The sequence below is a fragment of the Psychrobacter sp. genome, assembly GCF_041554015.1.
Classification (GTDB): Bacteria; Pseudomonadota; Gammaproteobacteria; order Pseudomonadales; family Moraxellaceae; genus Psychrobacter.
The window spans coordinates 1-42,865 of sequence record NZ_JBFFMS010000023.1 but is presented as its reverse complement, the minus strand read 5'-3'; the positions used below and the strand labels follow the sequence as shown (position 1 = coordinate 42,865).

Annotated in this window: 39 protein-coding genes and 1 pseudogene; 18 read left to right on the top strand and 22 right to left on the bottom strand. The window is 44.2% G+C overall.

Annotation, left to right across the window (positions count from 1 at the left end):
* Together rpsL and ABYU67_RS07585 are read right to left on the bottom strand one after the other, a co-directional pair.
* Window positions 1-141, bottom strand: a pseudogene (gene rpsL / locus ABYU67_RS07590) (30S ribosomal protein S12); the annotation flags it as partial.
* Window positions 142-595: 454 nt separating this feature from the next.
* Window positions 596-1,867, bottom strand: coding sequence for an EcsC family protein (locus ABYU67_RS07585; protein ID WP_372844397.1), 1,272 nt, complete (start codon window positions 1,865-1,867; stop codon window positions 596-598).
* A gap of 675 nt (window positions 1,868-2,542) precedes the next feature.
* Between ABYU67_RS07585 and ABYU67_RS07580 the strand changes: the two genes are divergently transcribed.
* Complete coding sequence (locus ABYU67_RS07580) at window positions 2,543-3,778, top strand: beta-ketoacyl-ACP synthase II (RefSeq protein WP_372844396.1); 1,236 nt, start codon at window positions 2,543-2,545, stop codon at window positions 3,776-3,778.
* 3 nt (window positions 3,779-3,781) lie between these two features.
* Complete coding sequence (locus ABYU67_RS07575) at window positions 3,782-5,464, top strand: anthranilate synthase component I family protein (RefSeq protein ID WP_372844395.1); 1,683 nt, start codon at window positions 3,782-3,784, stop codon at window positions 5,462-5,464.
* A 102-nt stretch (window positions 5,465-5,566) separates the two neighbouring features.
* Here the strand turns inward: ABYU67_RS07575 and hisC are convergent, their stop codons facing one another.
* From hisC to ABYU67_RS07535, 8 genes are all read right to left on the bottom strand, one after another.
* On the bottom strand, window positions 5,567-6,706 hold the full coding sequence (gene hisC, locus ABYU67_RS07570) for a histidinol-phosphate transaminase (protein ID WP_372844394.1): 1,140 nt from the start codon (window positions 6,704-6,706) through the stop codon (window positions 5,567-5,569).
* 87 nt (window positions 6,707-6,793) lie between these two features.
* Window positions 6,794-8,092: a histidinol dehydrogenase gene (gene hisD / locus ABYU67_RS07565; protein WP_372844393.1), complete on the bottom strand. Its 1,299-nt coding sequence runs from the start codon at window positions 8,090-8,092 to the stop codon at window positions 6,794-6,796.
* A gap of 250 nt (window positions 8,093-8,342) precedes the next feature.
* The gene (hisG, locus tag ABYU67_RS07560) at window positions 8,343-9,038 is read right to left on the bottom strand and encodes an ATP phosphoribosyltransferase (protein WP_372844399.1); all 696 of its coding nucleotides are present in this window, start codon (window positions 9,036-9,038) and stop codon (window positions 8,343-8,345) included.
* A gap of 144 nt (window positions 9,039-9,182) precedes the next feature.
* Entirely contained in the window at window positions 9,183-10,451 is a 1,269-nt protein-coding gene (gene murA, locus ABYU67_RS07555) for a UDP-N-acetylglucosamine 1-carboxyvinyltransferase (protein WP_372844392.1), read from the bottom strand.
* 117 nt (window positions 10,452-10,568) lie between these two features.
* Window positions 10,569-10,820: a BolA family protein gene (locus tag ABYU67_RS07550; protein ID WP_011514505.1), complete on the bottom strand. Its 252-nt coding sequence runs from the start codon at window positions 10,818-10,820 to the stop codon at window positions 10,569-10,571.
* A 183-nt stretch (window positions 10,821-11,003) separates the two neighbouring features.
* On the bottom strand, window positions 11,004-11,954 hold the full coding sequence (locus tag ABYU67_RS07545; protein ID WP_372844391.1) for an alpha/beta hydrolase: 951 nt from the start codon (window positions 11,952-11,954) through the stop codon (window positions 11,004-11,006).
* Window positions 11,955-12,214: 260 nt separating this feature from the next.
* Window positions 12,215-13,072: a BON domain-containing protein gene (locus tag ABYU67_RS07540; protein ID WP_372844390.1), complete on the bottom strand. Its 858-nt coding sequence runs from the start codon at window positions 13,070-13,072 to the stop codon at window positions 12,215-12,217.
* Between the two features lie 245 nt (window positions 13,073-13,317).
* On the bottom strand, window positions 13,318-13,836 hold the full coding sequence (locus ABYU67_RS07535) for a YraN family protein (RefSeq protein ID WP_372844389.1): 519 nt from the start codon (window positions 13,834-13,836) through the stop codon (window positions 13,318-13,320).
* A 154-nt stretch (window positions 13,837-13,990) separates the two neighbouring features.
* Between ABYU67_RS07535 and rsmI the strand changes: the two genes are divergently transcribed.
* Both rsmI and ABYU67_RS07525 read left to right on the top strand, forming a co-directional pair.
* Window positions 13,991-14,965, top strand: coding sequence for a 16S rRNA (cytidine(1402)-2'-O)-methyltransferase (gene rsmI, locus ABYU67_RS07530; protein WP_372844388.1), 975 nt, complete (start codon window positions 13,991-13,993; stop codon window positions 14,963-14,965).
* Window positions 14,966-15,023: 58 nt separating this feature from the next.
* Window positions 15,024-16,043: an adenosine kinase gene (locus ABYU67_RS07525; RefSeq protein ID WP_372844387.1), complete on the top strand. Its 1,020-nt coding sequence runs from the start codon at window positions 15,024-15,026 to the stop codon at window positions 16,041-16,043.
* Window positions 16,044-16,153: 110 nt separating this feature from the next.
* Here the strand turns inward: ABYU67_RS07525 and ABYU67_RS07520 are convergent, their stop codons facing one another.
* Both ABYU67_RS07520 and nfuA read right to left on the bottom strand, forming a co-directional pair.
* Entirely contained in the window at window positions 16,154-17,458 is a 1,305-nt protein-coding gene (locus tag ABYU67_RS07520) for an O-acetylhomoserine aminocarboxypropyltransferase/cysteine synthase family protein (protein ID WP_372844386.1), read from the bottom strand.
* A 222-nt stretch (window positions 17,459-17,680) separates the two neighbouring features.
* On the bottom strand, window positions 17,681-18,364 hold the full coding sequence (gene nfuA, locus ABYU67_RS07515) for a Fe-S biogenesis protein NfuA (protein WP_372844385.1): 684 nt from the start codon (window positions 18,362-18,364) through the stop codon (window positions 17,681-17,683).
* Between the two features lie 369 nt (window positions 18,365-18,733).
* On the opposite strand from nfuA, the gene ABYU67_RS07510 reads away from it, so the two are divergent.
* The 4 genes from ABYU67_RS07510 to ABYU67_RS07495 all read left to right on the top strand — a co-directional run bounded on the left by ABYU67_RS07510 (window position 18,734) and on the right by ABYU67_RS07495 (window position 23,305).
* Window positions 18,734-19,675 carry an alpha/beta fold hydrolase gene (locus tag ABYU67_RS07510; RefSeq protein WP_372844384.1) on the top strand — a complete coding sequence of 314 codons (942 nt, stop codon included), beginning with the start codon at window positions 18,734-18,736 and terminating at the stop codon, window positions 19,673-19,675.
* A 221-nt stretch (window positions 19,676-19,896) separates the two neighbouring features.
* On the top strand, window positions 19,897-20,940 hold the full coding sequence (locus tag ABYU67_RS07505) for a bifunctional nicotinamide-nucleotide adenylyltransferase/Nudix hydroxylase (RefSeq protein ID WP_372844383.1): 1,044 nt from the start codon (window positions 19,897-19,899) through the stop codon (window positions 20,938-20,940).
* Between the two features lie 120 nt (window positions 20,941-21,060).
* Window positions 21,061-22,458, top strand: coding sequence for a nicotinate phosphoribosyltransferase (locus ABYU67_RS07500; RefSeq protein WP_372844382.1), 1,398 nt, complete (start codon window positions 21,061-21,063; stop codon window positions 22,456-22,458).
* A gap of 4 nt (window positions 22,459-22,462) precedes the next feature.
* Window positions 22,463-23,305, top strand: coding sequence for an SGNH/GDSL hydrolase family protein (locus ABYU67_RS07495; protein ID WP_372844381.1), 843 nt, complete (start codon window positions 22,463-22,465; stop codon window positions 23,303-23,305).
* A gap of 134 nt (window positions 23,306-23,439) precedes the next feature.
* On the opposite strand, the gene ABYU67_RS07490 is transcribed toward ABYU67_RS07495, so the two are convergent.
* On the bottom strand, window positions 23,440-23,721 hold the full coding sequence (locus ABYU67_RS07490) for a type B 50S ribosomal protein L31 (RefSeq protein ID WP_372844380.1): 282 nt from the start codon (window positions 23,719-23,721) through the stop codon (window positions 23,440-23,442).
* Between the two features lie 434 nt (window positions 23,722-24,155).
* Between ABYU67_RS07490 and ABYU67_RS07485 the strand changes: the two genes are divergently transcribed.
* Window positions 24,156-24,779 (top strand): YceI family protein, encoded by a 624-nt coding sequence (locus ABYU67_RS07485; protein ID WP_372844379.1) that lies wholly within the window; start codon window positions 24,156-24,158, stop codon window positions 24,777-24,779.
* 171 nt (window positions 24,780-24,950) lie between these two features.
* Here ABYU67_RS07485 and ABYU67_RS07480 read toward each other — a convergent pair whose 3' ends face one another.
* Window positions 24,951-25,385 (bottom strand): hypothetical protein, encoded by a 435-nt coding sequence (locus ABYU67_RS07480; protein ID WP_372844378.1) that lies wholly within the window; start codon window positions 25,383-25,385, stop codon window positions 24,951-24,953.
* A gap of 521 nt (window positions 25,386-25,906) precedes the next feature.
* On the opposite strand from ABYU67_RS07480, the gene ABYU67_RS07475 reads away from it, so the two are divergent.
* The gene (locus ABYU67_RS07475; RefSeq protein WP_372844377.1) at window positions 25,907-27,475 is read left to right on the top strand and encodes an FAD-dependent oxidoreductase; all 1,569 of its coding nucleotides are present in this window, start codon (window positions 25,907-25,909) and stop codon (window positions 27,473-27,475) included.
* Window positions 27,476-27,578: 103 nt separating this feature from the next.
* Here ABYU67_RS07475 and ABYU67_RS07470 read toward each other — a convergent pair whose 3' ends face one another.
* The gene (locus ABYU67_RS07470; RefSeq protein WP_372844376.1) at window positions 27,579-28,256 is read right to left on the bottom strand and encodes a TIGR00730 family Rossman fold protein; all 678 of its coding nucleotides are present in this window, start codon (window positions 28,254-28,256) and stop codon (window positions 27,579-27,581) included.
* A gap of 299 nt (window positions 28,257-28,555) precedes the next feature.
* On the opposite strand from ABYU67_RS07470, the gene ABYU67_RS07465 reads away from it, so the two are divergent.
* On the top strand, window positions 28,556-29,452 hold the full coding sequence (locus ABYU67_RS07465; RefSeq protein ID WP_372844375.1) for an alpha/beta fold hydrolase: 897 nt from the start codon (window positions 28,556-28,558) through the stop codon (window positions 29,450-29,452).
* Window positions 29,453-29,493: 41 nt separating this feature from the next.
* Here the strand turns inward: ABYU67_RS07465 and ABYU67_RS07460 are convergent, their stop codons facing one another.
* Window positions 29,494-30,183: a putative quorum-sensing-regulated virulence factor gene (locus tag ABYU67_RS07460; RefSeq protein ID WP_372844374.1), complete on the bottom strand. Its 690-nt coding sequence runs from the start codon at window positions 30,181-30,183 to the stop codon at window positions 29,494-29,496.
* A gap of 199 nt (window positions 30,184-30,382) precedes the next feature.
* Between ABYU67_RS07460 and ABYU67_RS07455 the strand changes: the two genes are divergently transcribed.
* The gene (locus ABYU67_RS07455) at window positions 30,383-30,985 is read left to right on the top strand and encodes a M23 family metallopeptidase (RefSeq protein WP_372844373.1); all 603 of its coding nucleotides are present in this window, start codon (window positions 30,383-30,385) and stop codon (window positions 30,983-30,985) included.
* Between the two features lie 12 nt (window positions 30,986-30,997).
* Here the strand turns inward: ABYU67_RS07455 and phoR are convergent, their stop codons facing one another.
* The 3 genes from phoR to dtd form a co-directional block, all read right to left on the bottom strand.
* Window positions 30,998-32,092 carry a phosphate regulon sensor histidine kinase PhoR gene (gene phoR / locus ABYU67_RS07450; protein ID WP_372844372.1) on the bottom strand — a complete coding sequence of 365 codons (1,095 nt, stop codon included), beginning with the start codon at window positions 32,090-32,092 and terminating at the stop codon, window positions 30,998-31,000.
* A gap of 89 nt (window positions 32,093-32,181) precedes the next feature.
* Window positions 32,182-32,886 (bottom strand): phosphate regulon transcriptional regulator PhoB, encoded by a 705-nt coding sequence (gene phoB / locus ABYU67_RS07445; protein WP_372844371.1) that lies wholly within the window; start codon window positions 32,884-32,886, stop codon window positions 32,182-32,184.
* Window positions 32,887-33,044: 158 nt separating this feature from the next.
* Window positions 33,045-33,500, bottom strand: a complete 456-nt coding sequence (gene dtd / locus ABYU67_RS07440) for a D-aminoacyl-tRNA deacylase (protein ID WP_372844370.1) — start codon at window positions 33,498-33,500, stop codon at window positions 33,045-33,047.
* 164 nt (window positions 33,501-33,664) lie between these two features.
* Between dtd and asd the strand changes: the two genes are divergently transcribed.
* The 6 genes from asd to phoU all read left to right on the top strand — a co-directional run bounded on the left by asd (window position 33,665) and on the right by phoU (window position 39,938).
* Window positions 33,665-34,498: an archaetidylserine decarboxylase gene (gene asd, locus ABYU67_RS07435; RefSeq protein ID WP_372844369.1), complete on the top strand. Its 834-nt coding sequence runs from the start codon at window positions 33,665-33,667 to the stop codon at window positions 34,496-34,498.
* A 299-nt stretch (window positions 34,499-34,797) separates the two neighbouring features.
* Entirely contained in the window at window positions 34,798-35,952 is a 1,155-nt protein-coding gene (pstS, locus tag ABYU67_RS07430) for a phosphate ABC transporter substrate-binding protein PstS (RefSeq protein ID WP_372844368.1), read from the top strand.
* Between the two features lie 162 nt (window positions 35,953-36,114).
* Window positions 36,115-37,065 (top strand): phosphate ABC transporter permease subunit PstC, encoded by a 951-nt coding sequence (pstC, locus tag ABYU67_RS07425; RefSeq protein ID WP_372844367.1) that lies wholly within the window; start codon window positions 36,115-36,117, stop codon window positions 37,063-37,065.
* Between the two features lie 82 nt (window positions 37,066-37,147).
* Window positions 37,148-38,062, top strand: a complete 915-nt coding sequence (gene pstA, locus ABYU67_RS07420) for a phosphate ABC transporter permease PstA (RefSeq protein WP_372844366.1) — start codon at window positions 37,148-37,150, stop codon at window positions 38,060-38,062.
* Window positions 38,063-38,362: 300 nt separating this feature from the next.
* The gene (pstB, locus tag ABYU67_RS07415; protein ID WP_372844398.1) at window positions 38,363-39,121 is read left to right on the top strand and encodes a phosphate ABC transporter ATP-binding protein PstB; all 759 of its coding nucleotides are present in this window, start codon (window positions 38,363-38,365) and stop codon (window positions 39,119-39,121) included.
* 73 nt (window positions 39,122-39,194) lie between these two features.
* Complete coding sequence (gene phoU, locus ABYU67_RS07410; protein WP_372844365.1) at window positions 39,195-39,938, top strand: phosphate signaling complex protein PhoU; 744 nt, start codon at window positions 39,195-39,197, stop codon at window positions 39,936-39,938.
* Between the two features lie 92 nt (window positions 39,939-40,030).
* On the opposite strand, the gene ABYU67_RS07405 is transcribed toward phoU, so the two are convergent.
* From ABYU67_RS07405 to fadA, 3 genes are all read right to left on the bottom strand, one after another.
* Window positions 40,031-40,657, bottom strand: a complete 627-nt coding sequence (locus ABYU67_RS07405) for an HD family hydrolase (RefSeq protein WP_372844364.1) — start codon at window positions 40,655-40,657, stop codon at window positions 40,031-40,033.
* A gap of 184 nt (window positions 40,658-40,841) precedes the next feature.
* Window positions 40,842-41,417: an isochorismatase family protein gene (locus tag ABYU67_RS07400; protein ID WP_372844363.1), complete on the bottom strand. Its 576-nt coding sequence runs from the start codon at window positions 41,415-41,417 to the stop codon at window positions 40,842-40,844.
* A 253-nt stretch (window positions 41,418-41,670) separates the two neighbouring features.
* The gene (gene fadA, locus ABYU67_RS07395; RefSeq protein WP_372844362.1) at window positions 41,671-42,843 is read right to left on the bottom strand and encodes an acetyl-CoA C-acyltransferase FadA; all 1,173 of its coding nucleotides are present in this window, start codon (window positions 42,841-42,843) and stop codon (window positions 41,671-41,673) included.
* Between the last annotated feature and the right edge of the window lie 22 nt (window positions 42,844-42,865).

Sequence of the window (42,865 nt, the reverse complement as noted above, 5' to 3'; positions counted from 1 at the left end):
TGAGTTAGGTTTTTTAGGGGTAGTAGTATATACGCGAGTACATACACCACGGCGTTGTGGGCACGCTTCCAACGCAGGAACTTTTGACTTTTCCTTGATGGTTTTGCGACCTTTACGAATCAATTGGTTAGTTGTTGCCATAAGGCATCCTTCTCCCGTTTGGTATAAAACAAAAAAATAGGGAAACGCACCATCCATCTGACTTTAACGACAGATTTTGGCACACCCATTTTTAGGACAGTGTATTATAAAGACTTGTTGCTGCTATTTCAACCACTTATGAGTGGCTGGACTTTACAGCAGCGGATAGATATGTATTCAGACTACTACCATACCACTTTATCTGTTTTTGTCAGCATAAGCCAAAAAACAGCCAACTAAATATGGTATCAAAAGTAGATGCTTACATCAGTTAGATAAGATATTTAGAGATAAAAACAGTTATTCACCTAAGTTATATAGGGATATCGGCTTACTTTTCAAGAGAAGTAAGCCGATATCGCCAACATTACTGGTAAATAGCAATTAGACAGAGCTGCCATTGACTAAAAACGAAGTATCTATAAACGGAGTATCTATCAACCTTAACCGCTTATTATTTACTTGACTTAGCAGCGGCTTTTTTCGTTTTGTTGTTAGCAGACTTGCCTGTGTTGCTCTGCTTATCATTCTTGGTATCATTAGGTTTATTGATATCAGCTTTAGTGCTGTCGGCTTGCTTTTCTTCAATCGTCTTTTCGCTAATGTTGTCATCACCATTCTTTTGCATGCTGTCTTGTTTGTCGTTGGATTGTTTTTGAGTATCTTTTGAGGTCTTTTCTGTAGAGCCTTTTTCTGATGGCGTACTATCTTGAGCCTTATCTTCATCTTCTTTGTGCTCAGTACTGCCCGTTACCTTACTAACCTTTACTTCGCTGCTGCTGTCATCAGTAATAGCACGATTGGCAAGCTTTGCTTCTGGACCAAACGTTGCTTGAGCAACACCGATAACCTCATCGATTAGCTGACTATTATAGCGCATACCAACGATAACGGCAGTGGCTGGCAAGAATCGACGTACCCAAGTTAGGTTAATTTGGTCTAAATCAACACCAACCTGAGTGGCAATACTGTCCACTTGCTCGGCGTAAAAATTGACTTTTTTATTCTGCAAACCTAAGTTTTTGAGCTCATTGTGTAAACCGCTGCTTTGAGCGTTATCTAATAAACCTTTACCAATACCGATACCCGCCAGCAATGCTTGCTTTTCTTGCATTTTGCTCAAGTCTGCATTGGCAAGTAACTCATATGCCATCTTAATGCCTTGCTTACCAGTCAACGGTTTATTGTAAACAGCGCCCAATTGATAAACTGTACGCAAAGATACCAATAATAACCATAAGGTATCAGCCAATAAGCCCGGCAAACCTGCCAAACCTGTAACACCGCCAAGCGTGGCCAGTGCACGGTTTTGGTTGGCGATATCAGTCGCTAGTGCATAACGCTGCTCGTCATCTAAGCTGGCAATATTGGCAAAGCGATGCTGATTTGGTAAATCGATTTGACTCCAGTTGTCGGCAAGCTTAGCAATTTGCGCAAAAGCGCCATCAACGGTCGACTCAAAAAAGCTATTTGGTACTACTTTTTTGGCATATTTGCCATAAGTAGCAAAACGGGTGCCAATCAACTGCTGAGTGGCTTTTAACGTTTGCTCACGGAACAAATCTTGCTGATAATCTTCATCGCCCAGATTGACCGCTTTAAATTGGCGCGGTTTGCCCGTTTTGGCATTGGCACTATCAAGCATCGCGCCCATACGTTCTAGATTGCCACGCGTAAAAGAGCCTACTGTGCTAATACCTTTCGATAAAGTGCTACGCTTTCCCATCTTAATGTCCTTAATATGATGTTTGTTATAAAATAATCTGGTTAAAGTACTGTGTATTAAATCATTATTTTTAAGATGCTGCCTTGTTAAAACATTGCGACAACCTTTTTTTATATTCATATTGATAGCCATACGCTGTTTGCCATTCTAGCGAATCCTTATTATGAGTGTCAGTGCGAACAATGTTATCGCTATCCCTCATTTTGTATCTAAAAGTATCATTGATCGATAAGCGCTTATTTATCATAGTATATCTATTGCATCATTTCACATTAAAGAAATTTGTACCATATCCTGTATCGCCTTTATCATCTGCTTTTTAAGCACCAACTGTATAAAGCTATGGGATAATCATTGTTGGGGATCAGCCCTATTTTCTTATTATTTTGCATTTACTCAAACATTTTGCCACCTCGATACGGTATCATATGCCATAATTCAAAGTACACTTGTACCATTATTAATCTGCAACCTTTTTGAACGAATAGTGGCTTATAAACATACATTGGCAAAAGCTAAGCGTACAGTGGCAAAAGCTTTGCCTGTAGCGACTCGATGTTTTGCTAACACACATTTATTATTTGTGACATTATTCGCGACTAAGGGCTGTAGTTTGAGATGGTAAAAACGATGAGTAAAAGTAAGTATTAAATCGTTATTAATAAGGAATAGAGTATGCGCCGCGTTGTTATCACTGGAGCAGGGATTGTCTCTTGTATCGGACATGATTTGGCTACTGTCACAGAGGCTCTTAAACAAGGGCGCTCTGGTATCACCTTTAACGAAGCTTATGCTGAGCATGATTTTAAATCACACGTCAGTGGCAGTATTGACCAATCACAGCTTGATACCTCAGCTATCGACCGTAAATTAAAACGGTTTTTTAGTGATGCAAGCCTTTATGCTTATGTCAGTGCGTTAAATGCCATTGAGCACGCCAGGCTCTCTTTAGAGACTATCAATAACAATCCGCGTGTGGGCGTGGTCGCAAGCTCAGGCGGCGCATCAACAGAAAACATCACCAATGCGATAGATGCGATGCGAGAAAAAGGATTGCGCGGCGTTGGTGCGATGGCTGTACCAAAGACCATGGGCAGCTCGGTATCAGCGGCACTTGCGACGGGTCTAAAAATCCAAGGTATCTCATACTCGCTAACCTCTGCTTGTGCCACATCGACGCATTGTATCGGTCATGCTGCCGAGCTGATTCAACTAGGTAAAGCCGATGTAATACTGGCTGGTGGCAGTGAAGCCGAACATTGGACACAGTCTTGCATGTTTGATGCTATGGGCGCAGTCAGTACCCAATATAATGATACCCCAGAGCTTGCCTCAAGAGCTTATGACAAAGACCGTGATGGTTTTGTTATCGCTGCGGGCGGCGCGATGGTAGTCGTTGAAAGTCTTGAGCATGCCGAGGCGCGCGGTGCCAATATCTTGGCTGAAATCGTCGGTTATGGTGCCAGCTCTGATGGCGCAGAAATGGTTGCACCAAGTGGTGAAGGCGCAGTACGCTGTATGAAGCTGGCTCTTGCTGAAGCTGGTTTGGACAGCGTCGATTATATCAATAGCCATGGCACCAGTACGCCACTTGGTGATATCACGGAGCTTAAAGCCATTGCCAAAGTATTCGATAATGATATCAGTAAAGTCCCTGCGATTAGTTCAACCAAGTCTATGACCGGTCATAGCTTGGGTGCGGTTGGGGCACAAGAGCTGATTTATTGCTTACTGATGTTACAAGACAGCTTTATCGCCCCAAGTATCAATGTTACAGAATTGGATCCAGCTGCCAAAGGCTTTGATATCGTCACTGAAAAACGCAATGTAAAACTTGAAACCTTGATGAGCAATAGCTTCGGCTTTGGTGGTACCAATGCAACACTCATCATCAAAAAATTTGACGCCTAAACTATGGTTGTAATAGATTCTCATACTACTGTGCAGACAGATTCTGCCCTACCGCCAGCTAGCAAAACTAGCTGGCGTTTTGGTAACCTATCTGCTGCCGAATTGCTACCGCACCTACAGCGATATTTGTTCGAGCAAGATAGCAAAGTTAACTGGCAGCTGGTTTGGCTTAATAACGATGGGCAACCCGTGATTGGCTTATTACCAAAGACAAGCTGGTGCGTGTATCCTGTGACTAATGACACGCTACATGCTACTCAGCAGGCAAGCCTTTATAAAGTCGAGACGACTTGCCGCTCAGTGTTTTACGGTCCTAATAACAACGCTTCTGTTACGAGCTATATGAGTTATCGCGACTGGCAAGAGGAGCTAATATCTTATAGTCAGGCTTATGAAAATAGCAATGCTAGCTTACTTTCAATAAGCCATGATAATCAGCCGCCCCATTATCACCATGGCTTGATAGGTTTTATCAGTTATGATATCAGCGCTCATGAATTAAGCCCAACCGCCAATATTGAGATGGCAACACAGCCGTGCGCATTATTAGGTCATTATGATATTTATCTCATAGCAGATACTGACAATCAAAACAGTTGGCAGCTGCAAGTCAATCATGATAATAATCATAATTCTGACAGCAGCTCAGCTCCGCAGGATAAAAATGCACTGGTCACAATGCTGGTATCTTATTTGGAACGTTTGGATAATCAGCTATCGCATGAGAGTGCCAATAAAAAACACTCCTCTAAAACACCACCTTTATTATTAGAAGCTCAGTGGAGCAAACGGGATTATAAGCAAGCCTTTGATAAAACGCAAAACTATCTACAGCAAGGCGACTGTTACCAAATTAATCTAACCCAAACATGGAATGGCTATCTAAGCGCTTATGACGATAAATCAGTCACCAGTCTCGTCTATTATTTACCTGCCCTGCACGCAAATACCCAAGCACCCTTTGCAGGATATATAGCGACTGATAGTTTTAATCATAAAAACGAAGCAAATACGGCAAATCGTCAGTTTGAATTATTAAGCTGTTCCCCAGAGTTGTTTTTTACTTTTAGCAAAGATGCTTGGACAGGCAAGCATCATATTCGAACCAAGCCGATTAAAGGAACCATGCCCCGCAGCTTAACGACTGAACAAGATGATAGCTACAAGCAGCAGTTAATTAGCAGCGAAAAAGACCGTGCCGAAAATGTCATGATTGTGGACTTATTACGTAATGATTTGGGTAAATATGCCAAGATCGGTAGCGTAAAAGTGCCAGAGCTATTTGCGATTGAAAGCTTTAGCAATGTCCATCATATGGTCAGCACCATTACTGCAGAGCTTAAGGCAGATACTCATCCGTTAAGTGTCTTATTTGGCAGTTTGCCGGCCGGTTCCATCACTGGTACACCAAAGAAGCGCGCGGTGGAGATTATCGCAGAATTAGAAGCGGCACCGCGCGGCGCGTATTGTGGCACCATGGGCTATATGAACTTTGATGGCAGCGGTCAATGGAATGTATTGATTCGTACATTACAGGCAACCAGTACAGCAGATAATAGTAAGCAAGTCTGTTTATGGGCAGGCGGCGGTATCACTGTTGCCTCAGACTGCGATGCTGAATACCAAGAGTGCCTTGATAAAGTCGGCAACCTACTTTCTGTCCTTGCTGACGCACCTGACAACTGAGCTTTATATTAAAAAATACATAAAGTAGCGTAAAAGAGCCTGCTAACATGATGTTAGCAGGCTCTTTTATTATTTATACAATATTCTAGAATGACAGTCGAACTAAGTGTTAATGACCTCGACATCCGCTACCGCTTGTAGCGCTTTTAGTGCCTCAATTAAGCGCTTGTTCTGGGCGGCGGTGCCAATCGTAATGCGCAAATACTCATTAATACGTGGTTTATCAAAATGACGGACGATGATTCCTTGCTCACGTAATATTTCTGCTACCTGACTGGCAGCGCCATCATGCGGACGCGCAAAAACAAAGTTGGCATGTGATGGCAAGACGTCATAACCCAGTGCTATCAACTCAGTCGTCAATGCTGTGCGCAAATCGATCACTTGCTGGCGTGTTTGCTCAAAATACTCCACATCTAAGACACTCGCCGTTGCACCAGCTTGTGCAAGCTTATCAAGTGGATAGCTGTTAAAGCTGTTTTTCATGCGCGTTAACGCTTCGATTAATGAGGCATTACCAAACGCCATACCGACACGCAGTCCGGCAAGCGAGCGCGATTTTGAAAAGGTCTGGGTGACGAGTAAGTTATCAAACTCATTGATAAGGCTGATGGCTGATAATGCCACATCTGCACTGCCCTCTGCTTTTTGGGCAAAATCAATATACGCCTCATCAATCACAATCACTGAATTTGAATGCTCACCTGCAAGCTTACGAATATCAGCAAGCGATAATAATAAACCCGTTGGCGCGTTTGGATTGGCAATAATGATACCGCTACAAGGTTGGCGATAAGCATCAGGATTGACGCTAAAATCTGTTTCTAATGGAATTTGCACCAGCTCTATGCCAAAGGTATTGGCATAAACGGGATAAAAACTGTAACTGATATCAGGTGCTAAAACGGGGCGCTCTTTTAAGAAAAAACTGGCAAATACCAGCGCCAAGACTTCATCTGACCCATTACCGACAAATACTTGATTGATATCAAGATCATAAAGCGCGGCCAATGCGCCACGCAAATCATCAGACTCAGGCGCAGGATACAAGCGCAAATCAGCCGCTTGCTGTACTAAGACTTTAGTGATTGCCTCACCGACTTTTGGTGATGGCGGAAATGGGTTTTCATTGGTATTTAACTTGCACAAATCATCATGCTGAGGCTGCTCGCCAGGCATATACGGCGATAGATTACGCGCTTTAGATGACCACAGTCTGGTATCTACCTTTAACTCACTCATAAGTTATCCTACTATTAATCACAGAGATGGTTATTTCTAAAAGTTATTATTTTAAAGGCTAGTATTCTAAGAGTTTTATTTGAAAAATTAGGACTGATAGCGATAACGGGCTGATCGCGCATGAGCTTCTAAGTCCTCACGCTGCGCCAAAATGTCTGCGGTCTCAGCCAAAGGCTTACTGCCTGCTTCACTACAATAAATGATGGACGATTTCTTTTGGAAATCATAAACGCCAAGCGGTGACGAAAAACGGGCGGTACCCGAAGTCGGTAGCACATGGTTCGGTCCTGCACAGTAATCACCGATTGCCTCCGGCGTATGACGTCCCATAAAGATCGCGCCAGCGTGTCGAATATCATCAAGCAGTGCGTCTGGGTTATCGACAGACAATTCTAAATGCTCAGGGGCAACGCGGTTGATAACCGCCATGCCTTCGGCGCGGTCTTTTACTAAGATAAGCGCGCCGCGATTTTTTAACGAGTCACGCGCGATATCTGCCTTAGGCAGCTCAGCCAAGGCTTTTTCAATTTCAATAGCAACCTCTTCAAGTTGCTTTTCACTGGTGGTGACAAAAATCGCTTGGGCAATACGGTCATGCTCTGCCTGTGATAATAAATCCATCGCTAACCAGTCAGCACGGTCGTTGGCCGTGCCTTCAGCATATACCAGCACTTCAGAGGGTCCAGCAATCATATCGATACCCACTTGACCAAATACTGCGCGTTTGGCGGCTGCAACATATTTATTGCCCGGTCCAGTAATTTTGTCTACCGCTGGAATGGCCTCAGTACCATAAGCCAATGCTGCTACCGCTTGTGCTCCGCCAATGGTGAAGACGCGATCAACTTGTGCCAAGTGCGCAGCTGCCAAGACCAAGGGATTAAGCACACCTTTTGGCGCGGGCACGACCATAATGACTTCTTTGACGCCAGCGACTTTGGCCGGGATCGCATTCATTAATACAGAAGACGGATAAGAGGCCAAACCGCCCGGCACATAGATACCAACACGATCAAGCGGCGTGACCTTTTGACCTAAGCGATTGCCAAGCTCATCTTCATACTGCCATGACGCTTGCACTTGGCGCTCATGAAAGCTCTGTACGCGTGTAGCCGCTGTGGTCAAAGCCGTTTTGACCGTATCATCAAGATTGACAAATGCCTCAGCAAGCGCCTCTTGAGACAATTCCAAATCGTGTATCGCCGTAGCTGGATGCTGATCAAACTGCTGGGTCAATGCAAGGACAATGCCATCGCCGCCATGGCGTACCTTGGCAATGATATCATCTACTGTTTTGAGTAAATCGGCATCATTAACGGTTTCAAAAGCAAGCAGTTCTGTCAACTGACGGTCAAAATCGGCGTCTTGCGTACTTAATTGGCGCATGGCTGTGTCCTATATTTGAACATGAATACGGCGGTAAAAAGGATGGTATAAGGGCTTAGATGCCAGCTTGTTTATAATAATCACCTGCAAATTATATGGTGCTTTTATTTGCTGACAAGTACATACAATAAAACCAGTTTAGCACGCTATATCTCACTTAGCGCACCAAACTGGTTTGGAATTTTGTATAACCATGCTTGATATTACCAATCTATGATAAGGCTCTATCTTGCAATAAGCTATTAATGAGTTATGAAGCGCTGGCAATGCTATCTTTAAAGCTATTTAAAATCGGCTCAAGCAAGGCAAATTTGCGCTTATAGCTGACTTGATTGACGATAAGACGAGATGAGACATCACAGATATGATCCCGCGCTTCAAGTCCATTGGCACGTAGGGTGTTGCCAGTATCAACAACATCGACGATTAAATCACCCAAACCGACCAAGGGGGCAAGCTCCATCGAGCCGTAAAGCTTGATTACATCGACCTGTTGACCTTGGCTTGCAAAGTAAGCACGGGCAACATTGACGTATTTGGTCGCGATACGCAAGCGACGGTTTGGCAGCGGTGCATCTTTGACACCAGCGGTCATGAGCTTACACTGAGCAATTTTCAGATCTAATAATTCATAAACATGATTGGCACCATGCTCAAGCAACACATCTTTACCAGCCACACCAAAATCAGCAGCACCATGTTCAACGTACGTTGGCACATCACTTGCGCGTAAAATCAAGACGCGAACATTGGGGTTTGAGGTTGGGAAAATAAGCTTACGTGAGGCTTCAGGGTCTTCCAATAATTCAACGCCAGCGGCACGCAAAAGTGGCATTGTCTCCTCTAAGATACGCCCTTTTGATAACGCGAGTGTTAAGCCTGAAAACTCATCATTGACTTCATTTAATAAACCACTGGTTGGTAAGCTACTGGTTGCTTCAGTCATAGTGACGCTGGTCCGTGTGCTGGTGGTGCTAAAAGTTGTCGCCATATAAAGGCAGAATTGCTAACCTCATGCTAAGCGATGGGATTATATTGAAAGTATAACGCCAGTCTGTTGACTGACGTTATAGCTTTCTGATTAATAACATTAATCGTTGCTATTGATACGCTCGATATTGACGCCAAGCGCACGCAGTTTTGCTTCAACATGCTCGTAGCCACGGTCAATATGATAAATGCGATCAATCAAACTCTCGCCTTCTGCTGTTGCCGCTGCCATCACAAGTGACATCGAAGCCCGTAAATCAGTCGCCATCACAGGTGCAGCGGTGAAGCATTCAACCCCTTTTACCACAGCGGTATGACCATCTACTTGGATAGAGGCGCCTAGGCGGTTAAGCTCAGGGACATGCATATAACGATTTTCAAAGATATTTTCGATAAAGGTGCTGGTACCATCAGCCAAACACGCAATCGCCATCACCTGTGCTTGCATATCCGTTGGAAAACCCGGATGCGGCTGGGTGCGAATATCAACCGCTTTTGGTCGACCTTTCATTTGCGCGCGAATCCAATCATCACCCGTAGTGATAACTGCCCCCATGTCTTCAAACTTTTCTAGCACAGGGGTTAATAGTAGTGCAGAAGTATTCTTAGTCAATACATCACCGCGTGTCATCAAAGCACCGGCAAGATACGAGCCCGTTTCGATACGGTCTGGCACCACTGAATACTCACAACCATGCAGACGCTCAACGCCTTCAATTGTCATGGTTGCGGTACCGATACCGCTGATCTTAGCGCCCATAGCAACCAGCATATTGGCCAAATCGACCACTTCTGGCTCAAGCGCACAGTTGCCCAAAACAGTCGTGCCTTTGGCAAGTGCTGCTGCCATGATAACGTTTTCAGTACCGCCTACCGTTACCATGTCAAATGAGAACTTACATCCTAGTAATCTACCACCTTTTGGGGCTTGCGCGATTACATAGCCGTTTTCTACTGTGATTTGAGCGCCCATTGCCTCAAAAGCTTTAAGATGCTGATCAACAGGACGAGAACCAATCGCACAGCCGCCCGGCAAAGACACCTCCGCTTCACCAAAACGCGCTAGCAATGGACCCAATACCAAGATTGAAGCGCGCATGGTTTTGACCAAATCATAGGGCGCATAAAAATTATCGATACTCTTGGTATCGCAAGTGACAGTATCACCTTGCTTTTGAATTTTGATACCCATGCCACCGATCAAATCAATCAAGGTACGCACATCTTGTAATGAGGGCACATTGTGCAATGTCGTCGGCGTCTCAGCCAATATCATCGCTGCAAGCAGCGGCAATGCGGCATTTTTGGCGCCTGAGATGGTGACTTCGCCTGCGATACGACTACTACCAGTGATTAAAAATTGATCCATAAAGGTGACAACCTAACGATAAATATAAGAATAATGAAAAACTGAATCAATCATCATTGGCAAAAATACTTGCTCATGATAAACAATCCAGTCATAAATAAAAAGAGTTAACCTACGCTAGCCTTGCGATTGGACATCCCATTCAGCAGGCGTTAACGCTTGAATATTAAGCGCATGAATATCACCACTGGCAATTTTATCATTGACCAAAGCATAAACGGCTTGTTGACGCTGCACGGCGCGTTTGCCCTCAAAGCTTGCATCAACCACACGCACATCAAACTTCGTTCCTTGATTGGCAGCTTGAATAAAGGCATCAGGGAAATGCGTTTGTAAAAATGCAATCAAATCGTCAGCGTTCATGCTCATAGAATATTCTGCCTTAAGGTTTTAAATATAGAGATAAAGTGACGACATTATAACAAGAGTTGGACTATCTTACAGCACTGTCTTACATAACGGTGCGTAACTGATGCGTAACTGGTGCTTAACTATAATTACCCTAAGATAAAGCCAATATCTATATCGAGCCTGCTGGTTTAACCCTGAGTTTTAGTTAAGGGTTTTATCCAAATAACGTAATACTTGTGCGCGTACATCATTAACCCAGCGTAGAGGTGGGGCCATCGCGCCGATACTGCTGGCATGACTGGCACCGGCAATCTCGCTTGTCTGCACGGTCGCGCCCGCTGCTTTTAATGCCTGTGTCATTTTGAGGGTATTGGTCGCATAGACGACGGTATCTTTTTCAGCAGTCAATAATAGATATGGCGGCTGTGCGCCTTTGATCTGACGATCTGGCATTACCTTATCAGGCGTCGCGTCAGCTGCAAAGGCGGTGGCGCTACTAAATTTACGAAAGTCATAGCTATAGGGACCGGCAATACCAATCACGGCCCTGATATCTGTTGGCTTGACGCCATAAGGCTTTAAAAAATCCTCATTGGCGATAGCAGCAACCGCGTTAAATGCGCCAGCGGAATGACCAATGACGGCTAGACGCTCAGGGTCAGCATAAAATCGCGCAGCATTTTTATAACTCCACGCAATCGCTTGCGCCGTGTCTTCAACATAATCAGGATAGACATGCTCAGGAGCTTTGCGATAATTAATCACCGCCGTCACATAACCTGCTTGCGCCAAGCTTTGTCCGACAAAGGCATATTCATCTTTATTACCACTCTCCCAAGAGCCGCCATGGACAAACACCACCATCGGATACTCTTGTTTGATAGGAGTGTTTTTTTTCATAGCCTGTGCTAAAGGTTTTGGATAATAAATATCCAAATCCTGTAATGGCTCATCACCATATAGAATGTCTTTACTTACCCCAACACCGCCATTTGACGTAATACCGTTAACAATAGCAAGTGCTGATAATGCTTGTGCTTGCTGCGTCGCTAGCGCAATACCGCCCACTGCCAATGCCGCAGTAACCCCCACACGTACGAGTTTAGGCACACCTACTTTAGGTTGCTGGATGTCATCATGTAAAGCCTTCATAGCGGTATCCCTGTCATATATCAGTCAATTCGAGGTTAATAATTTATAATCTTACCTGTACTGTATCAACTGTATTAATTACGATTAGCATTTTTTGACTGACTATATTTTACGCAATAACAGGGGGTTTATCGTGCTGCTACTGTTATGGGTATTGAGTGTTCTTGTGAGTAGGGTTTGCGCTACTCTAAACCAAGCGAGCATAAGAGTTTTAGTATAAGAGTTATCATCAATTAATCACTTACTCAATCCATAGCAATCTATGGATTTTGATATAAGTCAATATAAGAGCTTGATGTAGGCTCAGTAACTGGGGAACCATCTTCTGTCACTATAATAGGTGTGGCACTGATGTTATCACTGATAGTCGCATTTGCTCCGGCAGAACCAACAGCATTAGATGCGGCTCTATTACTCACGACTGCTACTCTAGTCGGGTTGGCTGAATTTGCCACATTAGACTCATACATGATGTCATCATTACCCAGCTTTACGCCTCTATCATCAACGACAGTAGTCAATAGTACCAACTCTGTAACACCAACCGTACTATTGGCAATATCAATCAGGTGACTTTGCTGCGTCGGCGTCATGCGGCCCATGATATAAACCACGCCACTATTGGTCACTGCTCTAATTTGTGACGCTTTCACCCCGTTAGCCGCGGCTGTCTTTGCCATTAGCTTTGAGGTGATATAACCGTCATGGACTGTTTGGCTATAGCCTTTTGAGGCACCAACCGTCAGCTCATTATATACTTGACGAACGTCTGGCATAGAGCCCACTACTTTGCTAATTTCCGCCTTGATTGCCTCAGTTGGCACTTCACCCGTCAACAATACGGTGCTATTAAAGCTATCAATACTCATACGACTGGTCTGCTGTAGATTCTCTTGCAAACCATAAACGTTAATTTTGACAGTATGCTCGATACTACGATCAAGCAGACGCTGCGGAATAGTGCGCTCAGTCACGGGCACGCCATAGGTACCTTCTGTACTATTGGTCAAATAGTTGGTGGTACAGCCCGTTGCGATCAGGCTCGACATTAAGATAATGCCTATCACATTACGGCGCGGTGCGCCAAAGATAGCGGTGCGCAGATGCATCTGTGTCATGAGTTACCTCTTAATACATGAGTCGTCATAATAAATAAAGCAGTAGTATATGGTTCTAATTTTAACAAATACGACCAAGACTTGATGCCATAAAATTCTTTTAATGCCTCTACTTTACTGAATTTTCACGGCTTACCGTTAGGTTTTTGGTAACGATCGCTGCCCTTATTCGGCTTTGACTTGGCTTTCACTCGGCTTGGACAGTATAAAATGTTCATGCCTAAATACCTCATAAATAAGTTTTTTCACCAAGCTGATGCGATAAAAGCACCTTGCAGCCATTCGGGCTGACTGACGTCTAACCCTTGATTTGGTTGATTGTCCAACGCGATACCTGTTTTGTCTTTACTATTATTATTCGCAGTATCATAAGCAATCACATCAAACCGGCATTCATAATCACTGTATTTTTGATTTTGCTGCAAAAAGTAACGTGCTGCTTTGATGATTTTACGCTGCTTACCAGCTGTGATGCTAAGCGCTGCATCACCAAAGTGTGAGCGCTGTCTTTGCCGCACTTCCACAAAGACCAGTGTCGACCATGCTTGTCCCTTTTCTATCATCACCAAATCAAGCTCACCAACTTTGGGCTGCTGCCAGTTTTGGGCAATCAAAATCAGCCCTTGTCTTTGCAAAAACTCACACGCCTGCTGCTCAAATCGGCTACCTTGGCGCTGCTTTGGGGAGGTTAGCATTAAAGGTTTATCATTTGCCATGACGTCTATCAGTCTGCTCAACATTTCAGAATTATCATAGCACATCATGCTAAACTAACCACTTTCGCGTGCCGACGCTGGTTACAGTTTTTTAAGCATTATTTGATAAGGCAGTTTTGCCTTTAATGTTGAATGTTGTTAGCCAGTTTTATCAGTCAGCGCGCTATATTCTTTTATATTATCTTAATAACCCGAGGTTTTAATGTCTAGCCCTACCGCGATGCCAGCTTGTCTATATATCGTTGCCACGCCGATTGGCAATCTTAGTGACATGACACCGCACGCGATTGATGTCTTAAAGCAAGTTGCCATCATTGCCTGTGAAGATACGCGAACCTCAGGTAAGCTGTTGTCACACTTTGGTATCCACACTAAGGACAGTGCTACCAGCGGCAGTAAAGCTGACGATAATAAAGAAAGCGCGGTACATAATAATAAAAATAATGCCGACAGCGATTCTGATACAGCCGTTAAGCAAAAAGGGCACAATAAGCTGTGGGCATATCATGAACACAATAGCGCTATTCAAACGCCCAAAATTATTGAGATGATTGAGCAAGGTCATTCTGTTGCTTTGATTAGCGATGCTGGCACGCCGCTGATTAGTGATCCAGGCTATCAATTGGTACAAGCAGCACATGCCGCTGGCGTTCGCGTCTCCCCTATTATTGGTGCCTCTGCTGCTATTGCCGCACTATCGGTTGCAGGACTGCCCTCAGATCGTTTTAGCTTTATCGGTTTTTTACCAGCAAAAACCCACGGTCGTCAAAAACAACTCGCAGCACTACACTCTCGTACTGAAACTTTAATATTTTATGAGGCGCCGCATCGTATTATTGCCAGCTTAGAAGATATGGCGGCGGTATTTGGCGCTGAGCGCGAAGTAACGTTTTGCCGTGAATTGACCAAAACCTTTGAGACTGTTGATAAAACCACCCTTGGCGCTTTGGTTGAATTTGTTAAAGCCGATGACAACCAGCAGCGCGGTGAAATCGTGGTGGTGGTCGCCGGTGCCAATGTTGCTCAAGACGATGATGACATCAGTATTCATGATAAATTGCTGCAACGGCTGCTAGAGGATTTATCGGTGAAAAAAGCCGCTGCCCTAGGCGCTGATATTACTGGTGTCAAAAAGAATGCGCTTTATCAGCGCTTACTTGAGCTCCAAGCACAATAGTTTTTAGACATTATAACCAAACAGAAGCAGTTATAGATTCTTTGAGGAGAGATAAGCAATGTACGATGTGATGGCGATAGGTAATGCCTTGGTTGACCACGAATATCTGTTATCAGATGCCGCATTAGAAGAAACTGAGCTGACAAAAGGCAATATGACGCTGGCAGGTATTGATGAGCAACAGCAATTATTGGCGTATTTTAAGCTTGCAGAAATCGAGCCATCAAAACAAGCGGGTGGCGGTTCAGCTGCTAATGCCATGTACACGTTTTCAAGTTTGGGCGGCAAACCTTTTTATGCCTGCCGCGTAGGCGATGACAAGCAAGGTGAGTTTTATTTAAAAGATTTACATGAAGCAGGCGTCGCTACCTCACCTCAGTCTATCCATGCAGGCGGCGTAACCGGCTCATGTGTGGTGGCAGTGACTGAAGATGGCGAGCGTACCATGCAGACGTTCCTAGGTACTTCAAGTGATATCACTGCTGATAACGTTGACTTTGAGGCGTTAACTCAAGCTGAGTGGTTGTATTTAGAAGGCTACCTTGCGATGTCTGCCGGTATTCAGCCAGCGATGGATCAATTGCGTCAGCAAGCGGGTGTCAATGGTGCCAAGATTGCTGTCAGCTTTGCTGATCCAGCGGTGGTAAAGTTTGCCAAAGACGGTTTACTTAATATGCTTGGCAACAAGGTTGCGGTAATATTTTGCAATAGTGAAGAGGCGCGCTTATTCACGGATGAAAAAGATCATAAGTCAGCAGCGCAGGCACTACTTGAGTATTGTCAAATTGCAGTGGTCACTGATGGTGCAAATGGTGCGGTGATTGCATATCAGCCACATGATAAGTCCGACATTGAGATTTATGATATCCCTACGCCAGCAGTCGATCATGTTATCGATACCAATGGTGCCGGTGATAACTATGCGGGTGCATTTCTATATGCTTTATCGCAGCAATATAGCTTACCAGAGTGTGGTCATCTTGCCAGCGCAGTTGCCGCGCAAGTGATTCAACAGCTCGGTCCACGTTTAGCCCCACAAGATTATCGAGATATTGCCAAGCGTGTACTGGCGGCTTAAAAAATTAAGCCTAATACTTAGCAGTATTTAGATAGCTTAGAGCATCCTCTTAGAGAATAAAAAAGCCCATATCGATCTGATATGGGCTTTTTGTTTTATACGCTATTTAATTAGGCCGCAGCCAATGCTTGCGCCAAATCGGCTTTGATATCTTCAATATGCTCAATACCAATCGATAAACGTACCATATCAATGCTGACGCCTGCCTTTTCAAGCTCTTGTTCATTAAGCTGGCGATGGGTGGTGGTTGCTGGGTGACAAGCGAGTGATTTGGCATCGCCGATATTGACTAAGCGCGTAATCAGCTGCAAGGCATCAATAAAGCGTGCCCCTGCTTCAAGTCCACCTTTCACCCCAAAAGTCAAAATAGCGGATGGCGTGCCTTTCATATACTTCTTAGCAAGTTCATGCTCAGGATGATCTGGCAGTCCAGCATATTTTACCCACGCGACTTTATCATGATCACGTAGATACTCTGCAACCGCTTGCGCGTTTTGGACATGACGCTCCATACGTAAACCCAGTGTCTGCAAACCTTGTAAAATACTAAAGGCATTGAGCGGGCTAAGTGCTGCTCCAGTATTACGCAGCGGTGCCACGCGAGCACGGGCGATAAACGCTGCTGCGCCAACGTCTTTAACAAAGTTTACGCCATGATAACTTTCATCTGGGGTGTTTAATAGTGGGAAACGCTCAGGGTAATCGCCCCAAGGGAAAGTACCACTATCGACAATGGCGCCGCCAATCGAAGTACCCGTACCGCTCATGTACTTAGTTAATGAATGAATGACGATATCCGCACCAAACTCAAACGGACGACATAGCGCAGGTGTCGCAACCGTGCTATCAATTACCACTGGTACGCCATATTCATGGGCGATGTCGCTGAGAGCTTGAATATCAATGATATTGCCCAGTGGATTGCCAATGCTTTCTGCAAAGACCATCTTGGTCTTATCATCGATTAAATCACGAATCGCTTCCGGGTTTTTATGATCGAAAAAGCGCACTTCGATACCTTGACGCGGCAATGCATGAGCGAATAAATTATAAGTACCACCATATAAAGTCGATACCGCAACAATATTATCGCCCGCTTCACAAATGGTTTGAATCGCGTAAGTAATGGCAGCCATACCAGAAGCTACCGCAAGCGCACCGATACCACCCTCAAGCGCAGCAACGCGCTCTTCTAGTACGGCATTGGTCGGGTTCATGATACGAGTATAAATGTTGCCCGCGACTTTTAAATCAAATAAGTCTGCCCCATGCTGGGTATTATCAAAGGCATATGAGCTGGTATGATAAATAGGCACAGCGACCGCTTTGGTGGTCGGCTCTACAATATATCCGGCATGAATCGCCAAGGTTTCAAGGCGTTGATTATTTTGCTTAGCTGGTTGTCCATCACTCATATTGCGCTCCTATATATTTATTCGCTATCAAAAAATTTGATGTTTAAAATAGCCATCGTTAAACGATAGGCATAAAAAAAGCTGAGTTAATCATAACTCAACTTCTTTATGAAAAGAATAGCAAATTATTTATCGCTTAATGACGAAAATTCATAAGTAATAAAAACAAGCATTCTATTCGTACTTATAACTACCGATTAGCTTTTATTAATCAAAGCATTCTTATTTATAATAGGCGTTTTCAGTACGGGTATGATCGGTCTCATCAATTACTTGCGTAAGTTCTGGGATTTGCTGTTTTAGCTGTACTTCAACGCCTTGACGCAAGGTCATATCAACCGCTGAACAGCCTTGACAGCCGCCGCCGAACTTTAATACTGCAGTCAAACCAACGCCTTCTTCATCAATCAATTCTAGCAGCTGCACATCACCACCATGCGCCGCTAGGCTTGGGTTAATCTCAGACTGCAACACATAGTTGATACGCTCTTCGACACTGGCATCAGCGCCGACTTTTGGTACTTTAGAGTTTGGTGCACGGAAGGTCAGCTGACCACCAAAACGGTCTTTATTATAATCAATGACCGCATCTTCTAAATAAGGTACTGACGCCGCTTCAATAAAAGCAGAAAAATTATCGTAGCTGAATTTTAGGTCAGCACTATCTTCTTCCCCCGGCTGATTGTAAGCCATGCAGCACTCAGCACGCGGTGTACCCGGATGTTCAACAAAAATGCGCACACCAATACCATCGGTATCTTGCTTCGCTAGCAAATCCGCTAAGTAACCTTGTGCTGCTTCCGTGATGGTAATATTACTTTTGGCTTCGGTTTGCTCGGTATCAAGCGCTGACTCGTAATCGGCAGCTGGGTCTACTTGAGTATCCGCTCGGTTATGTTCACTCATAATGCGTCCTATCTGTGTTATGACACACGCGTACTATGTCGCCGCCTCTTGTGTCGTCAATGCAAAGGAATATGTGTTAGCAACCACCATGACTTATCGTTTTGTTGCTTTGACCATGACAGCTGTCTATTTATACCACTCATTATAGCGCACTTAGTCGACGATTCCGACTGTACAGGTGCCAATGAACAGTAGCTATCTTTCATGATACTCACTTATAGTGAGCTGACCGTATCTTCATTGTATATAAAGACAGTAAGCTGACTTATCAAGTCTATGATGCATTCAGTGTAGTTAAAAGCTATTACAAGAAAATAAGAGTAACTAAAGAAATTTGATCAGAAAACCTAAGTATTAAGAGAGCGCTATATGTTGACTGAAAACTTCAAGTTTGTGAACACCAAAGATGACGTGCAAATCGCGATTTGGCATATCTTTGATAAAAAACAGCATCATTTATCTGATAGCTCTACTCATAAATCCCAAAATATATTCTTAACCCATGGAACCTTTTCAGACAAAAAAACCTGCATAAGAATTGCCGAATACTTGGCTGGGTTTGGTCATCACTGTTATATCATGGAGTGGCGTGGTCATGGGGCAAGCTCAACACCAAAAGATAAGTTTAATTTTGAAACGGTGGCAACCTATGATTACAAAGCAACTTTTCGCTATCTTTTTGAGGAATTAAAACTCAATAATCTCCACTGCGTTACCCATAGCGGCGGCGGTATTGGCTTAACCATGTTTTTGATTCAGAACCCAGACTATATCGATAAGATAAACAGCGCCAGTATGTTTGCCTGCCAAGCTTATAGCGCCGCCTTACACCCTATGAATCATCTCAAGATATTTATCGCCAAGTATCTCAATCGCTTATCAGGCTATATTCCCGCGCAAAGATTAAAACTCGGTCCCGTCAATGAAAGCTACGATACAATGAAGCAGTGGTACGACTGGAATTTACAAAAAAACTTTCATAGCAGTTTTCTTAAGCAACATATGTTTGATACAGCCAGCATGGATACAGGCGCTACTGATGACGCATCGTTAGACTATCGACAGCATATGCCAAAGATTACTGTACCTATTTATGCCATTAGCGCAAAAGGCGATATGTTTATCTCTCCCACTTTGGGTTGTCGCGCCCTGTTCAATGACTTTAAAAATCCTGTAAATGTCTTTCGGGAATACTCGCTTAGTCATGGGGATTTGGACGATTATACGCACAGCCGCATTTTAAATAGCCGCCATGCTGCCGAAGAGATTTGGCCAACGGTTGCAGCGTGGATTGACAAGCATAGTGACTGATTCTATATATTTGCCTTTGGTGGCTTATGTACTTAATGGCTTAGATCTTTAGTGGCTTAGATCTACAGATACACCGCTAAACATCTTTACACTTGCCAGCCAGTTATGCCCTGTGTCAGTATTGGCGTCTTTCCATCATTTTAAATTGACAGTGAACTAACAATCAATCATTGAGAACTCACTATTATAACTGATAGCAGGACGGTAGGAGCTGGGCGTTTATGAGTGAAGCAGCAGAGCAGATTTTAGAGAATACACACTATCGCTATTTGGTGTTTATCGGGCGTTTTCAGCCCTTTCATTGTGGTCATAAAGCAGTCATTGATGAGGCGTTAAAACGCGCTGATAATGTCATCATGCTAATCGGTTCTGCCAATCTACCGCGCAGCTTACGCAATCCCTTTAGCGTTGCTGAGCGCGCGGCGATGATTAAGGGTGCCTATTCAGCAGCAGAAGCCGCCCGTATTCACTGCGTCGGTTTAGATGATGCGCTCTACAACGACACGCGTTGGCTACAGTATGTACAAGCCGGCGTAAAGTCCGTCACCGGTGATTTGCAAGCGGATATCGGTTTGATTGGTCACTCCAAAGACAGCTCCTCCTATTATTTATCGCTATTCCCCAACTGGGCATCCGTCTCAGTACCGAACTATCATAACCTATCCGCCACCCCGATTCGTGATAGCTATTTAATGGGCGCAACCCCGACCCCTGAACGCACACCTGAGTCAACGCGCAAGGTGCTGAATGATTTCAAAAAGACGGATGAATATCGAAATCTACACGAAGAAGCAGATTTTATTGATAAATATAAAAGACAATGGGAATCAGCGCCTTACCCACCAACCTTTATGACAGCAGATGCCCTAATTGTCCAGTCAGGGCATATTCTATTGGTTGAGCGCCGCAGCATGCCAGGTCGCGGGCTATGGGCATTACCGGGTGGCTTTTTAAACCCCAAAGAGACCTTATTTGATGCCTGTATCCGTGAGCTACGTGAGGAGACTCGCCTAAAAGTCCCTGAGCCCGTATTGCGCGGTTCTTGTCACAGTCAGCATACCTTTGACGACCCGTATCGCTCAGCACGTGGTCGTACGATTACCCAAGCCTTTTATTTTCAGCTTAAAAATGACCCAAAAGGCTTGCCAAAGGTCAAGGGCGGCGACGATGCAGCCACGGCATTTTGGCTACCGCTGGCTGAGCTTGATGCGACCATGATGTTTGAAGACCATTATGCGATTATCACCAAAATGGTTGGTTTGTAGGATTTTATCGTCTTGTATTTATCATTTACCACGCCCAAGCTGATAGACAGCAAGGGCTAACCGCCGCCGCTGCTCTTTTATCAGCGCAGCTGCGGCATCTCAAAGCAGAGGAGTTCTGTGATGTATACCAGTAATTTAAACAATCTAATCCTAAATAGCGACAGCTACAAAACCTCACATTGGGTACAATATCCAAAAGGTAGTGAATACCTGTCAAGCTATATTGAGGCGCGTAAAGGCGACTACGACGTGGTTTTCTTTGGCTTGCAAGCCTTTATTAAGGAATACCTCAGTACGCCGATCACTCATCAAGATATTGACGAAGCTGAAATGGTCATTCACGCACATGGTTTGACCTTTAACCGTGCTGGCTGGGAGCGCTTGGTTGATAAACATGGCGGTTATTTACCATTACATATCGAAGCCATACCTGAAGGTAGCATCGTGCCCGTCTCTAATGTCATCTGCCAAGTTATCAATACCGATCCTGAGTTTTATTGGCTGCCAAGCTATATCGAAACGGCGCTACTGCGTGCCATCTGGTATCCCTCGACCGTCGCTAGTATCTCGCATTATTGCAAAGGCATCATACGTCAAGCGTTGGACAAATCAGCAGACAATACCGAATCACTCACTTTTCGCTTGCATGATTTTGGTGCGCGCGGCGCGTCGAGTCAAGAATCAGTCGCCCTTGGTAGTCTTGCGCATTTGGTCAACTTTGCTGGTACCGATTCGATGACGGCGCTGGTAGCTGCCAGCCGCTGGTATCAAATGGATAAAGACATGCCCGCCTTTTCTATCCCTGCCGCTGAACATAGCACCATGACCGCTTGGAGTCGTGAGGGTGAAACCGCTGCTTTTGCCAATATGATTGAGCAGTTTGGCGGCGCTGGTAAAAGCTTTTCCGTGGTCTCTGACAGTTATGACTTATGGAACGCCATTGATAATATTTGGGGCGGTAGCCTAAAAGACGATGTCAAAAATATGGGCGGTACCTTAGTCATCCGACCAGACAGTGGTGAGCCTGCCAAAGTGGTTCGTGAAGCGTTAGAGCGCTTGGCAGTAAAATTTGGCACGACCATTAATAGTAAAGGCTATAAAGTGCTGCCTGATTACGTACGGGTTATCCAAGGGGATGGTATAAGCCCGCAAAGCTTAAGTAAGATTATTGATGTAATCATGAAAGCAGGTTTTAGTGCTGACAATGTGACCTTTGGTATGGGCGGCGGCCTACTACAGCAAGTCAACCGAGACACCATGAGTTGGGCGATGAAAGCCAGTGCTATCTCTATCGACGGCATATGGAAAGACATTTATAAAGACCCGATTACCAGCCGCTCAAAACGCTCAAAGAAAGGACGTTTGGCTTTGATTAAAAATAGCAATGGACAGCTAAAAACCATCAAAGCTGAAGATCTATCTACAGATGCAAACAACTTACTGCGTGAGGTTTATGTCGATGGCAAATTATTAATTGAAGACAATCTCACCACTATTCGGGAACGTGCAGGATGGTAACAATATGATAAATAGCAATAAAATCGCCTCGGTGGCAAGAGATGTACTGCTTGCCCCTGTTTATCTTTATCAAGGTCACAAAATCAAGCGTGATACAGTCCGTTTACCTGAGCCAAATGGTGAAAGGCACGGGCAAGTCCGATTAAACGACACGACCGAATCGCTAAAAGATGGGCGCAAGCGGACATTAAATCTTATGGTCGTCGGCGATTCGGCGGCGGCGGGCGTCGGTAGTGAGACGCAGCAAGAGGCACTTGTCGGTCATTTGATTCCTATTTTGACGCAGCAGTCTGCTATTAAAAACCAGTTTGATATATTGAACTGGTCCTTGCAAGCGACAACGGGGCATACCAGCTTTGATATCTTGCGACGGCTTTATGTGCTACCTGCGCCAAGCCAGCCTGTTGATGTGATGGTGCTGAGTGTTGGCGTTAACGACACTACATCTAAAGTTTCTGTCGATAAATGGCAACAGCAAATTGAGAATATCATTGCTATTGCTAAGCGCAAATTTGGCGTACGCGAGTTGGTTTTTTTAAGCCTACCGCCGATGGCACAAATGCCTGCGATCCCTACCCCGCTAAATAACTTTGTCGGTGCTAAAGCCTCTATCCTTGATAAGACATTACAGCAAGTTTGCGCCGCTCATGATAGTGTCACCTATATGGCAACCGACTTTGCTCGTATGATAGCAGAGCATTCGAACGGTACGCCCATCGATATCAGGGTGATGTTTGCCAGTGACGGCTTTCATCCTAGCAGCCTCATGTATGGCTATTGGGCCCAGCAGTTGTCAGAGCTGATTATACAGCTACTAAATCCTGCCGATGCTAAATTGACTGACTAACACCTTTACGCACTTACTTCTAAAAATTTAAACAAAAAAACCGCTGAATAGTCAGCGGTTTTCTTATTCTTAACACTATCACTGTGCATGCTAAAAAACACATGCTCAAAACAATATCACGCAATATGTGTGAATTATTCTGCAGCGCCAGTATCAGCAGCTTTCTTACGGCCACCAAAAGCACCAAAGCGTTTGTTGAAGCTTGCAACACGACCTTCAGTAGAAGTTTTACGTTGCTCACCAGTATAGAATGGATGCGACGCACTTGAGATATCAAGTGGGTAGTATGGATATTCTGTGCCTTCGTATTCACGAGTGGCTTTGGTTTTAACGGTTGAACGAGTTAAGAAAAACACGTCAGCGTTGGTGTCATGGAACAAAACTTCTTGGTAATTAGGATGGATATCTTTACGCATAATAAACTCTCTAGGTCCGATGTATGTATAGCGCTTTTGATTGACAATATGATTAAGTAATCAACCAAGCAGTGACATACGTAACTGAGGCACTAAGGACATTGATAAGTATGGCAGCTGCATCACTGGCTTATTCCAGCACCCAACACCATTCCTCTGCTCACTTAGCCTTTCCCCAGCGGGAAAATCAAACCGCGATTTTACCGGTTTTTAGGGTTTGATGCAAGCCACAGTTATGAGCGTTATTAGGATAAATTTGTTGCACGAACACTGTGAGCATTGAGCCTAAGAGGCAAACTACCTATAATAATTCGTTAGATAATAAACTCAACAATCGTAAATCTTTTAGATTTATTTAATAATACTGCCTGATTACAAATACTGGATGTTTCATCAGTTTGTCTAAAATACTAACATTTAATAAGGATAATATAATGAAAAATACCATAACGAAAACCAGTATAAAAGCTGCTGTGTTTGGCTCAGCCATTGCCATATCGACGCTGGCCAGTGCAGCGCTGCCAACCCAATGGCAACTAGATGATTCCCATACCCGTGTCGGATTTTCGGTCAATCATTTGGGGTTTTCGACCACCATGGGTCATTTCAATGATGTCAAAGGTGTCGTCAATTATGATATCAAAGCGCCCAACAAAGCCAATATGAATTTCACTATCGCAACCGATAGCATCGATACTTATTGGGAGGCGCGAGATGCTCATTTAAAAAAGGATGAGTTCTTTAATGTCGCCAAATATCCAACCATGACCTTTAAATCTACCAACGTCACCTTTAAAAACCCACAACAAGCGACCGTCACCGGTGACTTTACGATGCTAGGTAAAACCAAACCACTAACCTTGGACGTGACTTTGAACAAAATTGCCAATAGTCCGCTAACCAAAGAGCCGGTTGTTGGCTTTCGCGCTACCGGTATTATCGACCGTACCGCTTATGGTATGACAGCTTTTGCAAGTGGCATCACAACCGAAGTACCGATTCAAATCGACGGTGAGCTGATTGAGAACAAAGCCGCTACCAAAAACAAGAAGAAATAAGCAGAAATAAGCAGAAATAAGCAGAAATAAAAAAGGCGACTCAGAACCCGTACTAGTATCAGTACCAGCATTTAGTTATCTTCCAATAAATCCTCACTCAAAAACATTGCAATAAAAAGCAGCCACTTAACGGCTGCTTTTTACTGCAAAACTAAAAACCATATCTAGGCGTTATTTGGTTTTGACAATATGCCAAACGCCAAGCTTATTGTCGCCATCCTTATCACCAACCTTGGTATCATTAGCATAGAAATATAGTGGTTTGCCATTCATTGCCCACTGATACTTACCATCTTCCCGCTGAAAAGCAGCAAACTGCCCTGAGGCCTTGGCATTACTGGGTGCCATAAATGCTGGCCAAACAAGCAGACAGGCACTACCGCACTCTGATTTATTCATCGAATCTTTGTCAAAGGTATATAAGGTCATATGGTTACTCGCATCAACCAACATGCCATTTTTACTGATGACAGGCGCCGTATTTTTATTGGTAGCTTGCACGTCATGCATACCAGAGTCGTCATTTCCGACCATATTATTTAACGTTGAACAACCACTAAGCGCCAATACGCCACCAAGCGCAGATAAAACTAAAATGTATTTCATAATAACGTCCTTGTTATTTTCGTTGTCATTGTCATCATAGTTAGTTAATTTTTATCAAATCGTTGTTACTGCTTTAGGATTTCAGCCTTAGTTAAATAAAGCCAATATCCAGTTTTCAAATATAGCATAGGACTTATAGCGGTTATTCTTATCCTTATATAAATTTACAAAAGGGCATAAATATTACAAATTAGAGGAGATTCTCCTTTAAAGCTGCGGATATTTAACGCTATTCGTTGACAAAAATCATGCATCTATTTACCAATTTACCTTCTTACCGCCTTGTAGTTTTTCATACAATAGCCCTATAACGATTAAGCATGGCTAAATAATAGTAAATATGACGCTCGCGGGCTGTTATCAGTATTGAAGTTAATGACCTCTGCACACATATCAATGCTCATAATCGATGGCTATCCGTTAATCGAGTACTATCAACCATCTTATAACTATAATAATTTCCATCTCAAGCGACACTTGATGCCTATGCGATTTCTGCTATTAAGGATACAACAACGACAATGACTCATTCTTTTATGAAAAATCCGGCGAAAAACCAAGCGCACTCTGCCAAACGCGTCGGTATTCTTGGTGGCGGTACAGCTGGGGCAACCATTGCAATTCGCCTCGCAGCATTAGGGCTTGAAACTTATGTATTTGAAAAAAACAAATCGCTGATTGATGGTCCACCGATGTGTCATTTGCATGCGGGCGGCAATCTATATCGCGAAATCCCTGATGAAGATTGTGTTGCTCTGCTCAAGCAATGTATCGATATATTGCGCCTTTATCCTTATACCATCGATGTGCGCCCAACGGTATTTGCTGTGCCGACTCGAGACGAAGGCTTGCCAGAAGATTTACTACCGCGGCTTGATATCTTGACCGATGCCTATCGTAAGCTTATCGCCGAAGACGCCAATAATAAGGTACTTGGCGAACCTGAAAACTACTATCAGCTCTACAGCCATGAGCAACTCATTGCCCTATCTGAGCGTGAGCAAGTCACGGTACCGCGGTCGGTCGATGAATGGATGATACCGGTCGCCAAGTATTTGGATTTAAATAAAGTCAAGTTTCCGCTGATTGTCGTACAAGAATATGGCTGGAATATCTTTCGCTTGGCAGCATCGGCGCAATTGGCTTTAGAAGGTTATGAGCACGCACATGTCTTTACTGATACGCAAGTAAAGCAGGTCATGCCTGTCGATTGTGAAAACTGCTCAAATGCTGACCATCATGTGACCAAATGGCGTATAGATTATCAGCAAGCGGCCAGCTCTGAAACTGAATCTATCGAAGTGGATTATTTAATCAACGCTTGCGGTTTTCGTACTGGCGTCATCGATGATATGGTCGGGGTAAAAGTCACGCGTATGGTCGAGTTTAAATCCTCTTATATTACCCACTGGGATGATACCGGCGGACAGATCCCAGAGATTATCGTTTACGGTGATCGCGGCACACCAGAAGGCATGGCGCAGCTTACGCCCTACCCCGGTGGTTATTTTCAAATACATGGCATGAGTAAATTTATTACCTTATTCGATGACGGTTTGGTCGCCTCCAGCAAAGACAGCGCCCAACCAACATTGCCGCCGCAATACGTGCACTATATCGAGGACGGCTGGGACAAGGCACCGCTACAAGCGCGTAGCCAGCAAGCGATTGATTATGTGGCTGAGTTTGTGCCGACCTTCCATAGCGCGCGTACGGTTGGCAACGCACTATATGGTGGGCAACAAATCCCCGGTGAGGATGACACGTTACGCGTAGCTGACGTAAGTTTATATTCTAATATTCGTTATGCGCGTGCGGAAAACGTCAAAGCATCCTCGACCTTGATTGCAGCCGATCAAATCGTTGATGAGTTGACTGAGCTTAGTTTAATTGATAGTAATATGCCAGAAAATAGTCAGCGTTATGCGCATGAATGGGCGTATCTGACAAAACACAATAGCAGGGCAATTGATAAAGTCGCGCGCATACTTGCTGAACAGCGAGGCTTTCCATTAGCCATGGCTGATGTCAATCGTGGTATTGGCGTAGAGGATACAAATGCAGCGGATGACTCAAACGCTACTGAGTAATAAAAGCACGCTACAATAAATGAATAAAAAAAAGAGAGCAGGGCTAACGATTAGCCCTGCTCTCCTTTTTTATGTAACGACAGTATCTTAGTACTCAGCTCTCTTAATTACCGGCCATTTTTTCGGTATCGACCGCACCTTCTATGGTTACCACTGTTTTTAGTAACTCTATCGCTTCACCAATGGTGTTACATACGACCAAGCGCTCAAGATCTTCTTGCTTCATAAAGCCTTGGTCAGCTGTGTATTTTAAATGCTCAATCATACAATCATAAAAACCATTGATATTTAAAATAATCATCGGCTTTTCATGTTGATAGAGCTGACGCCATGTAGCGATTTCCATAATTTCCTCAAGCGTTCCAAGCCCGCCCGGTAAGGTAATAAAGGCATCGGCATATTCTGCCATTACCGTTTTGCGAGTATGCATGGTATCGGTCAGATGCAGGCGGGTCAGCTGCTCATGGGCAATCTCGTGCTTGAGCATAAAAGTTGGAATCACACCGACGGCTTCTGCGCCGCCTCGAATCACCTCATCTGCCACAGCGCCCATCAGCCCGATACTTGCGCCGCCATATACCAAACCCATGCCATTGTCGGCAAGCGCTATACCAAGCTCACGCGCCGCTTGCTCATATACAACATCATTACCCAAACGCGACCCGCAATACACTGCTACTAGCGGCATGGTCAACGCTGATTTATCTACAGCTTTTTCAATATTGGTGATGTCTTGACTGGTAATCACTTCATACGTGTCGTTGTTAATTTTCATTTGCATATAGCTTCCTTAATTTGCCTATTTTTCATATCAATTAATTTTATTAAATACTCGTTAAAACCCTAATGGATAACATCGCCCAAGATAAATAGCATAGAACTTGAAAGTCACAATTGAACGCCTTGCCCGCCAGCATTTATCTTAACATAAGCGATGCTATCACGCGGTCACAACCATTTGCTACTACGCAATTACTACATTTTTGGGGTGACGTTTTGGCAGCCGATTATAAAGTTGCGCCTTGTCTTTATTAACCACACTCATCCATAAAAATGACTACCCTCTATTAAGGTTTAACCATGGAACATAGTCCTACTATTATTCAAACAGCGGCTTATTCACTAAGCATCCTGACCGATCGCAATCAAGTATTGGCAGCCACTGTCTACCGTCCCAAAACGCCTGTCACAAAAGCCATTATGCTAGCGCCAGCAACGGGTATCAAACGTCAGTTTTATCACAATTTTGCCACTCATTTAGCAGAAAACGGTTTTGGTGTCCTAACCTTTGACAATGAAGGTATCGGCGAGTCACTCTCAACGGCTTTGGCTAAAAGCGATGCGTCTTTAATCAGTTGGGGTCGCCATGATATGCCAGCCGCCCTTGATGCCTTACAAGACGAATTTGCCGAGGCCTCTTATCATTTGATTGGTCATAGCGCTGGCGGTCAGCTGATTGGTTTGATGCCAAATTATAAGGCTATTGCGTCAGTCTTCAATGTCGCCTGCTCATCAGGTCGTATCAAAAATATGACCATGCCTTATAAACTCAAAGCGATGGGTTTTATGGATGCTTTTATTCCACTCACCAACTTGACGTTAGGCTACACACCATCAGATAAAATCGGTATGGGTGAGCCACTACCACGTGGTGTCGCTCGTCAATGGCGCGAGTGGTGCAATGGCGCAGGCTATATCAAGACCGCTTTTGACAAAAGTATTCATACCCATTTTTATGATGAGCTTGCTATGCCAGCATTGTGGCTCGGTTTTAGCGACGATGAGATTGCCAATAGCACAAATATGGATGATATGATTCGCGTTTTTAGCAAAATGCCAGTCGAAAAACGCTTTTTTGAACCAAAAGAGTTTGGCTTAAATAGCATCGGTCACATGCGCTATTTTAGTAGCAGAACCCATGTAAAAGCACCTCAGCTTTGGCAAATGGCGATTGATTGGATAAATAATCAGCCATAAATTCAGTCTTTTTCGATCCAGCTAAGCACCAATAGAGGTATTTATTCTGGTGTATCTTTTGCTGCCTGCTCTGCTTTAACACGTTTGGTTAAAGCAGAATACAGCGACGGCTGCATATTATGGATATTACCTAGCATCCATTTTACATAGCTGATAGGTACGTCTTTTATCGGCACACCTTTATGTTTGCCAAAGGGCATTTTGCTCACCGGATTGGCTTTATTGGCGATAGCATGGGCCGTAGCAAAATCCGTCGGTGCAATTGCTAGGCGCTCACAACATGCCTGATAAAGCAGATAGCACATACGCGCATCGCCAAGCGCATCATGGGCGGCTATCGTCATCTTGCTTGCCTCACCCTTGCCTAATAACTGCTCGATACATTTGGACTGACCATAGGCGCTCCATTCCGGAAACGCGACGCGCGCTAGCCGCACTGTACAAATTAGCTTAGCAGAGGGGCTACCAATCACCCGCCAATCAAAGCGGACGTTATGACCAATCAAGTATTGCGGCACCTCAAACGCTGCTAAATCAAAACGCTCAAGCCCAGCAACATCCTCATCGGTTATACCATGGACTCTAATGACAACTGGCGATATCGAGCGACCACTATTAAAATACTTCATCCACTCAAACCCTGTCGCTACATTAATCGTCGCCACTTGAATCGGGCGCGGATCACGACCTTGGTCGGTTTCGGTATCGATAATCAGCGCAGTGTCTGTCATAAAGGTTCAACCAAGAATAATGGATAGCAGTAATAGAATAGATAGTCACATTGGTATTTTAGGTAATGGTTATTTTAAAAACGCATAAACGTTATATGTATGGGGATAAAAGCCAGAGATAACAATGGCATACAAATAATAGAGAACTTAACTTATATAATATCTATTGAAATTTATTTAAAAACTCAAAGAGATTTCAATGCAAATAGATGGCAATAATAGTCCACCGAATCAAAAGTCAAAACCAAACTTTTTACGCCGTGTACTCAGTGTGCTCGTTAAGGCAGTGGTATTGTTGATACTGTTATTTGTATTTGATAAGCTCTTGCCCAGTCTCAGTGAGCAAACTCAGTCATTTGTGATGGCAAAATGGCAACAGCTCAGTTTATTACAACAAGAGCTACCTATAGAAAACAGTCTGCCCTCACCATTACCAGAGCAGCATCTAACGGATACATGGGGTGCTGCGCGTAGCCAAGGTCGCTCACATGAAGGTATTGATATCTTTGCCGCACGAGGTACACCGATACAAGCGACGACCCAAGGTATCGTTAGTAAGGTAGGCGAAGATGCGTTAGGCGGTCGCGTCGTGATGATAGTGGGTCCTGGCGGTGCTGGTCACTATTATGCGCATTTGGAAGACTATGCTGATATCTCTCCCAATGACTGGGTCAATGCCGGTGATATCATCGGTTATGTGGGTGACAGCGGCAATGCCAAAGGGACGCCGCCGCATGTTCATTATGGAATTTACATCAATGGCAGTGCGGTAAACCCCTATCCCCTTTTGCAAAAAGATTAGGATTTATACGCATCAATTTATCGTAGCAGAGCGTACATAATCGTTTGGAAATACCGCGCTAAATGTTGAACCTACGCCCTCTACCGACTCGATTTGCAAGCTTGCTTCATGCTGATATAACACATGTTTTACAATCGCCAGTCCAAGTCCTGTGCCGCCTGTTGCTCGGCTACGCCCACTGTCAACGCGATAAAAACGCTCGGTCAAACGGCTAAGATGCTTTGGTGCGATACCGATACCATTGTCTTCAACCGCAAATCGGCAACCCTCAGCAGTCTTAGTCCAACTGATAGAGATGTTGCCGCCTTTTGGTGTGTACTTGATGGCATTGATCACCAGATTAGATAGGGCACTATTTAGGTACATCTCTGAGCCATATAGACCATCATAGGTATCGATATGTAAGTGAATGGTATGCTTGTATTCCTGATTATATGCTTGCGCGTCATCATAGACATTTGTGAGCAGCTTGGTCATGTCGATATCATTAAACGCATGGGTTTCTTCAATTTCGATGCGGGACAGGAGCAATAAGTCATTGACCACCCTATTCATACGAGCTGTCTGCTGGGTCATCAGCTCAAAGCCGCGGCGCCAATGCGCAGGCATATCTGGCTGATCCGAGAAATTCTCCAGATAGCCCATCAGGACTGTCAGTGGCGTGCGCAGCTCATGCGAGACATTTGCCACAAAGTCGCGGCGCATCGCTTCTAAATGCTGCAAGCGGGTCACATCATAAATAATCAGTAGTTTTTCATCGCCAAATGGTGTCAGCTCACACTTTAAATACCGATTTGGGTCTTGCCACGAGACGATATGCACACTTTCATCGATATCGGTATTAGTATTAGCATTGGCATTAGCATCGACATTAAGCGTCGTCGCCTCTTGGTAATACTTAATAAACTCAGGTACTTGGATAAAGTCAAAAATGCACCTGCCTTTGTCTGAGGTTTGCAATGATAACAAATCCTGGGCCGCTTGGTTCCACCATTCAAGTCCATCATCGTCATTGAGCAAAATCACAGCATCACGCAATGCTCGTAAGGCACTTCTGATTTTTTTAAGTTGATTTGTGGCACCTTGCTCATTATCTTGGATAGGCATTTTTATTTATCCGTTATTTTTTATTATTTTTCTACTATTAGCCGCTCCCGATAAAAGGCGACACTATGTAATATTCATATTGATAGCGTCTACCCTTTTTCGATACGGCTGGAAAACCGATAACCGGTGCCCCGTACTGTTTGTATCAAGGTATCGCACTCATGTGGGCGTAATAAGGTACGCAGACGCTTTACATGAACATCAATGGTTCTATCTTCGATATAGACATTACCACCCCAAACTTGATCGAGCAGCTGGGCACGAGTATAAGCGCGCTCAGGATGGCTCATAAAAAATGCCAACAAACGATACTCGGTCGGACCCATCTCGATAATATCATCACCTACCATAAAGCGCTGGCTTTTGGCATCTAAAGTGAGCTTACCTATATTGATAGGTTTGTCGCCGCTTAGCGCATTACTACGTCGCAATACCGCTTTGATTCTTGAGATAAGCTCACGGGTCGAAAATGGCTTGGTCATATAATCATCAGCGCCTGCATCAAGACCATGTACTTTACTGTCTTCTTCACTTTTGGCGGTCAACATAATGACTGGTATCTCGGCAAGCAGCGTATCGCTTTTTAGCAGACGGCAAAAATCAATCCCACTTTTATCACCGGGTAACATCCAATCTAATAAAATCAGTGCGGGACGATGATCGACCACTTGTTGGTGCGCCTCTGACACATCTGCTGCCTGCAAACTATCAAATCCTGCCATCTCTAGGGTCATGACGACCATCTCACGAATGGCATCTTCATCTTCAACAATCAAAATTTGCTCTTTGGACATAGTGTATTCTTAATATATTCTTAATGTTAGAGGACAAAACAGCGTTTATAAAGGCAGTAGCAAACGCAAACCAGCGTTTCTTTATTAAAAGGCTTAATTATGACAGCTTAATGACATTTACTCTTAAGTTTATAATACTTGGTAGCCAATCTAATCAATTAATGCACTTCTAATAAAAAGTTCAATGGTCCATCATTGACACTCAGCACTTGCATATTCGCGCCAAACTGACCCGTTGCAACCGTTACATACTGCGTTTTTGCGTAATCGACCAATTGTGCAAATAACACTTGAGCCATATCAGGTGCCATTGCGCCACCAAAATCAGGGCGGCGTCCTTTATCGGTTTTTGCCATTAAGGTAAATTGTGAAACGAGTAATAGCCCACCGCCGACTTGTTGCACATTTTTATCCAGTTTACCGTATTTGGCTGGATCGTCATTATTTTCAAAGAGTCGATAAGTCAGGATTTTATCAATCATTCGCTGCGCACTTTGCAGGTTATCATCATGCCCCAAGCCAATATATGCCAGTACTCCAACATCAATGGCGCCAACCTCTTGCCCATCAACGCTGACGCTGGCGTGTTTGACCCGCTGAATAAGAGCTTTCATTGCTTACTTCCTTTAACGATTATGGTCATACAGTCTGCTGCTGACCATGATAAAATATAGTTATCTATAAATGTATGTTGCTGAATAAACCTAGCTGTTTATTATTTTCGCGCTTGAATTTTTATTTTAATAACGATTTTTACTACCTACTTTGGTCCTCTATTATGAATGTATTTACTACCTTACAACAGTTTGTACCGCAGCAAAAAATCAGTAAAGTCGCAGGGCGCTTAGCTGCCAGTCGCCACCCTTGGGTCAAGCGTACATTTATCCGCAGCTTTGCCAAAGCCTACGATGTTAGCTTAGATGAATATGAGCGTCAAAGCCTAAACGCTTATGAGAGCTTTAATGACTTCTTTACGCGTGAGCTACAAGACAATGCCCGTATTATCGATACTACCATCAATGGTATTGTCAGTCCTGCGGATGGCATGATATCGCAGCTTGGGCAGATTCATGACCATAAGCTACTGCAAGCAAAAGGTCGTGACTATGATATCGGTCAGCTCTTGGCGGATAGCGCCGATGGTGACTATTTTGCTGACGGCAGTTTTGCCACGGTTTATCTTGCTCCAAGCAACTATCACCGTGTGCATATGCCATTTGACGGTATATTAACCAAAACCCGCTATGTACCTGGTACACTATTTTCGGTCAATAATACCACGGCTGCTAATGTACCGGATTTGTTTGCTCGTAACGAGCGCCTCGTCTGTTTGTTTGATACCGAATATGGCAAAGCGGCGGTAGTGATGGTCGGGGCGATGATTGTCGCTGGGATTGAGACGGTCGCAACGGGTAAAATTAGCCGTACCGATGATATTCAAGAAGCCGATCATGATATGAGCTTTAAAAAGGGCGACGAGCTTGGGCGTTTTTATCTGGGCTCAACCGCAATTGTGGTACTACCAAAAGCTGCAAAAACGGACTGGCAAGCTACCATGCAGCACGGCTCAGTCGTTCAAATGGGACAATTATTAGGCAGCGCCAAAATCTGATGTCGTTTATCTAAGTAAAAACGCCTGTCACAAGTAATATTGAGCAACATGAGCATAGACAGTAACCAAAATACTGCCTATGCTTTTTTTTGTGCCCTCTCCTTTCTCATGTTTGTTAATACGGTCTTTTTTCAGTCGTTTTTTGTGAAAATAAGTCTTTATGTCATCAAATTGTCATATTTATTTGTCAAACTCTCCTTATTAACCGCAGAGCATCATTTCGGCAAACGCTAGAAAACCATTGTCATTGTTATTTATAAATGCTTGATACTCAAAATTGATAAATTTTAGGAGAAATAATGCGTTATTCATTCATGGCAGTAGCAATCGCTAGCACGTTGGCATTAGCCGCTTGTAACCAAACGACCAGCAGCAACGAGAGCGATAAAACCAACGAAGCAGCCACAGCAGCGCCATCAAATACCGCTGTTAGTAGCGACGCTAATGCAAGCTCAGCTGAAAGTGCCTCGATGAGTATTACTGGTGCTGGTGCTTCTTTTCCGCAGCCTATTTATGCTAAATGGTCTGATGCCTATAATAAAGCCACAGGTGGTCAGGTGAACTATCAGTCTATTGGCTCATCAGGTGGTATCAAACAAATCGTGGCAAAAACCGTAGATTTTGGGGCATCTGATGCGCCAATGACGCCAGAAGAGTTGAATGAAGCGGGTCTGATACAGTTCCCAAGTGTCATCGGTGGCGTCGTGCCTATCGTTAATATCGATGGTATCGAGCCCGGTCAGCTAAAGCTCGATGGCAAAATGCTCGCTGATATCTATCTTGGTAAAATCAGTAAATGGAATGACCCTGCTATCAAAGCGATGAATCCAGATCTCACATTACCAGACGCTGCTATTACCACGGTATTTCGCTCAGACGGTTCTGGTACAACCTTTAACTTCACTGACTATCTAGCCAAAGTATCAAGCGATTGGAATGACAGTGTTGGCGTCGATAAAACGGTCAAATGGCCAACATCGGCTACTGGCGCAGGCGGTAAAGGTAATGAAGGCGTGTCAAGCTATGTCACGCGTATGAAGAACTCTATCGGCTATGTTGAATACGCTTATGCCAAGCAAAACGGCATGGCTCACGTCGCCCTAAAAAATGCAGCGGGCAATGTGGTACAACCTTCTGCCAAAACCTTTGCAGCAGCAGGTGATATCGATTGGTCACAGCAAGAAGGCTTTTATAAAGTCATTACCAACTCTGAAACAGCGCAAGCTTGGCCAATCGCCGCGGCAACTTTTATCTTGGTACATAAAGAGCCACAAGATGCCAAGCAAGTCGCTGGCGTATTGAAGTTCTTTGACTGGGCTTATGCGCAAGGTGATGACGATGCGATGGCGCTTGATTATGTACCCTTCTCTGATACTGCCGTTGCTTTGTTTAAAGCAAAATGGAGTGAAGTGGTTGATAGCAACGGCCAGCCTGTTTATCAGCCTGCGCAGTAACCTGCTTATCCTAGTGATTGCATAATCACAGCTGAACCCACCTCTCAAACCACTATTCTCCGGTAGCGGTTTGAGAGGTTTTATCACAGGAAATTTTTAAGTTTGTTGTGATAAAACCTTCTTTACTATTTTGACTTGATTCTATTTAACGCTGAGACACTTATGAATGACCTAAGGTCCCAACTGGCTAAACAAAAACGTTACGATGCGGTCTTTGTCAATGCGACCAAAGCCTTTGCAATATTGGTGCTGTTGTCACTTGGTGGCATCCTGCTCTCATTAATCGTGGGCGCTTGGCCAAGTATTACTGAGTTTGGACTGGGATTTTATACCAGCAATAACTGGGATACGGTAAACGATCAGTACGGTGCGCTTGCGCCCATTTATGGCACGATTGTCACCTCCCTTATTGCGATCGCGATTGCTGTACCAGTCAGCTTTGGTATTGCGATCTTTTTGACTGAGCTATGCCCCAATTTCTTAAAGAAGCCACTGGGTATCGCCATTGAGTTGTTGGCAGGTATCCCTTCTATTATTTATGGTATGTGGGGCTTGTTTGTCTTTGCACCGTATTTTAGCGAACACATTCAGCCATGGTTGATTGAAAATATCGGTCCGATGCCGGTTATCGGCCAAGTATTTACCGGTGCACCAATGGGGCTTGGCATGTTTACCGCCTCCTTGGTACTGGCAATTATGATTATTCCTTTTATTGCCGCTACCATGCGCGATGTCTTTTCTGTGGTACCTGATTTATTAAAAGAATCTGCCTATGGCATGGGTGCAACGACGTGGGAAGTGATGTTCAAAATCATTTTACCTTATACCAAAGCGGGCGTGGTCGGTGGCGTGATTTTAGGACTTGGGCGTGCCTTGGGTGAGACGATGGCGGTGACCTTTTTGATCGGTAATGCCTTTAATATCAGCCCAAGTCTGTTTACCTCTGGGGTGACGATTACCTCTGCGCTTGCCAATGAGTTTGCTGAGGCATCAAGTGAGTTGCATTTGGCATCCTTACTACATTTGGGCTTAATCCTGTTTGTTATCACCTTTATTGTGCTGTCTATCTCTAAGCTGATGCTGATGCGTATCGACCAAAAAGCCGGTCGTTAAGTAGCGCTAGCATCTGTTATGACACAGTCACATTAAACCATTACTTGACCCAATCTTTCGACCAATAAAGGACAAACGCCTAATGACCTTAGCGACTGTCACGCCTGACAATGACCAAACCAGCCAGCCGACTTTGCCTTTTGAAGACCGCTATAACAAGCGCTTATATCATAAGCGCCGCCTGATCAATCGATTGGGACTTGGGTTTGCTATCTCAGCCATCGCTTTTGGTTTGTTTTGGCTTACGTGGATTTTGATCACGCTTTTTATTGAGGGTTTTCAAGGTCTAATTGAGATGCCAGTATTTATGGCAGATACACCGCCACCTATGGGTGATGGCGGATTACGTAATGCCATTATTGGTTCATTGATGATCGCCTTTTTAGGTCTTGCCATCGGTACACCGATTGGCATGATGGCTGGCATCTACTTGGCGGAGTTCTCACAAGGCAGCCTATTGGGTAAAGTCACTCGCTTTTTAAACGATATCTTGCTGTCAGCACCCTCTATCGTAATTGGTCTGTTTGTTTATGCATTGATGGTAAAAGGTCAAAGCTTCTCTGGCTGGGCTGGTGCCGTCGCACTGGCTTTGATTGTGATTCCAATCGTCGTGCGCACCACTGAAAACATGCTAAATCTGGTACCCAATACCTTGCGTGAAGCAGCTTATGCACTCGGTACGCCAAAGTGGAAGCTCATCAGCACGGTCACACTTAAAGCGGCCAAAGCGGGTCTAACCACAGGGGTGCTATTGGCATTTGCCCGTATCACTGGCGAGACCGCGCCGTTACTATTTACTGCGTTAAACAATCAGTACTTTAGCACCGATATGAGCCAACCGATGGCAAACTTACCGAACACTATTTATCAGTTTGCTATGAGCCCTTATGACAACTGGCATGCGTTGGCATGGGCAGCAGCATTATTGATTACCATGACCGTATTGATAGTCAATATTCTCGCCCGCTTTATTGGCGGTAAAGACCATACAAGATAGCTGATTTAAGCATTGACTAAGCAGCCCATTTATAGCGCACGTTTAGCCCTTATGTTCAGCACCTATATTGACAATACTCAAAGATAATTGGATATGATGATGACAGACTTATTAGAGAGAAAAGCGGTGAAGCACAAAACCAAGCAAGAGAGTGAGCAAAAGAGTGAGCAAAACTTCAGCCAACGTGGCTTATTTGGTCAATCCTTTTCTAATAGAGATCAAGGCAGTCAGATACCTCAGGGGCAGCAACCAGACAGCGCTTTGTTGACTCAGCAAACCGTAGCAGATATCCCTCAGCATATGCCGCCTGCTAAGATTAGCATTCGAGATCTCAATTTCTACTATGGTGATTTTAAAGCGTTAAAGAATATCAATATCGACATACCAGAGAAGAAAGTCACTGCTTTTATCGGCCCATCAGGCTGCGGTAAATCTACCCTACTCCGTACTTTTAACCGTATGTATGACTTGTATCCAAGTATGCATGCCGAAGGGCAGATCATCCTTGATGGTAGCAATATTTTGGCAAAAGAGATGGATGTTAATTTATTGCGTGCGCGTGTGGGCATGGTCTTTCAAAAACCAACGCCATTTCCAATGTCTATCTATGACAACGTGGCATTTGGCGTACGTCTTTATGAGAAGCTCAGCAAAGCTGAGATGGATCAGCGCGTCGAATGGGCACTTAAAAAAGCAGCGTTATGGCTTGAGGTAAAAGACAAGCTTCGTGCATCCGGTCTGTCGTTATCTGGTGGTCAACAACAGCGGCTTTGTATCGCTCGCGGTGTGGCGACCAAGCCTGAAGTGCTGTTATTAGATGAGCCAACCTCAGCGCTTGATCCGATCTCGACCGGGGCGATTGAAGAGCTTATCACCGATTTAAAAAATGACTATACGATTGCTATCGTGACCCACAATATGCAGCAAGCGGCGCGGGTTTCTGACTACACAGCCTACATGTATCTGGGCGATATGGTGGAGATGGGTGAGACGGATCAGATATTTACCAATCCCGCTCAAAAGGCGACTGAAGACTATATTACTGGGCGTTATGGTTAAAACGCTTGGTATAAATAGATGTATTTTTTATGCTTACACCCCTATGTAAATCTATAAGAATAAGGAAGTCGCCATGTTGGTAAGCCAAAAGCATTTGTCAAAGAGCTTTGATAATGAATTACATGAGGTGATTGATTTGTTTATGCAAATGGGGCACATGGTAGCAGAACAAGTCCTGATTGCCACCCGTGCATTATTAGCGGCAGATGAAACAAGCGCCAAACAAGTCATCGCTGATGATGATCTTATCAATCAGTTAGAAGTCAAAATCGATGAGCAAATCATATTATTGGTTGCCAAACGCCAACCAGCTGCCAATGATTTGCGTCTGGTCATGGCATTAAGTAAAGGGATTGTCGACTTTGAACGCGTCGGTGATGAAGCGGAAAAAATTGCCCGTATGGCCTGTCAGTTGATCGAGGATGGCGCATCCCCAAAGGGCTATTCAGAGGTTCAGCATTTGTCCAATCAAGTACGCTTGATGCTCCTTAATGCCCTTGAAGCATTTGCACGTATGGATACGCAGCAGGCATTTTCAGTATTGCAAAGCGATACGGTGGTCGATGAAGAGTATCAGTCTGCCACGCGCTCACTGATGACCTATATCATGGAGGATAATCGCCATGTGTCTAAGGTGATTAATATTCTATGGGTATTACGCGCATTAGAGCGTATCGGCGACCATGCGCGCAATATTGCCGAGCTGGTCATTTTTTGTACCAGCGGCAAAGATGTGCGGCATGCCGACTTTATGCACATCAAACAAATTGTTAAGCAGACCACGGATGCAAGCTTAAGTAGCCAATCTGCTAAATAGCCTATTCTTTATGTCACACGACAGTTAGGGCAAAATATAGTGAGTTTACAGCGCAAGAGCCACGTTAAAAATAGCGCTCTACTGCTATAGATTTATGCATCAATTAGCCAGCCCTGCGCGGTCGCAAATTCTATCTGCTCTGCAAGCCAATCATGGATACTCGGAAAACTGTCTTTAATAAAGGCGTGCGCGCTACTGACTTGCGAGCGCGTAACATTACCCTCAATCCACGTTTTTCCATTGGTATTTAAATTAAGCAAAAACGGTAATATTCTATCAACCACTCTAAGCAGTTGGGCTTCTTGACTGCTGCCAGTTTCCTGCTCCTCCCAAATCTCACTTAAATTTTTGATACCATTACCGCGCTCCCTTTGTAAGCGCGCAATCCCAGCGCGCTCTTCAACATGCGCATCAGCACGGGTGTCAGCATATAAAAAAGTATCACCGGCATCAATCTCACCCAAATCATGTACCAATACTAGCTTTAGCAATTTTTCATGATTGACATCAATTTCAAACTGCTCAGCGATGGACCAACATGCCATAGCAAGATGCCAAGAGTGCTCGGCTGAGTTCTCCAAACGTGTCGCCCCCGTCACATAGCTACGGCGATTGACCCGTTTAAGGGCATCTAATTCTAATAAAAAATCTGTAACATGGCTGATATCAATAGTGGAAGCGAGCGCTGACTGTTTTAGTAAAGATTTGGTTGGTGACATAATGTTCTCTAGCATTTGACAGGTAAATTTATAGTGCTCAAGACTAACTTTGGGCACAGAGATATATTATACCTTGATGAGGACGATAGAAGATGATGACCAAATAGCGTTAATAAGGGTCAATATAATAAAAAATAGCGCTTATGTGAGTAAGCGCTATCTGTTCTACAGAGAATAAAAACCGCTATTTAATCAAATTACTGATGGTTTTAAAAGCAGGGTCTTGGCTGCTGCGGCATAGCTCAAACAAAATGGTCTCAACCGTGGTAATCACGCCGCCGGCACGGCGAATGCGGCGAATCGCTTGCTTTTTATCATAGGGAAAACGCGAGCCAACCGCATCACCAATAATAACCGGCTGCATACCATTATCCAGCAAATCAAGCGCCGTTTGTAGCACACAAACATGCGCCTCTACCCCAAACAATAAAATAATACTGCGGTTTTGCTGTGCCAAATAATGCCATGAGTCATCATTATCACAGGCACTAAAGGTAACCTTTTCAAAGCCTTTGGCGTTTTTTTCTTCCAGTAACTCTCGAATCTCAGGTAAGGTATCGCCAAGTCCTTTTTTATATTGCTCATTGAGCATAATAGGGATATTTAATGCTTGCAGCCCTTTGATAAGCGTTGTTATTTTTTTAAGGATATTTTCATGGTCATAGATATGCGGTGTGAGGCGCTCTTGCACGTCAATTATCATCGCCTGAGTATTTTCACGGTCGATACGGTAGGTACGATCAGTAATCATATTGGACATAGTACACTCCTTGTACGGCTGACTTTGTTGTCAAAAGCTGTGTTAATTTATCATTTATATTGTCTTTATTAGCCCTACTCTTATTTAGTCACAGTTTAGCGAATGCGTCAATGGAGATAAGCGATATAACAACTGATGATATTTTAATTTTAGCAGGCACTTTGATGCATAAATGCAAAAACCCCTAGTTATGATGACTAGGGGTTTTTATTAGAGCAATTGGTTATTTTAAAATATTTACAAAATTACAGGCTTAAACACGCTCAATAATCGTCGCGATACCTTGACCAAGACCGATACACATGGTCGCAAGACCAATTTCAGTATCAGATTGCTCCATAGCATTTAGCAAAGTGACAGTGATACGAGCACCAGAACAACCAAGTGGATGGCCAAGTGCAATCGCGCCACCATTGATATTGACGATGTCTTGCTTATCGGTCAAGTTTAAAGCTTTTAGTACTGATAAGCCCTGCGCTGCAAATGCTTCATTTAGCTCGATGGTTTGCATATCATCAATACTCATGCCAGCACGCTTCAGTGCTTTTTGGGTCGCAGGTACAGGACCATAGCCCATGATGGCGGCATCACAACCGGCAACTGCCATGCTACGAATACGGGCACGAGGTTTTAGACCTAGCTCTTTGGCTTTTTGCGCGCTCATGACTAGCATAGCTGACGCACCATCAGAGAGTGCAGATGAGGTCGCAGCAGTGACTGTACCGCCTTTAGGATCAAAGGCTGGACGTAGCTTTTGCATTTGCTCCATCGTCGCATCAGGCCGAATTACTTCATCAACGGTACATAGTTGCAAGCGACCAGTGGCATCATGACCTTCGATACCGATGATTTCATTGTCAAAACGACCCTCAGTCGTTGCAGCCCATGCGCGGCGATGCGACTCAAGACCAAAAGCATCTTGCTCTTCGCGGGTGATATTGTTCATACGACCAAGCATCTCAGCGGTCAAGCCCATCATGTTTGAGGCTTTTGCATAGTGCTTTGATGCTTCAGGGTTTAAGTCAACGCCATGCATCATGCCAACGTGACCCATATGCTCAACACCACCGATGATGAACACATCACCTTGACCGGTCATGATTTGGGCGGCGGCCGTATGTAGCGCTTGCATAGATGAACCACATAGACGGTTCACGGTTTGGCCGCCAGCAGTCTTTGGAATACCAGCAAGCAAGCCGATGTTACGACCGATGTTTAAACCTTGCTCTAGGGTCTGGTTGACACAGCCCCAGATGATGTCTTCAACGTCGCGTGGGTCAAAGTCGTTACGCTCAACCAAGGCACGGACCAATTCAGCAGACATGCTATCAGCGCGGACATGACGGAACATACCGTTTTTGGTTTTACCCATCGCTGAGCGTACGCCATCTACGATGACCACGTCTTTTGGACTTAAAATTGTCATACTATCTTCCTTTTCAATTTTT

Excerpts from the sequence above, each read along its gene's own strand:
- phoR (WP_372844372.1), bottom strand. The coding sequence starts at position 32,092 with ATGCCTATCCAAGATAATGAGCAAGGTGCCACAAATCAACTTAAAAAA.
- ABYU67_RS07520 (WP_372844386.1), bottom strand. The coding sequence starts at position 17,458 with ATGAGTGATGGACAACCAGCTAAGCAAAATAATCAACGCCTTGAAACC.
- pstB (WP_372844398.1), top strand. The coding sequence starts at position 38,363 with ATGCCGCCTGCTAAGATTAGCATTCGAGATCTCAATTTCTACTATGGT.
- phoB (WP_372844371.1), bottom strand. The coding sequence starts at position 32,886 with ATGTCCAAAGAGCAAATTTTGATTGTTGAAGATGAAGATGCCATTCGT.
- ABYU67_RS07480 (WP_372844378.1), bottom strand. The coding sequence starts at position 25,385 with ATGAAATACATTTTAGTTTTATCTGCGCTTGGTGGCGTATTGGCGCTT.
- ABYU67_RS07540 (WP_372844390.1), bottom strand. The coding sequence starts at position 13,072 with ATGACACAGATGCATCTGCGCACCGCTATCTTTGGCGCACCGCGCCGT.
- ABYU67_RS07550 (WP_011514505.1), bottom strand. The coding sequence starts at position 10,820 with ATGAGCATGAACGCTGACGATTTGATTGCATTTTTACAAACGCATTTC.
- ABYU67_RS07495 (WP_372844381.1), top strand. The coding sequence starts at position 22,463 with ATGATAAATAGCAATAAAATCGCCTCGGTGGCAAGAGATGTACTGCTT.
- ABYU67_RS07455 (WP_372844373.1), top strand. The coding sequence starts at position 30,383 with ATGCAAATAGATGGCAATAATAGTCCACCGAATCAAAAGTCAAAACCA.
- ABYU67_RS07490 (WP_372844380.1), bottom strand. The coding sequence starts at position 23,721 with ATGCGTAAAGATATCCATCCTAATTACCAAGAAGTTTTGTTCCATGAC.
- ABYU67_RS07500 (WP_372844382.1), top strand. The coding sequence starts at position 21,061 with ATGTATACCAGTAATTTAAACAATCTAATCCTAAATAGCGACAGCTAC.
- fadA (WP_372844362.1), bottom strand. The coding sequence starts at position 42,843 with ATGACAATTTTAAGTCCAAAAGACGTGGTCATCGTAGATGGCGTACGC.
- ABYU67_RS07465 (WP_372844375.1), top strand. The coding sequence starts at position 28,556 with ATGGAACATAGTCCTACTATTATTCAAACAGCGGCTTATTCACTAAGC.
- hisD (WP_372844393.1), bottom strand. The coding sequence starts at position 8,092 with ATGCGCCAATTAAGTACGCAAGACGCCGATTTTGACCGTCAGTTGACA.
- pstS (WP_372844368.1), top strand. The coding sequence starts at position 34,798 with ATGCGTTATTCATTCATGGCAGTAGCAATCGCTAGCACGTTGGCATTA.
- nfuA (WP_372844385.1), bottom strand. The coding sequence starts at position 18,364 with ATGAGTGAACATAACCGAGCGGATACTCAAGTAGACCCAGCTGCCGAT.
- dtd (WP_372844370.1), bottom strand. The coding sequence starts at position 33,500 with ATGAAAGCTCTTATTCAGCGGGTCAAACACGCCAGCGTCAGCGTTGAT.
- pstC (WP_372844367.1), top strand. The coding sequence starts at position 36,115 with ATGAATGACCTAAGGTCCCAACTGGCTAAACAAAAACGTTACGATGCG.
- ABYU67_RS07535 (WP_372844389.1), bottom strand. The coding sequence starts at position 13,836 with ATGATGTGCTATGATAATTCTGAAATGTTGAGCAGACTGATAGACGTC.
- asd (WP_372844369.1), top strand. The coding sequence starts at position 33,665 with ATGAATGTATTTACTACCTTACAACAGTTTGTACCGCAGCAAAAAATC.
- ABYU67_RS07580 (WP_372844396.1), top strand. The coding sequence starts at position 2,543 with ATGCGCCGCGTTGTTATCACTGGAGCAGGGATTGTCTCTTGTATCGGA.
- ABYU67_RS07470 (WP_372844376.1), bottom strand. The coding sequence starts at position 28,256 with ATGCAAATGAAAATTAACAACGACACGTATGAAGTGATTACCAGTCAA.
- ABYU67_RS07575 (WP_372844395.1), top strand. The coding sequence starts at position 3,782 with ATGGTTGTAATAGATTCTCATACTACTGTGCAGACAGATTCTGCCCTA.
- ABYU67_RS07485 (WP_372844379.1), top strand. The coding sequence starts at position 24,156 with ATGAAAAATACCATAACGAAAACCAGTATAAAAGCTGCTGTGTTTGGC.
- ABYU67_RS07545 (WP_372844391.1), bottom strand. The coding sequence starts at position 11,954 with ATGAAGGCTTTACATGATGACATCCAGCAACCTAAAGTAGGTGTGCCT.
- ABYU67_RS07510 (WP_372844384.1), top strand. The coding sequence starts at position 18,734 with ATGTTGACTGAAAACTTCAAGTTTGTGAACACCAAAGATGACGTGCAA.
- murA (WP_372844392.1), bottom strand. The coding sequence starts at position 10,451 with ATGGATCAATTTTTAATCACTGGTAGTAGTCGTATCGCAGGCGAAGTC.
- ABYU67_RS07460 (WP_372844374.1), bottom strand. The coding sequence starts at position 30,183 with ATGACAGACACTGCGCTGATTATCGATACCGAAACCGACCAAGGTCGT.
- ABYU67_RS07525 (WP_372844387.1), top strand. The coding sequence starts at position 15,024 with ATGTACGATGTGATGGCGATAGGTAATGCCTTGGTTGACCACGAATAT.
- ABYU67_RS07475 (WP_372844377.1), top strand. The coding sequence starts at position 25,907 with ATGACTCATTCTTTTATGAAAAATCCGGCGAAAAACCAAGCGCACTCT.
- hisC (WP_372844394.1), bottom strand. The coding sequence starts at position 6,706 with ATGAGTGAGTTAAAGGTAGATACCAGACTGTGGTCATCTAAAGCGCGT.
- phoU (WP_372844365.1), top strand. The coding sequence starts at position 39,195 with ATGTTGGTAAGCCAAAAGCATTTGTCAAAGAGCTTTGATAATGAATTA.
- hisG (WP_372844399.1), bottom strand. The coding sequence starts at position 9,038 with ATGACTGAAGCAACCAGTAGCTTACCAACCAGTGGTTTATTAAATGAA.
- rsmI (WP_372844388.1), top strand. The coding sequence starts at position 13,991 with ATGTCTAGCCCTACCGCGATGCCAGCTTGTCTATATATCGTTGCCACG.
- pstA (WP_372844366.1), top strand. The coding sequence starts at position 37,148 with ATGACCTTAGCGACTGTCACGCCTGACAATGACCAAACCAGCCAGCCG.
- ABYU67_RS07585 (WP_372844397.1), bottom strand. The coding sequence starts at position 1,867 with ATGGGAAAGCGTAGCACTTTATCGAAAGGTATTAGCACAGTAGGCTCT.
- ABYU67_RS07405 (WP_372844364.1), bottom strand. The coding sequence starts at position 40,657 with ATGTCACCAACCAAATCTTTACTAAAACAGTCAGCGCTCGCTTCCACT.
- ABYU67_RS07400 (WP_372844363.1), bottom strand. The coding sequence starts at position 41,417 with ATGTCCAATATGATTACTGATCGTACCTACCGTATCGACCGTGAAAAT.
- ABYU67_RS07505 (WP_372844383.1), top strand. The coding sequence starts at position 19,897 with ATGAGTGAAGCAGCAGAGCAGATTTTAGAGAATACACACTATCGCTAT.